The organism is Streptomyces sp. NPDC048392, from assembly GCF_043200575.1.
GTDB lineage: Bacteria > Actinomycetota > Actinomycetes > Streptomycetales > Streptomycetaceae > Streptomyces.
The window spans coordinates 1-45,877 of record NZ_JBICYB010000040.1; the positions used below are offsets into that span (position 1 = coordinate 1).

56 protein-coding genes are annotated in these 45,877 nt (G+C 70.1%); 28 read left to right on the plus strand and 28 right to left on the minus strand.

Features of this window, described 5'->3' with window-relative positions; genetic code table 11:
- Nucleotides 1-252: 252 nt before the first annotated feature.
- A complete protein-coding gene (locus tag ACGFYH_RS32305) occupies nucleotides 253-723 on the minus strand; it encodes an XRE family transcriptional regulator (protein ID WP_311659085.1) in 471 nt (156 codons plus the stop codon).
- A gap of 1,156 nt (nucleotides 724-1,879) precedes the next feature.
- Between ACGFYH_RS32305 and ACGFYH_RS32310 the strand changes: the two genes are divergently transcribed.
- From ACGFYH_RS32310 to ACGFYH_RS32345, 8 genes are all read left to right on the plus strand, one after another.
- Nucleotides 1,880-2,803 (plus strand): helix-turn-helix domain-containing protein, encoded by a 924-nt coding sequence (locus ACGFYH_RS32310; protein ID WP_393806723.1) that lies wholly within the window; start codon nucleotides 1,880-1,882, stop codon nucleotides 2,801-2,803.
- 5 nt (nucleotides 2,804-2,808) lie between these two features.
- Complete coding sequence (locus ACGFYH_RS32315) at nucleotides 2,809-3,498, plus strand: hypothetical protein (RefSeq protein WP_393806724.1); 690 nt, start codon at nucleotides 2,809-2,811, stop codon at nucleotides 3,496-3,498.
- Nucleotides 3,499-3,645: 147 nt separating this feature from the next.
- Entirely contained in the window at nucleotides 3,646-4,272 is a 627-nt protein-coding gene (locus ACGFYH_RS32320) for a WhiB family transcriptional regulator (RefSeq protein WP_393806725.1), read from the plus strand.
- 14 nt (nucleotides 4,273-4,286) lie between these two features.
- Nucleotides 4,287-5,957, plus strand: a complete 1,671-nt coding sequence (locus tag ACGFYH_RS32325) for a hypothetical protein (protein ID WP_393806726.1) — start codon at nucleotides 4,287-4,289, stop codon at nucleotides 5,955-5,957.
- Complete coding sequence (locus tag ACGFYH_RS32330) at nucleotides 5,954-6,145, plus strand: hypothetical protein (RefSeq protein WP_393806727.1); 192 nt, start codon at nucleotides 5,954-5,956, stop codon at nucleotides 6,143-6,145. The genes ACGFYH_RS32325 and ACGFYH_RS32330 overlap by 4 nt, the downstream gene beginning before the upstream one ends.
- Nucleotides 6,146-6,304: 159 nt before the next feature.
- A complete protein-coding gene (locus ACGFYH_RS32335) occupies nucleotides 6,305-6,478 on the plus strand; it encodes a hypothetical protein (RefSeq protein ID WP_393806728.1) in 174 nt (57 codons plus the stop codon).
- 128 nt (nucleotides 6,479-6,606) lie between these two features.
- The gene (locus ACGFYH_RS32340) at nucleotides 6,607-7,152 is read left to right on the plus strand and encodes a plasmid mobilization protein (RefSeq protein ID WP_393806729.1); all 546 of its coding nucleotides are present in this window, start codon (nucleotides 6,607-6,609) and stop codon (nucleotides 7,150-7,152) included.
- Nucleotides 7,149-8,897, plus strand: a complete 1,749-nt coding sequence (locus ACGFYH_RS32345; protein WP_393806730.1) for a relaxase/mobilization nuclease domain-containing protein — start codon at nucleotides 7,149-7,151, stop codon at nucleotides 8,895-8,897. Before ACGFYH_RS32340 ends, ACGFYH_RS32345 begins: the two co-directional genes overlap by 4 nt.
- Before the next feature lie 9 nt (nucleotides 8,898-8,906).
- Here ACGFYH_RS32345 and ACGFYH_RS32350 read toward each other — a convergent pair whose 3' ends face one another.
- Complete coding sequence (locus tag ACGFYH_RS32350) at nucleotides 8,907-9,053, minus strand: hypothetical protein (protein WP_310870693.1); 147 nt, start codon at nucleotides 9,051-9,053, stop codon at nucleotides 8,907-8,909.
- Between the two features lie 269 nt (nucleotides 9,054-9,322).
- On the opposite strand from ACGFYH_RS32350, the gene ACGFYH_RS32355 reads away from it, so the two are divergent.
- The gene (locus tag ACGFYH_RS32355) at nucleotides 9,323-9,766 is read left to right on the plus strand and encodes a hypothetical protein (protein ID WP_393806731.1); all 444 of its coding nucleotides are present in this window, start codon (nucleotides 9,323-9,325) and stop codon (nucleotides 9,764-9,766) included.
- A 93-nt stretch (nucleotides 9,767-9,859) separates the two neighbouring features.
- Nucleotides 9,860-10,555, plus strand: coding sequence for a hypothetical protein (locus ACGFYH_RS32360; protein WP_393806732.1), 696 nt, complete (start codon nucleotides 9,860-9,862; stop codon nucleotides 10,553-10,555).
- A gap of 82 nt (nucleotides 10,556-10,637) precedes the next feature.
- Here ACGFYH_RS32360 and ACGFYH_RS32365 read toward each other — a convergent pair whose 3' ends face one another.
- From ACGFYH_RS32365 to ACGFYH_RS32380, 4 genes are all read right to left on the minus strand, one after another.
- Complete coding sequence (locus tag ACGFYH_RS32365) at nucleotides 10,638-11,711, minus strand: hypothetical protein (RefSeq protein WP_310870696.1); 1,074 nt, start codon at nucleotides 11,709-11,711, stop codon at nucleotides 10,638-10,640.
- 172 nt (nucleotides 11,712-11,883) lie between these two features.
- On the minus strand, nucleotides 11,884-12,570 hold the full coding sequence (locus ACGFYH_RS32370; RefSeq protein ID WP_393806766.1) for a DUF317 domain-containing protein: 687 nt from the start codon (nucleotides 12,568-12,570) through the stop codon (nucleotides 11,884-11,886).
- 78 nt (nucleotides 12,571-12,648) lie between these two features.
- The gene (locus ACGFYH_RS32375) at nucleotides 12,649-12,930 is read right to left on the minus strand and encodes a hypothetical protein (protein ID WP_393806767.1); all 282 of its coding nucleotides are present in this window, start codon (nucleotides 12,928-12,930) and stop codon (nucleotides 12,649-12,651) included.
- 103 nt (nucleotides 12,931-13,033) lie between these two features.
- Complete coding sequence (locus ACGFYH_RS32380) at nucleotides 13,034-13,405, minus strand: DUF317 domain-containing protein (RefSeq protein ID WP_393806733.1); 372 nt, start codon at nucleotides 13,403-13,405, stop codon at nucleotides 13,034-13,036.
- Between the two features lie 396 nt (nucleotides 13,406-13,801).
- On the opposite strand from ACGFYH_RS32380, the gene ACGFYH_RS32385 reads away from it, so the two are divergent.
- Nucleotides 13,802-14,629: an SDR family oxidoreductase gene (locus tag ACGFYH_RS32385; RefSeq protein ID WP_393806734.1), complete on the plus strand. Its 828-nt coding sequence runs from the start codon at nucleotides 13,802-13,804 to the stop codon at nucleotides 14,627-14,629.
- A gap of 46 nt (nucleotides 14,630-14,675) precedes the next feature.
- Here ACGFYH_RS32385 and ACGFYH_RS32390 read toward each other — a convergent pair whose 3' ends face one another.
- From ACGFYH_RS32390 to ACGFYH_RS32400, 3 genes are all read right to left on the minus strand, one after another.
- The gene (locus ACGFYH_RS32390) at nucleotides 14,676-15,116 is read right to left on the minus strand and encodes a GFA family protein (protein WP_393806735.1); all 441 of its coding nucleotides are present in this window, start codon (nucleotides 15,114-15,116) and stop codon (nucleotides 14,676-14,678) included.
- A 400-nt stretch (nucleotides 15,117-15,516) separates the two neighbouring features.
- A complete protein-coding gene (locus ACGFYH_RS32395; RefSeq protein ID WP_393806736.1) occupies nucleotides 15,517-16,437 on the minus strand; it encodes a hypothetical protein in 921 nt (306 codons plus the stop codon).
- 484 nt (nucleotides 16,438-16,921) lie between these two features.
- A complete protein-coding gene (locus ACGFYH_RS32400) occupies nucleotides 16,922-17,788 on the minus strand; it encodes a SpaA isopeptide-forming pilin-related protein (protein WP_393806737.1) in 867 nt (288 codons plus the stop codon).
- Between ACGFYH_RS32400 and ACGFYH_RS32405 the strand changes: the two genes are divergently transcribed.
- Nucleotides 17,781-17,960, plus strand: a complete 180-nt coding sequence (locus ACGFYH_RS32405) for a hypothetical protein (RefSeq protein WP_239987848.1) — start codon at nucleotides 17,781-17,783, stop codon at nucleotides 17,958-17,960. The two genes, ACGFYH_RS32400 and ACGFYH_RS32405, sit on opposite strands and share 8 nt — an antisense overlap.
- Nucleotides 17,961-18,006: 46 nt before the next feature.
- Here the strand turns inward: ACGFYH_RS32405 and ACGFYH_RS32410 are convergent, their stop codons facing one another.
- The 19 genes from ACGFYH_RS32410 to ACGFYH_RS32500 all read right to left on the minus strand — a co-directional run bounded on the left by ACGFYH_RS32410 (nucleotide 18,007) and on the right by ACGFYH_RS32500 (nucleotide 30,904).
- A complete protein-coding gene (locus tag ACGFYH_RS32410) occupies nucleotides 18,007-18,501 on the minus strand; it encodes a hypothetical protein (protein ID WP_393806738.1) in 495 nt (164 codons plus the stop codon).
- 26 nt (nucleotides 18,502-18,527) lie between these two features.
- A complete protein-coding gene (locus tag ACGFYH_RS32415) occupies nucleotides 18,528-19,004 on the minus strand; it encodes a hypothetical protein (RefSeq protein WP_393806739.1) in 477 nt (158 codons plus the stop codon).
- A 34-nt stretch (nucleotides 19,005-19,038) separates the two neighbouring features.
- Nucleotides 19,039-19,917 carry a DUF317 domain-containing protein gene (locus ACGFYH_RS32420; protein WP_393806740.1) on the minus strand — a complete coding sequence of 293 codons (879 nt, stop codon included), beginning with the start codon at nucleotides 19,915-19,917 and terminating at the stop codon, nucleotides 19,039-19,041.
- Nucleotides 19,918-19,958: 41 nt separating this feature from the next.
- On the minus strand, nucleotides 19,959-21,182 hold the full coding sequence (locus tag ACGFYH_RS32425; protein WP_393806741.1) for an ATP-grasp domain-containing protein: 1,224 nt from the start codon (nucleotides 21,180-21,182) through the stop codon (nucleotides 19,959-19,961).
- Nucleotides 21,183-21,238: 56 nt separating this feature from the next.
- A complete protein-coding gene (locus tag ACGFYH_RS32430; protein ID WP_393806742.1) occupies nucleotides 21,239-21,577 on the minus strand; it encodes a hypothetical protein in 339 nt (112 codons plus the stop codon).
- Nucleotides 21,578-21,617: 40 nt separating this feature from the next.
- Nucleotides 21,618-22,859 carry an MFS transporter gene (locus tag ACGFYH_RS32435; RefSeq protein ID WP_393806743.1) on the minus strand — a complete coding sequence of 414 codons (1,242 nt, stop codon included), beginning with the start codon at nucleotides 22,857-22,859 and terminating at the stop codon, nucleotides 21,618-21,620.
- Entirely contained in the window at nucleotides 22,856-23,371 is a 516-nt protein-coding gene (locus ACGFYH_RS32440; RefSeq protein WP_393806744.1) for a hypothetical protein, read from the minus strand. Before ACGFYH_RS32440 ends, ACGFYH_RS32435 begins: the two co-directional genes overlap by 4 nt.
- Nucleotides 23,368-24,261, minus strand: coding sequence for a winged helix-turn-helix transcriptional regulator (locus ACGFYH_RS32445; RefSeq protein ID WP_393806745.1), 894 nt, complete (start codon nucleotides 24,259-24,261; stop codon nucleotides 23,368-23,370). Before ACGFYH_RS32445 ends, ACGFYH_RS32440 begins: the two co-directional genes overlap by 4 nt.
- A gap of 30 nt (nucleotides 24,262-24,291) precedes the next feature.
- A complete protein-coding gene (locus tag ACGFYH_RS32450; RefSeq protein WP_393806746.1) occupies nucleotides 24,292-24,711 on the minus strand; it encodes a hypothetical protein in 420 nt (139 codons plus the stop codon).
- A 12-nt stretch (nucleotides 24,712-24,723) separates the two neighbouring features.
- On the minus strand, nucleotides 24,724-25,152 hold the full coding sequence (locus ACGFYH_RS32455) for a hypothetical protein (RefSeq protein ID WP_393806747.1): 429 nt from the start codon (nucleotides 25,150-25,152) through the stop codon (nucleotides 24,724-24,726).
- Complete coding sequence (locus tag ACGFYH_RS32460; protein WP_393806748.1) at nucleotides 25,149-25,607, minus strand: hypothetical protein; 459 nt, start codon at nucleotides 25,605-25,607, stop codon at nucleotides 25,149-25,151. The genes ACGFYH_RS32455 and ACGFYH_RS32460 overlap by 4 nt, the downstream gene beginning before the upstream one ends.
- Before the next feature lie 61 nt (nucleotides 25,608-25,668).
- The gene (locus ACGFYH_RS32465; RefSeq protein WP_393806749.1) at nucleotides 25,669-26,016 is read right to left on the minus strand and encodes an SH3 domain-containing protein; all 348 of its coding nucleotides are present in this window, start codon (nucleotides 26,014-26,016) and stop codon (nucleotides 25,669-25,671) included.
- A 198-nt stretch (nucleotides 26,017-26,214) separates the two neighbouring features.
- Nucleotides 26,215-26,934: a hypothetical protein gene (locus tag ACGFYH_RS32470; protein ID WP_393806750.1), complete on the minus strand. Its 720-nt coding sequence runs from the start codon at nucleotides 26,932-26,934 to the stop codon at nucleotides 26,215-26,217.
- Nucleotides 26,935-26,990: 56 nt separating this feature from the next.
- Nucleotides 26,991-27,668, minus strand: a complete 678-nt coding sequence (locus ACGFYH_RS32475) for a hypothetical protein (protein ID WP_393806751.1) — start codon at nucleotides 27,666-27,668, stop codon at nucleotides 26,991-26,993.
- Nucleotides 27,665-28,141, minus strand: a complete 477-nt coding sequence (locus ACGFYH_RS32480) for a GNAT family N-acetyltransferase (RefSeq protein ID WP_393806752.1) — start codon at nucleotides 28,139-28,141, stop codon at nucleotides 27,665-27,667. Before ACGFYH_RS32480 ends, ACGFYH_RS32475 begins: the two co-directional genes overlap by 4 nt.
- Before the next feature lie 23 nt (nucleotides 28,142-28,164).
- Nucleotides 28,165-28,842, minus strand: a complete 678-nt coding sequence (locus ACGFYH_RS32485) for a DUF3631 domain-containing protein (RefSeq protein WP_393806753.1) — start codon at nucleotides 28,840-28,842, stop codon at nucleotides 28,165-28,167.
- The gene (locus ACGFYH_RS32490; RefSeq protein WP_393806754.1) at nucleotides 28,839-29,324 is read right to left on the minus strand and encodes a hypothetical protein; all 486 of its coding nucleotides are present in this window, start codon (nucleotides 29,322-29,324) and stop codon (nucleotides 28,839-28,841) included. Before ACGFYH_RS32490 ends, ACGFYH_RS32485 begins: the two co-directional genes overlap by 4 nt.
- On the minus strand, nucleotides 29,321-29,944 hold the full coding sequence (locus ACGFYH_RS32495; RefSeq protein ID WP_393806768.1) for a DUF4913 domain-containing protein: 624 nt from the start codon (nucleotides 29,942-29,944) through the stop codon (nucleotides 29,321-29,323). Before ACGFYH_RS32495 ends, ACGFYH_RS32490 begins: the two co-directional genes overlap by 4 nt.
- A 204-nt stretch (nucleotides 29,945-30,148) precedes the next feature.
- A complete protein-coding gene (locus ACGFYH_RS32500; protein WP_097242951.1) occupies nucleotides 30,149-30,904 on the minus strand; it encodes a site-specific DNA-methyltransferase in 756 nt (251 codons plus the stop codon).
- Between the two features lie 524 nt (nucleotides 30,905-31,428).
- Here ACGFYH_RS32500 and ACGFYH_RS32505 point away from each other — a divergent pair.
- From ACGFYH_RS32505 to ACGFYH_RS32580, 16 genes are all read left to right on the plus strand, one after another.
- A complete protein-coding gene (locus tag ACGFYH_RS32505) occupies nucleotides 31,429-32,547 on the plus strand; it encodes a C40 family peptidase (protein WP_393806755.1) in 1,119 nt (372 codons plus the stop codon).
- Between the two features lie 139 nt (nucleotides 32,548-32,686).
- Nucleotides 32,687-33,004: a DUF6112 family protein gene (locus tag ACGFYH_RS32510; RefSeq protein ID WP_054102483.1), complete on the plus strand. Its 318-nt coding sequence runs from the start codon at nucleotides 32,687-32,689 to the stop codon at nucleotides 33,002-33,004.
- Nucleotides 33,004-33,684: a hypothetical protein gene (locus tag ACGFYH_RS32515; protein ID WP_393806756.1), complete on the plus strand. Its 681-nt coding sequence runs from the start codon at nucleotides 33,004-33,006 to the stop codon at nucleotides 33,682-33,684. Before ACGFYH_RS32510 ends, ACGFYH_RS32515 begins: the two co-directional genes overlap by 1 nt.
- A 35-nt stretch (nucleotides 33,685-33,719) precedes the next feature.
- Nucleotides 33,720-35,093, plus strand: a complete 1,374-nt coding sequence (locus tag ACGFYH_RS32520) for an ATP-binding protein (protein ID WP_054102485.1) — start codon at nucleotides 33,720-33,722, stop codon at nucleotides 35,091-35,093.
- 88 nt (nucleotides 35,094-35,181) lie between these two features.
- Complete coding sequence (locus ACGFYH_RS32525; protein ID WP_097922835.1) at nucleotides 35,182-36,654, plus strand: SCO6880 family protein; 1,473 nt, start codon at nucleotides 35,182-35,184, stop codon at nucleotides 36,652-36,654.
- Nucleotides 36,655-36,713: 59 nt separating this feature from the next.
- Nucleotides 36,714-37,184, plus strand: coding sequence for a DUF6238 family protein (locus ACGFYH_RS32530; protein ID WP_097242955.1), 471 nt, complete (start codon nucleotides 36,714-36,716; stop codon nucleotides 37,182-37,184).
- Nucleotides 37,185-37,207: 23 nt separating this feature from the next.
- On the plus strand, nucleotides 37,208-37,750 hold the full coding sequence (locus ACGFYH_RS32535; RefSeq protein WP_393806757.1) for a hypothetical protein: 543 nt from the start codon (nucleotides 37,208-37,210) through the stop codon (nucleotides 37,748-37,750).
- Nucleotides 37,751-37,795: 45 nt separating this feature from the next.
- Entirely contained in the window at nucleotides 37,796-39,310 is a 1,515-nt protein-coding gene (locus ACGFYH_RS32540; RefSeq protein WP_393806758.1) for an ATP-binding protein, read from the plus strand.
- A 51-nt stretch (nucleotides 39,311-39,361) separates the two neighbouring features.
- Entirely contained in the window at nucleotides 39,362-39,814 is a 453-nt protein-coding gene (locus ACGFYH_RS32545) for a hypothetical protein (protein WP_386474085.1), read from the plus strand.
- A gap of 28 nt (nucleotides 39,815-39,842) precedes the next feature.
- Nucleotides 39,843-40,238 carry a hypothetical protein gene (locus tag ACGFYH_RS32550; protein ID WP_393806759.1) on the plus strand — a complete coding sequence of 132 codons (396 nt, stop codon included), beginning with the start codon at nucleotides 39,843-39,845 and terminating at the stop codon, nucleotides 40,236-40,238.
- A gap of 170 nt (nucleotides 40,239-40,408) precedes the next feature.
- The gene (locus tag ACGFYH_RS32555; RefSeq protein WP_393806760.1) at nucleotides 40,409-41,203 is read left to right on the plus strand and encodes a hypothetical protein; all 795 of its coding nucleotides are present in this window, start codon (nucleotides 40,409-40,411) and stop codon (nucleotides 41,201-41,203) included.
- Between the two features lie 291 nt (nucleotides 41,204-41,494).
- Nucleotides 41,495-42,292 (plus strand): hypothetical protein, encoded by a 798-nt coding sequence (locus tag ACGFYH_RS32560; protein ID WP_393806761.1) that lies wholly within the window; start codon nucleotides 41,495-41,497, stop codon nucleotides 42,290-42,292.
- A gap of 17 nt (nucleotides 42,293-42,309) precedes the next feature.
- Nucleotides 42,310-42,828: a hypothetical protein gene (locus ACGFYH_RS32565; protein ID WP_393806762.1), complete on the plus strand. Its 519-nt coding sequence runs from the start codon at nucleotides 42,310-42,312 to the stop codon at nucleotides 42,826-42,828.
- 670 nt (nucleotides 42,829-43,498) lie between these two features.
- The gene (locus tag ACGFYH_RS32570) at nucleotides 43,499-44,020 is read left to right on the plus strand and encodes a hypothetical protein (RefSeq protein WP_393806763.1); all 522 of its coding nucleotides are present in this window, start codon (nucleotides 43,499-43,501) and stop codon (nucleotides 44,018-44,020) included.
- A gap of 79 nt (nucleotides 44,021-44,099) precedes the next feature.
- A complete protein-coding gene (locus ACGFYH_RS32575) occupies nucleotides 44,100-44,834 on the plus strand; it encodes a glycosyltransferase family 2 protein (RefSeq protein WP_393806764.1) in 735 nt (244 codons plus the stop codon).
- A 48-nt stretch (nucleotides 44,835-44,882) separates the two neighbouring features.
- Entirely contained in the window at nucleotides 44,883-45,701 is an 819-nt protein-coding gene (locus tag ACGFYH_RS32580) for a DUF317 domain-containing protein (protein WP_393806765.1), read from the plus strand.
- Nucleotides 45,702-45,877: the final 176 nt, after the last annotated feature.

Below are 45,877 nucleotides of genomic sequence, written 5' to 3' on the forward strand. Positions count from 1 at the left end.
ACTGGCGCCGCCGCCACCAGGCCCGATCCCAGGCCAGCCACTACCAGCGACAAGCCGCCCAGACATGAAGATCACGATCTACAGCTGGAGTACTAGGACCACATTCCGTCCCGTGCGGCGTGAGACCTCGTCGCTGAGATCGCGGATATTGGTGACGTGCGGGAGCCGCAGCTCGGCCAAGAGGTCAGGCCGGCGCAGCCTGCGTACAGACCACATTGATTTTCCTTGATCACTTACTGAACTAAGGCCGATTCACGCGCCAGTTGAGGGTGGCAACCCCTCGGATTTTCGTACGCTCTCGACGATCCCCAGGACGGCGTCCTTTCCGTCCGCGGAGACGTCGGATAGGCGAAGAAGAACGTTCTTGATCTTCGCGTCACGGAGCAGTGCGAGCAACTCCAGCTCCTGCACTGTCTTTTCGGCGACGGCATCATCGAACCAATAAGCGGGATCCACCCCGAAAAACCCTGCGAGCGCTTCGAGATGACGCTTCGTCGGGTTATCGCGCTGCCCGGTCCGCAGGAGCCACAGGTACTGCGCGGACAGCTTGCCCAGCCCTCGCTTTTCCATCAGCTCGGCCACTTCGGCGTTGCTGAAGGGGCCGCGATCGGGCGGGTGCACCGTATCGAACAGGCGGTTTAGGCGGTCCATGAGCCCCTGGGGGGTCACCTGGCCTTCGGTCGACTCTTCCATGATCCTTTTCTGGGTGGACTTCGTCGTCACTTCAACCACCACACTACCTCGCCATAAACACCAGTTGACGGCGCGATCCCGCGTATGGAAAGTTCTTCCTCACCAGCACGTTTCTGAGTGGCACGCACCGCCCATTTCGGGTCGGCCTGTCCGTTTCTACCGGCAGGAATGCTCCGGGCGACGTGGCGCGAGCCACATTTCCCTAGCGACATACGTCACGTCTGGCACACCAGGATTTGATCTTCGACCGGAAAGCGCGGAGGTGACCGTGGAAACGCCTCATCCACATCGTCTTCCTGTCGCGGGAGGTATCAGGCGCCCGCCGCAATTCGGACACAATGGCACGCTCTCGACGTTCGGGGCAACCGCGGCAACGGTGCTCCTCGACGCCAGGGGGCGGCCCGTACCGAGCCCTACGCGCGACATCGACCACCGATCACACGGTGACTCTCTGCTACCAGTACAGGGGTTAAGGGCCGAGCCTGGCCCGTGTCGCGGGTTCGTCCGTGCGCATGTGCCCGGGCAGCCACCAGCGCACTCCTGAGCCTCCGGCCGCCGGAGCGATCTATCCCGGCGAATCGGGCAAAGGATCACCGATGACGCCCCGGTGAGGCTTGGCTGGTTGGTCCAACAAACCGTGGTCGCATGAGACGCGACGGGGCGCTGCGATGTTCATCTCCGAGTCCGTCGGGGCAATCATGGCGCTGTCCGCGTCCCGGCCGGCCGCCCCCACCCGCAGGCGCAGGTGCCGACGCCCTCCCACACGACTTGTAGAGAGTCCTTTAGCAAGGTCTGGATCTTGCGCCACAGCCTGCATATGTTCGTCGTCCCCCGCCGGGCACCCCGCCCAGCAGCAGACGGCATAGGAGCCATATGCGGAACGCGCGATCCAGCAGGGCTGCATAGCCCCGAAAACAGCGACGGCGCCCATGGAGCCACTAACTCCCGGACGCCGGCCGCCTGACGGCACTCCCGCCCCGGCAAGGGCGGAGATTACCCACCTTTACCGCACCGGACCTTTCCTACGGGCACCCCGGCGCGGCTTTCACTACGGAGGAGAGTCTTACATGCCGCCTGCCCTGCGCAAAAGGTCGGTGCTCCCGGCCTGCGCGGCAGCCGCCCCCGCTCACCTGTCTCCCGCGTCGTCGACACCCATGCTCACGCGCCTCGTGAAGGCGGTGTCCCGATGAGCGGGCAGGCACGTAAGTGGGCCTGGGAGAGCAGCGCCAGCCGTGGCACGGCCCGCTTGGTCCTCCTGTCGATCGCCGACCGGATCCCCGACGAGCAGTGCGTCGCCTATGCGGGCCTCACCGAGCTGATGGAACGGACGCACGCCAGCCGTAACGCCGTGCGCGGCGCCCTGACCTCACTGATCGCGGGCGGCGACCTGGAGATATGCGCCGACTTTGAGGGCCCCCAGCACAGCACGGTGTACCGCATGCCGCGCCCCGCTGCCTGGCTCGCGAAGGTCGCGGCTGCCCAGAAGGCCGACCCCGAGCTGCGCGTCGAGGACGTCGAACCGCTGGCGGACACCGACCCCGCTCCCGACCTGGATGACCTGGACGAGGAGCGGCTGCGCAAGCACCGCATCTGCCGCAAGGCAGGGTCTGAATCGGGCCCCCCTCGCCAGAATCTGACCGGGTCGAAATCTGCACCCCCTCGTCAGAATCTGACCCCTCCCCGGGTCAGAAAACGACCCCCCTCCGGGTCAGAAACTGACCCCCAGAACTGTAGTGAACCGAAGGTGAACCGTAGGTACAGCAGCAGTAGTGCTGCCGGTCTCACCTCCGCCGCGGACTGGCAGGTCGACGCCGCAAGCCTGTCCTGGGCCCAGCAGCAGGGACACCTCGCACGCCTTGGCGAGCAGGGCCTCCAGGCCGCCGACGCGAAGTGGCGACACCACCGAGCCGCCTGGAGCGCTCGCTCCGCCGCCGCCTGGGCTTCCGACTGGCAGTCCTGGGTCGCCCGCGAGCACAGCCCCACACCCCAGCGCCCGAACCTCTACGCCCTGCCCGGCGGCTCTTCCGCGCCGCAGGCCGGCATGACCCGCGCCGAGGCGCACATGGCCGCCCTGCTCGCCGCCGTCGACGAACCGACTGGAACGGAGTAACTGCCTTGAACCAACGTGAAGTTGCTGCCGTACTCACCTACGTCGGCCGCCTGGACCCGCGCACGATCCGCACCGACGCGAGCGAGGCCCGCGACCAGCTCGGCATGTGGCACGAGCTGCTCGGCGACGTCCCGATGACCACCGCTCAGGGCTGGGACATCCGCGAGGCCGTCCGCAAGCGCATCGTCAGCTCGCCGTACCCGATCCTGCCGGCCGACGTAGCCCGCGAATGGCAGGCGCACCGCCGCGAACGTCTGGCCCGGCACACCGACCCGACCCCGTCGGCCGACCCGGACAATCCGCACGCCTGGCGGGCGGAGCTGCTGGCGGCGCGGGATGCCGTGGCTACGGGGCAGGCCGCCCCCTCGGCGCACCGCGAACTCACCGCCGGGCGACACCGGCCGGGGCTGAAGGACCAGCTGGCCGCCGTCGGCTCCTACATCCCGGCCACCGCCCGCGCCGAGCTGGCCCCCTACCGCCCGGCTCGCGCCGCCCGTGAAGCCGCCATCGCCGCTGGAGGCCCCGACGTGCTCAGCGTGCCGTGCGAGTGGTGCCACGCCGTCGAGGGTGAGCCCTGCCGCCGCCGGCGCATCACCCTCGACGGCGCCGCCCGGGGCAACGCACCGCTCGCCACCGCCCACCCCAGTCGCGTCGATCGCGCCCTGGCTGCCCAGGCCCCGGCGACTGCCGCCTAACGGCAGCCCGCTTTCTCCCAAAGAAACGTTCCGCCTCCGGTACGGCACCACGCCGTACCCCAAGCCCGCCTCGCAGCGCCCCGCCGCACCCCACCCACCTTCGGTGCCGACGACCCGCACCCCCCGAGGCGACTTCCGGAGACTGCCTTGCGCCACATCACCACCAACGACTCCCCGGCCTCGACCATCCGTGGCATCGCCGACCACAGCTGGCAGGCCCGGGGCCTGTGCCACAACATGCCGCCCAAGGTCATCGACGCGCTGTTTTTCCACGCGGCCCGCGACCGCGCGGCCATCGACGAGGCCAAGTCGATCTGCGGCCAGTGCCCGGTGAAGAAGGCGTGCTTCGACTACGCCCTCGACAACGAGATCAGGCACGGCATGTGGGGCGGCCTCACCGAGGACGAGCGCCGCCCCTGGCACGCCAAGGTCAACAAGCGCCTGGACTACAGCCGCGTCAAGGCGGCCTTCGAAGGGCGCGACATCCACCTCAGCGACGCCGAACGCGAGGCCGTCACCCGCCACGCGTACGCCCGCGGCTGGAGCCCCGAGCGCCTCGCCTTCACGCTGCGGCTCGACCTGGACTGGGCGCGTGACCTGATGCGCAACGCCGCCCACGCTGTCGCCGACCGCGACCGCTACTGGGACCAGGACGACGACACCGAGCCGGCCGACGACGAGACGGCCGAGGACGAGGACGCCACCTCGCCGGTGCAGGTGCCCCGCCAGGTTCAGACCCACTCCCTGATCGCCGCTCTCCGAAAGGCCGCATGACTCACCCCATCGCCATGTCTCTGCCCCTCGGTATTGATCCCGTCTACGCGGTCGCGGCTGTCGGGGTGCTCGCCCTGGTGCTGGCCGGATGGTCGATCCGACGCAACCGGACACGGGCAGGCGCCCCGCGCGCCGGCACTCCCACGGTCTGGGTCGCGGCCCTCGCGGCGCTGGGCTGCACGGCCTACAGCGCGGAGACCAGCTGGTTCTTCGCCGCTGACTACCTCGGCATGACCGGCACGGTGCAACGGGCTGCCTTCTTCTCCACGGCCGAGCTGGCGCTGTTCGCGAACGCTCTGCTGGCCCGCCAGAACCTGCGCAATCAAGGCGCGCCCGGCGTTCCGGGCACCCTGGTCTGGGTGCTCACCGGGGTGCAGATCATCCCGGCGTACGCCGAATCAGGGCCGGTCGGCGGCACCGTGCGAGCGATCGTCGGTCCGGTCATGGCGGCCATGCTCTGGCATCTGGCCATGGGTATCGAGCTGCGGCTGCACAAGCCGGACGCCTCCTCGCAGGGGCTGCTGGCGACGCTCGGGCGCGAAGTGCGGGAACGTCTCCTCTCCCGCCTGGGTGTCGCCACGCGGAACCGCGATGCCGCCCAGATCACCAGGGAGCGCGCCACTGAGCGGGCAGGGGCCCTCGCGTCCCGGCTGTCCAAGATGCCAGAGAAGGATCGCACGAATCGTCACGGGCGCCGGATCGAACGGCGGCTCGAGACGGCCCTTTCACGATCCGGGGTCGGCACCGATCCTGACCAGCGTCGTGCGCTTCTGGAGCAGCTGGCCGCCCGCCGGCATGCCGCGGCCCTCGCCTCAGTCGCCCTGCCGTCCCCTTGGACTCAGCCATCGTGGGAGCAGGGCGACCACCGTGGGGACCGGTCCCCTCGCGCTGCGGCCCCGGGAACTCGGATGACTCCCGAGGAACACGTGAGCCCGACGGGGACGGTCCTCGAGGCCGGTCCCCGAATCGCGGCCTCGATCGGGGACCGCTCTGTCGGGGACGCGGCCGACACGGGGACGGCGGCCGAGCCCGTTGGGGACGGTCCCCTCGCCGTCCCCAACGGCAACGGGGACCAGGAACACCCCGACACCGAAACGGGGACCGAGCCCAACGGGGACCGTCCCCACACCGTCCCCAACGACAACGGGGACCGCATCGGTGTGCGCGACTCGCGTCTGACCGGCCAGGGTGAAGAGGCGAAGGCGGAGGGCCCCGTCGTGGTCCCGGGGACCGGTGAGGCTGGCGATGGCGCGGGCGGCAACGTCCACGAAGTCGCAGCACAGAGGGACGGTGGCCCGTCCCCGGCGGCCGTCCCCAAAGACGACGAGGGCCGGGAACACCCCGACACCGAAACGGGGACCGAGCCCAACGGGGACCGTCCCCACACCGTCCCCCTGCGGCGCAAACAGCCGCAGAAGGGCTCCCGAAACCGTCCGGGCGCCGGGAAGGCCAAACGTCCGCGGAACGGGCCCCGGCTGACCGTCGAGCAGATGGTCGAGCGGGTTCGTCCCCACGTGCCCGCGCTGCTGGAGCGGGACGGCAACGCGTCGGTCACCCGTCCCCAGCTGCGAGAGATCCTCCGCGCCCAGAACATCCAGGGCGGCCGGAACGACCGCCTGACGCCGGTCCTGCAGCGGCTGCGGGACGAGGCGGCCACCACCACGACAAGGAGCACGGCCCGATGAAGACCTGCCATCGGTTCGCCACCATCAAGTCCGGCATTGAGCAGGACATCCGGTTCCTGCGCGGTCACTCCGAGCGTCATCGGGGGTCGACGTCGGCGAAGACGAGCGCGAAGAACGCCTTCTCGGTGAAGCGGAACATGGCGCGGGCCTTGAACCGGCACCTAGACCGCTGTCCCGAGTGCGGCTGACACCTGCAAAGGAGCAGGTCACGCGCCTGCCTCCGTATTCCGCCGGGTGGCCCGGCCTCGGTCGGGCCACCCACCCCCTGTGATGGAAGGATCGCCATTCCTGCCCGCAATCCGCGTACGCGCACCCCGTCGACCGCCGAGGCCGGCGCCTGGGCGGAAGTGCTCGTACGGCACGAGCTCCTGCACGCAGCCGTGCTGGCCCCCAACGGCCAGTGGCTCACCCAGGACCGCCCCGAGTCCCCAGTCCGCCTCCTCGACGGCCCGACCGCCATGGTCGAACTCGCCGCCGAGATCCAGCACCGCATCCGCACCACGAGGAACCCCACCCGATGACGAACCCGACGACACCCCCCACTCACGCGCACGGTGGGCCGGAATCCAACTCGACGTCACCGCGAGCAAGTTGGTGCGAGAGTAGTACTCCCGTTGGGAGTACTACTCTCGCGTCCTCCGCCCCGGGGGTGGCGGAGGCGGTCCAGCGCCGGGGGGCGCCGGACCGAGGGGATGCGGCCGAGGGCGGCCGGCATCCCCAGGAGGAGCAGACAGCCACCCACCCGTGCCACAACCCGCACTGCACGTACCACGCGAGCGCGCCGTCGAGCCAGCTACCCGCGCGCAACCGCACGCCGAAGACCAAGTCGAGCAAGCGCAAGCACCTAATCACCAGCCGCTTCAACGACGACGAGAAGCAGTCCGTCCTCGACGCCGCAGCCGCGTGCGCCATGACGCCGTCCGGCTTCCTGGCCCACGCAGCCCTCAGCGCCGCGCGCGACCTGACGCGCACGGCAGCCGAGATCGCCGGCGAACGCGAAATGCTCGCCGAGCTGTTCAGCCTGCGGCGGCACCTCGGACAGATCGGCAACAACGTCAACCAGGTTGCCAAGACGCTCAATTCAGGCGGTGACGCCCCGCACGCCGAAGCGGTCCTCTCCGCCGTACACCGTGCCGCTCGACGCGTGGACAACTTCACCCAGCACTACCTGGACAGCGAGCGCCCGGCTGCATGATCCCCAAAGTCCACGACATGGGCACGGACACCCGCGGCCTGGTGGCCTACCTGTACGGTCCCGGCAGGGACGAGGAGCACATCGATCCGCACCTCGTCGCCGCATGGGACAGCCAGGCACCCGACCCCGGCCGCGATCCGAAGGCCACGTACGGCGACCTGCAGCGCCTGCTCGACCAGCCCGTCATAGCGCTGCCCGAGAGCGCCAGGCCCGCCGAGCACGTATGGCACCTGTCCGTACGCGCCGCGCCCGAGGACCCGATCCTCACCGACGAGCAGTGGGCCGACATCGCCCGCCGCATGGTCGCCACCACCGGCATCGCCCCCGAAGGCGATGACGCCGCCTGCCGCTGGGCGGCCGTCCGCCACGCGGACGATCACATCCACATCGTCGCCACCGTCGTACGCGAGGACGGCCGCCAGGCCCGCATCCGCCAGGACGGCGCCCGCTCCCAGGCCGAAGCCCGAAAGGTCGAAATCGACTACGGGCTACGCCGGTTGAACGTCGGTGACGGAACCGCCGCCAAGCGCCCCACCAGCGCCGAACGCCACAAGGCGAACCGCCAGGGCAAGGAACGCACCCCACGCGAGGAGCTGCGCGAGACCGTGCGCCGCGCCGCAGCCGGAGTCGCCAGCGAGGAGGAGTTCTTCGACCGCCTGGCCGCCGCCGGCCTCCTGATCCGCCAGCGCACCGCACCCTCCGGCGACCTGCTCGGCTACAAGGTCGCATTGCCGGACGACCGCAACGAGGACCAGGAGCCGATCTACTATTCCGGCTCCACCCTCGCGCCCGACCTCTCCCTGCCCCGCATCCGCAAGCGGTGGGCTGCCGACGCCTCCGGTCACCACAGCGACGCCACCACGGACCGCTCCTCCGGCTCGCCCCGTATCAGCCCGTCGGCCGCTCGGCGGCAGGCGACGACAGCGGTCTGGCAGGCCGTGCTGATCCTCGACCAGGGCGACGACGGACAGATCGCCGCGCACCTCGCCGCAGCCGGCGAGGTCCTCGACGCGCTCGCCAAGACATCGGCCGCGCACACCCGCCGTGAACTGCGAGGTGCCGCCTGGGCGTTCGAGCGGGCGACCCGCTCCCACGTCCAGGCCGAGCGAGGCCACGACCGTGCCCTGCGTCAGGCTGCCCGCGATCTCGTCTACGGCGGTCCCGCCCTCGGCCGCGGGGAGGACGGTGCCACCACCGCCATGCTCATCGACATGGCGTTCTTCCTGGTCAGCGCCGCCGCCCACTGGCACGGGAAGAAGGAGCACGCCCAGCAGGCCGCTGCTGCCCGACAGGCCGCCGACCACCTGCGTGCCGCCTACCAGGCCGCCGCGCCGCTGCACCTCGGCGTGATGCACCAGCGCGGTCGCCGCCTGTCCCAGCCCCTCCAGCGCAAGCAGGCCGCCTATCTCCGACAGGCGGTGCCGGAGCTGGCCGGGCAGGTCCTCGCCGAGCCCGGCTGGTACGCCCTGGCCGCCACCCTCGTCGACGTCGAGAACGCCGGCCACGACCCCGCCGCGCTCCTGACGGAAGCCGTGGAGCGGCGCGAGCTGGAGACCGCAGAATCGATCAGTGACGTGCTGGTATGGCGGCTGCGGCGCATGGCTGATCTGCCCGCGGACGCCTCGACTGGGCCGGAGAGCGGTACGGCAAAGGCCGCATCGAAGGGACAGACGCGGAAGAAGGCGACGGCTCCGTCGCAGAACGCCTCGGCCAAGCGGAGCGGCACGAGAGAACCCCGGCGCTGAGCACCGCGCTTACAGCGCCGAGGCGCACACCGCGATGACCACGGTGGCGCCTGCGATGCACAGCATGACGGTGCGCGCCTCCGGCACCCGGCGATCCCGCAGTTCAGGCTGCGGATCGCGGGTGCCGGAGCACCGGCAGCCGGTCGCGTGCTCCATAACCGGCGACTCCAGCCAGTACGCGCCGCTCAGCTGCGTCGGGAACGTTGAAGAACCTGTGCCTCGCATGCTCGGGGCAACGCCCGTCCGCCCAAAACGGCACGTGCCGCAACCGATCTGGAATGAAAACAGAGGCCCACGCCCCGCCCGCAGGTGCCGTGCCGAAGTCCTCCGGCAAGTCGTCCGCGTTCAACATTTCTAGAGTTGCAGCAGGTCAGGGGATTGCGGCACTCTCCTCGTGCAGGCGAGACGAGAGAGATGGAGGCGGCATGTTCCGACGCAACCGTGCGGACCGAGAATTCCGTGAAGCCCAGCGGGCCGGCCAGGCAGTGCTGGCGATGCACACCGAGCTGCCGCTGCCGGACTGCCCCGGCCCCCGCGCAGCGCCGGCACCTGCCGCGCCGGAGTCCACGGTGGTGCCCGACTTCCTGCCGGCAGACTTCCGGGCGCCGTCCCGCCAGGACGTCTCGGGGTTCATGATGCGCTGGGACCTGCCGCTCGTCATCGACGGCGAAGTCCACCAGTGCCACTGCGGCGCGTACCGGAACTGGATCGTCTTCAACATGCGTGACGACTCGGTGTGGCTGCGCTGCGAGGCCGGCCACGAGGCCAAGGAGTCCCGCCTGGACACCGCCTGGTACAACCGCAACTCCGGTCCGGTCGACCACTTCCACGCCACCCTCGACGAGGGCCTGCGCCACCTCGGCCACTGAAGTCGCGAAACCCCTTCCCCACCCCTGCGTTCGTCGGCACCCGGAGGACCGACCTGGTCAGACCATCCATCTCGCATCACAAGGGGTTTTCGCATGCGCCGTTCCACCACGACCGCCCTCGCCCTGAGCGCCCTCACCATCCTCGCCCTGACGGGCTGCTCCCGCAGTACCGAGCCCGCCGACACCTCGGCCGCGTCCTCCGCGCCCGCACACCGGGGCGGTAACAGCGCCACCGCGTCCGCGCCGCTCTCGTCGGCCAAGCTGAACGAGCGGCTGCTGAACGAGAGCAACCTGGGCGAGGGCTACACCCGCAAGCCCCAGGCCGCTGACCAGCACGACGACGTCACCGTCATCGGCTGCCCGGAGCTGGAAGAGCTCGGCAGCGACGCGGCCACCGGAGCCACCCTCGACTTCACCCGCAAGGCGAAGGCGTCCTTCACCTACGCCGGCAGCACCAACTCCGAGGTGAGCGAGGAGCTGTACAGCGACAGCGCGACGAAGCTGTCCAACGGGATCGGGAAGGTCTTCAACGCGATGGTCTCCTGCCCGTCCTACCAGGTGGCGTCGGGCAGCACCGTCATCGACATGGGCGCGCAGAAGACGGCCGCGCCCGACCTCGGCGACGAGCAGTGGAGCCAGCTGCTCACCTACTCCGCCGGCGGGCAGCGCAGCGTCGTCAAGCAGACGGCGATCCGCTCCGGCAACGTCCTGGTGATCGTCTCCGGCTCGCCGGGCCTCGTGGACGCCCACCTGGACAAGGCGCTCACCAAGGCCCGCACCGCACACTGACCCGCTCCACCGTCCGAAACCCCGGTGTCCGGGCCTGTCCGTCCGACAGGCCCGGACACCGGGGTTTCGGCTTATGAGCCGATCAGCCCGCCAGGCGCAGTTCGCCAGGCTCGTAGCGCAGTTGGAATGTCTGCGCGTGCTCCCCGTCCATCCAGTACAGGGTCATGGTCGAGAGCATGCTTCTTTTCACATACCGGGTTCGTGAGGGCATTCCTTCGTCCTGTTCGACGATCCAGGATTCCACCCGTTCCGGCAGGCTGAACCTCAACGCGTATACGTCCGGGTGCTCGGCCGAGCGCAGTTCCCAGACGGGATGCGAAGCCGACTGAGGCAGTCGCCGCACGCGCACGGCGTGCGTGGGGTGTTCTCTCGCGTAATTCACGAAACCGTACAGGTCATTCGACGCCAGCCCCAGAACGAACGGTGCTGCGGGAAAGGCCAGCACAAGACCCAACGTGGACCGGCTGTGCAGCGCCTGGGCGAGTTCATCGAGCGGCTCGCGGAATTGATCGGGCAGGTATGCGTCCTCGGCGTACATATCCAGCAGTGGGCCGCGAAGGTACGCGCGTATCTGGTGCACCTTCGGCCGCTCGCCCGCGGGCGCGGCTTCGAGCGCTGCGTGAATCGTGTCGGCCGCGATCCGGACAAGGTTCCGCAGTACGGCGAAGTCCGGAGCGGAGAGGTCGATCAGGGATATCTGATGGGCCAGCGCGTAGTCCTGGGCTTCCTTGCTGAAGCCCGACGTGGAGAAGATCGCGTAGTTGTAGCGGTACCGCGTCCTCGGCCGGCCCGTACCCGCAGCGGTGAGCGTAGTGGTCTCGCCTTCGTTCACGTCGTGAATCACGCCGTGACCGTTGCGCACGGTCGGCAGACCTACGCGCGTCGAGGTCAGATACTTCGCCTCGACGAACAGGCGGACAGGCAGCGAGAACGGCGGGACGTACCGGAACTGCCCGAGCGCGTCGACCTGGTGCCACGCCCCGCGCCCACGGACCAGCAAGCCATTCTTGTCCTCTTTAAGGACCTTCCAAGGCTCTTTGTCCTTATCGTCGTTGGCCGTGAGCACTTCGAAGCCGCTGGATCGCAGCAACCAGGCCAGCACCTCCTCCAGGAGGTAGCCGCGCAGTGGTCCTTTACCTATCAGTTTGACTGCCACGGGAGCGATCCTATTCAGGGCCCGGTTCCTGGATTCACGGCGCCGCCGCCTCCCCGACGCGGGTACGCCGAAGGCCCGGCGGTTCCGCTCCCGAGGAGAGAGTGGAACCACCGGGCCTGGAGGGGCGGGCATCACCCCATGTATCCCGTTCTTCGACCGCCCGCGATCGGCGTCAGCTGCGGTGGACGACGGTGAGGCGGTCCTCCGCGCCTTCGGGCAGCCTCCGGCGCGGCACCGGGCCAGGTGCGGCCAGCGAGGAGGCGAAGGCGGCGACCAGCTCGTGCGGGGCGCTCGCGCTGAAGCTCGCACACCACAGGTACGGCGCTCCCAGCACGGGTTCCGCCCATGCCTGCCACCCCAGAAGGTCGTCCCGGGGGTCAGCGTCGTGGATGAGCGGCGGAAGCATCTCGAGCGAGACGCTGGCGGAGAAGCCGGGGTCCGTCGCGGTCGTGCAGGGACGGTCCATGTCGCGCAGCCAGCCCCGCGCGCCGAGCGCGGTGAGCACCGACTCGGCGCCCTCGAACCCCGCATCGGGTGTGGCGCAGGCGTCGAGTGCGAGCAGGAGGTCGGCGAGGGCCTCGTGCGGGACGCCGGCAGTGAAGTAGGCGTTCCACTCGGTCAGCGCCGAGGCGGCGTGGGGACGGGCCGACAGCTGCCAGGCCACAGGGAGTCCGCCCAGCTCGAACGGGTAGGCGGCGAGGATCCACTCGGCGCCGCGCAGTCCGTCCGGGCTCACGTAGAGCAGGGTGTTGCGGGAGGTCGGCCACATGCGCCAACCGAGGCCGGTCAGGGTGTCGCCGATCCGCTCGGCAAGGACTCCGTCATCGCCGGCCAGGTGGCGCGGAGTGACCCAGTACAGCGGGTCCGGCGAGTCGGGGTGGGAGGGCTCGATGGGGTGGTGCGGGTGCAGGGGCGCCTCCGTACGTTCGGGGATGGATCACTGGCCGGTGTTCGGCCCGGTCGCGCCGCGTCGGCGGCGTCGGGGCGCCTCGGCCGGCTCCTGCCAGGTCAGAGCCACAGCCACCGCAGGCGGCAGGGGGCCGAACTGCTCGGCCTCCTCGGACTCAGCGATGTAGACCATCGGCCGGCCGCGCTCGTCGACTGTGTTGTGCACAGCGCCCAGGCGGTGGGCCATGGGGAAGAAGGGGTTGATGGCGAGCCGGACAGGCGTGTCGCGGTCACAGGCGGACAGCAGGTCGAGGATGTCGCCGACGGTCATCTCGGGCGAGTGCGGGTCCAAGGCGTTCTCCTAGCGGTGGCGGACAGGGCCGCGAGAGCAGAGGCAGCGTACGCGTCACGTACGGAGAGAAGGGGACTGCAGGTCACAGGGGCCGGGAGGTGGCCATGACCCGGGCCACGACAGCGGCGACAATCTCGGCCGGCGTGTCCGTACCGAAGGCCATCCGGTACCCCGGCATACCCGCGGTACCGGTGACGGCGATCACCCAGCCCTCGCCCGTCACCCAGTCCTCATCGGCACCGCCGGGCCGGCCGTCCGGGAAGCAGCCGAGATAGAACCGGCCGTCGCGCGAGCTGACGTGCACGTCGGCCCGGTCATCCACGATGTGGGTGAAGTCGGCGTCCGTGAACTGGTCGATCACGTCCATCGGCTGGCCGGCGCCCAACTTCCAGGTGCGGAGCCGCAGGGCCGCGACCGTCGTGGCGAATTCAGGTTGCGCCACGTTCAATGCCACAGCATCACCTCTCTGACCTCGGGTTTTCCGGGAAGGTCGTTTAGGTTGACATGCCGGAGCGGCGTCCACCAGTCCTTTGGGTGATCTTCCTCGTCTGCCACGGGCGAACTTGTCCGCTGTCACTTGTGGGATCTCGGAGGCGTGCCCAAATTCCGCGGCCGATGCCCACCCATGGCCGATTGCTCACGGATCTGAGGCTTTCTGGCCGCTCTGTGCGCTCTGGGGGATGAGGGCGAGGTGGCGCAGCCCTCCTCTGGACAGTCGTTCGACAGTCCGGACTCCCGGCTGCTCCCGGTGAGCGCCTACCTCGGTGCCAGGCTGCTGCCCCATGAACACGTCGGGTTGGGGATCTATACCACCACCGTCGCGTTGGAGACGCGTCTAGGGTGTCGCCTCATGACGCTGCTGATCGTGGGTGGATCCGGATTCCTGGGCACCGAGCTCGTCCGGCAAGCTGTATCGGCGGGGCACCCGACGGCCGCGACCTATACGACCAGGCCCGGCAGCGCTCCGGGGGTTACTTGGCGCTCCCTCGACCTGCGAGATCCAGGAAGCGCGGAAGCCGTCGTGGCCGAGGTGAACCCCCGCGTCATCGTTAATGCATCGAGTGGCGGGGCCGACTGGGCAGTCACAGCCGAGGGACCCGTCCGCCTCGCGATCGCCGCGGCGAAGGCCGGATGCAGAATGATCCACGTATCCAGCGACGCCGTCTTCTCCGGCAAGAGCCATGTTCCCTACGACGAACACTGCAGGCCCGACCCCATCACCCCGTACGGAGCGGCGAAGGCTGCCGCGGAGACGGTGCTTCTGCTCCATCCGGACACCGCCGTGGCCCGCACCTCGCTGATCATCGGCGACGGACAGTCCGAGCACGAACGCACCGTCCATGAAATGGCCACCGGCACCCGCGAAGGCGTCCTCTTCACAGACGACTTCCGATGCCCGGTCCACGCGAGCGATCTGGCCGCAGCGCTCCTCGAACTCGCATCGGGCGACACGACCGGCGTCCACCACCTCGGTGGGAACCGGGCTCTCAGCCGACACGAGCTGGGCGTGCTAATCGCCCGACGCGACGGACTCGACGCATCGCGACTGCCCACCGGCCTACGGGCCGACAGCGCCCTTCCCGGGCCCCTCGACATCCGCCTCGACAGCCGCTCGACACAGCGCAAGCTGCGCACCACACTGCGTGGTGCGCACCAGTTCCTCGCCCCCACGGCCTGAACGCCGCAGCCGGAGCAGATGACGCTGCCGACTGGTGAACGGTTGGTCAACCGGCCGTACTGTGCTCGGTCCCCGGCACCGGGGGCAGCCAGTGAACAGCGTTATCTCGGAAGGACACGTGGATCGGCACGAGGTCTGGGCCGCAGGTGTCGTCGAGAGCGGTGACGTTGATGCCAATCTCCGGGATATCGCTTTCGATCGCCGCGAGGCGGCTGCCGCAGGTCGGGCAGAAGCCGCGTTTCGCCTCGCCTTCGAAGGTCTCGTACCAGGTCGGCTCGCCGCCTTCACCGGTCCAGGTGACCGTCTGGAATCCCACCCACCACATCACCGGTGTACCGCCGAGCTTTTGACAGTGGCGGCAGGCACAGGTGTGGGGGAAGACAGCTGGGCCTCGGGTGGTGAAACGGATACGGCCGCACAGACAGCCGCCGGTACGTTGCCCGGCTGTTTCGGCTCCCTGGGCGTCGGCGGCGGGGGTGGCGTTCATAAGGTGATCTCCCGGGATTTCAGCAAGTTGGGCCCTCAGCGTGCCATCGCTTCTATGGTCGCCAGGGCGCTCTTAGTACGGCCCTGGGACTGGTGGGCTCGCATGTTCGGTGCCGCGTGTCCATTCATATCGACGAACGGCCGCCCCTCGCGGGCGGGGATGCGGGGCAGCAGGGCGAGCCGGGGACCTGAAGGCACCGCCCACCGTCCACCAAGCCGATTCCGACAACTTCCACCCGAACGCACCATGAAGCCCCTGCCCAACAGCCCGGGAATCTGTCAACGAGACCATCCCTCCTATGCTCCGGCCGTGCTCTGTCAACGGCCACCGAGGCGCCCAGGTGGGGGTCGTGGGACAGCCGGGCGGCGGCGATTGCGGTGGAGCGCGGCCTCGGGGACCGTCAGTGCGCCAGTCTGAGACGTGCCGACTCTGTGGCATGGGAGGCGGCTTCGATCAGTCCGAGTTCTCCGGCGAGAGTTCCCACGAAGGCATCGACCGCCTCGATCGCGTGACTTTCCATCGTGTCGGGCTCTGCGAAGTACGCCGCGAACTCTCCTGCACCGATGGTTGCCATGGCGGGCCGGCTGGCCTGGTAGTCGGCCCAACTCGGCCTGTATACGCTGCGTACTCGGTCGAGTTCGGTTTCGTCGATTTCCTCGTGCCGGAGGCTGCGAAAGGTTTGCTGGCGGGCCTTCCACATGGCGATGTGGTGCTGGATAGAGATCGGCCCGAATGGGCCAGGAAGCGCTCGTTCGATCCTCGGCATACCCGGCTGAGTCGACCAGGGCGAGTTCAGCTCCGTGAGGACTGAGGTCAGTCTGGTGATGTCGATCCGCCCGGTCCGCTCGCCCTCCTCAATGACGAGCTGGGCGGCGCGCCGTTGCTTATGGGTGGCTGAGGGGTGGGCAAGTTGCTCGACCAGGGTGCGAACGTTCTGGCCTCGTCGGACGGCGGTGGTCTGCCCTGCGGCGCGTGCATGGGTACGCCAGGCTCGGCGCGCCTGCGGGGTGGGCACGATCGTGTCGTCGATCAGCCACAGGAACAGCACGACGCGGATTAGAGCGCGCTGCGGGATGCGCCCCAGGGGGGAGCGCTCCCGGGCCTCAAGAAGTCTGGTGAACAACTCGCGTTGCTCGGACGGGAAGATCCGCGGATCGCTGCCGTGCGCGCTGGTCTTGCGCGGCTCGGGGTTGGCTAGCATGCCGTCCTCGACCCAGGAGGTCACCATTCTGGGACTGGCTTTCACACCCATCGCGAGCGCGTCGGCGACCAGGTCGGCCGACGTTCCCTCGGTCCACGTGGTGGCCTGATCGCCTTTCATGGGGCCGAACTTACATCGAGATTCGAACCCTGAAAGCTGCGTTCAGCACACGTCACCCGTAAGGCTTGGGTCCAGCAGAAACTGCGCCCCGCACCGTATCCCTGCCAGGAACACGCGGTGCGGGGGCAGCCGACACATCCCCTGAACGGAGACCGTCATGTCCCACCGTACGCACCGCCCCGCCCCGAAGCGGCGACGCGCCCGCCACCGTCTTGTCGTGGGCCTTGGGCAAGCAGCGCTCTACGCCGCTACCGCCACGTTGGCCGGCGGGCTGGTCCGCGAACTCCTCCACCTGGTCCACATGTCTGTCTCCTCGTGCTGACCTGAGCAACAGGGAGATGTCGCGTCCGTGCCAGCCGTGCGCGGCATCTCAGCAGCGTCCGGCTACGGGAACCGACTCGATCGGGCTGTCCACCCCACGCGCCCACGCAAAAGCCCCCGGAATCATGGAATCCGGGGGCCTTCAGCGATGTGGGCGGGCAGGTTAGTTTTCGTCGGTGGAGTCGTCCGTACGACGTCGGCGGGCCACGAAGAGGGCACCTCCGCCGGCGGCGATCAGCACTCCGGCGCCGCCGATCATCCACGGGGTGGCGTCCGCGCCGGTGTGCGCAAGCGAGCCCGCGGGGGTGGGGGCCGCGGTGCTCGACGCGGTCTCGTCGGTGGTCGGGGTGTCCGTGGCCGAAGCCGAAGCCGACGGGGCCGGGGTGTCCTCGTCCTTGCCGGGCTTGCCCGGCGTGGGCCGGTCACTCGGCTTGTCGGTGGGCTTGCCGCTCGGCTTGTCGGTGGGCTTCTCCGTGGGCGGCGGGGTGGTGGCGGTCTTGGCGTTGGTGACGGTCACTGTCACGGGATCGCCCGGCTTGGCCTTGAACGCCTTCGACGGCTTGTAGATCTCGTAGCCGTCGGGCGCCTTGACTTGCTTGACCCAGAAGTCGCCGCTGGTACGGGAATTGAGGGGCAACTTGCCGCTTGCCGTGCCGTCGGAACCGGTGGTCAGCGTCAGGAGGGTCTTGTCGCCGCTGCCGATGTTGACCGTGGACCCGGCCAGCAGCTTGCCGGTCTTGTCGTCCTTGGCCTTCAGCAGGACCGAGGCGTCCTTGAACGGATCCACGATCGTCAGGGGCGTGTCGGCGCCGGGAGTGACGATCACGTCCTGGTCGTCGACAGTGTCATGCAACGGGCTGCCGCTGGAGGTCTCCTTGAGACGGTAGACCCCGGGAGCGAGGTCCTGCAGGGCGAGCTGTCCCTGGGCGTTGGTCTTGCCGCTGGCGGCCTCCTTCCCCGCGGAGTCGAAGAGAGTGAAGGCCGCCCCGGCGAGGACGTCGCCGCCGGGGTCCTTCTTCAGGATGGCCACACCGCCGGACTCCGTCTCGGCCGCGCTCTTCGGAGTCGAGGACGCGGAAGCGGACGGGGTGGGCTCGGGGCTCTGGGCCGAGGCGGTCGGCGCCCAGGACAGGCTGCCGGTCATGGTGGCGGCGACGGCCACAGCAGCTGGAAGGGTGCGAACGGAGCGGATGCGCAAGTAGGGACTCTCCAAGGGAACACGTGCGGTTGATGGAGCAGGGTGGTGATTCAGCGGGAGCGGCCAGGCGCCGGACGCGGAGGTGCTGTCGCCGGGGCGGCCGGTGAACGGGAAGGCGCGGTGATCGCGTATCTGCGGGCTGCGGCACGGACGAGCTGCTGTTGCTGCTGTACGGGCAGCTGCTCGATGCCGGACAGGCCCTGGGCGATGGCCAGACCGAAGGGGGAGCCGGCGTCGATGCCGGCGGCCTGCACGATCTGCGCTGCGGCCTCGGCTTCGACAAGGACGCCGTAGGTGCTGGGGACACCGAGCATGTGCTCGGCGTGGTCACGGGCACCGCCGAGGACTTCGGTAAGCGGGGCGTCGTCATCGTTCAGACAGTCCTCGACGATGTCGAGGAGGGTCAGCGTCGCGCTGTGCAGCCGGTCACGGAACGCAGGATCCGTGATCCAGAATCCGTTCGGGCCCGACGGCGGAGGCGGGCCAGAGACCGCGGTGGCCGGCGGTGGCTGTCGGTGCGAGGGGAACCATCGGGGCGGGGACATCCGGAACTCCGTGGCGAGGTGGGTGGTCAGCGGCTGCGGGGCGAAAACGCGGTGGTGGGTGTGGGCTGGGCGACCGGTCGGGCTGGCGGTCGGGACACGGCAGGCTCCGGGAACCAGACGTGGACGTACTGCTCGATCGCGGTGCGCAGCCCCGTACCGTCCGCGCCGTGCCACGGCGGCTGGCTGCTGTTTGCGTGCCAGTCCCGGATGACGGCGTAGCCGTCGCGGCCGGCCACGAGCCCGCGGGCGGTGTCGCGGCGTTCAAAGGAGCCGTGGTCGGCGAAGCGAAGGATCACGGTGTCGAGGACACCCTGCTCGGGGTGGACGACACGCAGGCGCAGCCCGTCGTACTCGCCGTGGCGGATGGTCGGGGCGAATCCGATGCACAGCCGCAGCTCCGAGTTTGGCTGCGGGGCTGCGTACAGGGCATCGCCGACGATGGCGTACTGGTAGAAGGGCAGTTCGAGGACGTCATCGAAGAACTGCTGTGCGTGAAGGGGCACATGACCTCACAGGCAAAGGGGGCGATCTGGCAGGTCAGCGGCGCGGGCTGGAGGGACGGGCGGGCAGGAGCGCTGAAGGGGTCGTGGTGGTGCTCCAGCGCGGGACGCTGCGCGTGGTGAGTGCGGGACGCCGTCTCGGCGCGGTGCGGTGGACGTCGAGGGGTGTGGGAACCGGGGGCGGCGGCGGTGTGACGGGCACGAGCTGGGCGTGATCACGCAGTCCGCGCGACAGGAAGTCCTTCCAGCGCGGCAGCGGCGCGGGGTCGGACACGCTCTGGGTGATGGCCTTCACCAGCGGCGTCGGGGTGTTGGTGGAGGCGGTGGCGTACCAGCGGGCGTTTCCGTTCTTCGGGCCGCCCCACATGTACCAGCGGGCCTCCAGCGTGGTGAGTTCCCTTTCCGCGTCGAGCCGGCCGGTGGCGTATTCCAGGCCGGCCATCCCGTCCGGGGTCTGCAGTTCCATCACACCCCACCGTGGATGCTGGATCTGCCAGCCGCGGTTGATCAGAGGGGCGACCGCGTTGAAGGCGGCGAGTTCGGGGTCCGTGGGGTCGGGCTGGGCGAGGTAGTGCTCGGTCCCGTCCTGGTATGCCTGTGCCAGGGCCGTGGTGAAGGCGGTGACGAACTCGGTGGGGCAGCTGTCGTTGAAGCTGACGCCCCAGGCGGGCGGCCCGAAGCGATCCACGTAGGCGTTGATACGCCACAGTCCGTCGTCGTCGCCTTCGGGCAGGAAGCCGAGACGGACCTTGTGGTCGGGGGCGTTGAGGTAGGCGTTACCGAGGTCGTCGTGGGTCAGCTCCCAGCCGAGCTGCATCAAGGGCTCAAGGGCGGGGTCGCCGATGCCGGTGGTGCCGGCCAGGTAGCGGGGGAAGACGTAGACATCGCCGTCGATGTCGAGGTCGGGATCGGTCAATTGGACATCCGGGAGGGTCGGGGCGGGCGCGCGGGGAGGCTCTAGGCGGGGGTGACCTGGACGGCCAAGTGCCGGTACGCCTCAGTGGAGCGGGCCTGCGCGTCTGCGGCGTTGGCGCCGGTGGTGATCAGGTAGCCGATGCGGGCGGTGAACATGTCGCCGCCGTCCTGCGGCAGGACGAGGCGGTCGCCGACTTCCCGCTGGAAGCTGACGCGCTCGAGCCAGGGGAACTCGTCGTCGAGGCGGCGCTCGGTGAGGGTGCCGGAGTAGGCGGGGTAGACCAGCCGGATCGCCGCCGCCCGGCTGCGTGTCGAAGTGAGGTCAGGAGCCAGTCCGCAAGCCACGTCAGCGGCGGCGCGGGGCAGGTCGACGCCGGTGGCCAGGCGCACGAGGTGGCCGATCATGTCGCCGCCCAGGCGGGCGTTGACCTCGACCAGGCGTGGGCGCCCGTTCACCAGGCGCATCTCGACGTGCTGGACGCCGTCGGTGATGCCGAGCGCCTTGACGGCTGCCGCCGCGACGGGGGCGACCTGGGCGAGCAGTGGGTCGGCCGCGTCGACGCAGTGGGCGACCTCTTCGAAGAACGGCGGGTCGCCGAGGGTCTTGCGGGTGACGCCGACCGCGGTGGTGTGGCCGCGGTACGTGACGCACTCGACGCTCACTTCCGGGCCGTCGAGGAATTCCTCCACCAGGACGTGGGTGCTTTCGATACCGTCGCGCGCTCCCGCCGAGGCGAACTCGAAGCCGGCGGGCAGTTCCTCCACGCGGTCCACGCGGATGACGCCGATGCTGGCGGCGCGGGCAGCGGGCTTGAGGACGATGGGGTAGCCGATGGTCTCGGCGGCAAGCGCTGCCTCCAGCAGTGTGCGTGCGGTCATGGAGGAGGCCGAGGGGACTCCGTGCCGGGCGAACAAGGTGCGGGCGGTGGCCTTGTTGCGGGCCGCCTCCATCACCTCCGGGCTGTTCGTGGGCAGGCCGAGCCGGCGTGCGAGGCGGGCGGTCTGGGTGAGGTACCACTCGGTCCACGTCGCCACCCCAGCCAGCTGGTGGCGGTCGGCCAGGGCCCGACCGGCCTGGGCGAGCGCCTCGGCGTCGTCGGGGTCGGCGATCTCGAAGTCGCTGATGAATTCCTTTTCCCACGTGGGCTCGCCGGGGGTGATCAGCACGATGTCGTAGGACGCGGCGACGCTTTCGAGACAGTAGCCGCGGTACGCCTGCGCCTCCGATCCGGAGGTCGTCGTGACGAGGATGGTGCGAGAGGGCAAGGAGGGACTCCAAAGTGGCTGAGCTGAGGCGTAGTTGAGAGATGACGCGCAGGAGTTCAGGGGGTGCGGCGACGGCGCAGCTCGAAGGCGGGAGCCCAGTGGGGGTGGTCCTCGATCAACTTGCGGGCGTAGAACGCGGTGTAGTTGTTGTTGAGGCCGCGCACGCCCTGGGGCAGCCGCCACCGCAGTTCTTCGAAGAGGCCCTTGAGCCCGATGCAGGTGGCGCCGGCGGCTATCCGCTCGGCGGTCAGCCGCTCCAGGGCCCAGTAGACGTAGGGGTGCTCGCAGTCGAAGGCCAGGAACTGGTCGGTGAGCGTGGGCCGGGAGCCGGCGCGAAGCGAGGGACGAAACACCGGCAGTACGGTCTGGGTCGCCGTGGCGTCGGTCGTGGGCATCGGATGGGTCTCCAAGGTGAACGGTGGGGCGGCCGGCAGGTCAGGCGAGGGAGGCGCGCAGGCCGGGAAGGGTGCGCAGACGCGCGAAGGCGATGAACAGGCCGAGGGCCTGCAGAACGGCGCAGCCTGTGACCACGTGGCCGAGCAGGGTGGGCGGCACAGCGGCAATGAGGACGCCGGCCACCGGAAAGGGCAGCAGGAGGACGAGGATCGTCAACGAGAGGGTGCTGCCGAACACCTCGGCGGGGATGAGATGGGAGCGCAGGGTGCGCAGTACGACGGTCATGCCGCCCTCGCTGGCCATGAGCACCGCGATCAGCACGAGGTACGCGGTGTAGGTGTGCGTCAGTGAGACGGCCAGGCAGGCGCTGGCGGCGATGGAGGCGGAGAGAGCGCCGACCGGCCATAGGCCCCACCGGTCGATGGCGCGTCGGCAGACGGCGACCGTGACCAGTGTTGCTGCGGCGGCTACGGACCAGATCACACCCACGTCGGCGCTGGAGTGCCCGAGCTGCTTGACCACGATGACCGGGGCCGCGGCCTGGAGGAGGCCGACTGCCAGGTTCGACAAGGTCAGCCCAGTGATCAGCCAGGCCAGCGCGGGGAGCGACTTGAGCGTTGTCCAGCCGGTGTGGAGCCCCTTGAGGATGGGCTCCGGAGCGGTGGTGCGCTGCTGGGCGGGTTGCCGGGGGGCGAACGCGCAGGCGAGGAGGGAGAAGGCGGCGATCGTGGTCAGCATCCCGGATGCCCCGGCCTGCTCCAGGAGCAGGCCGGCGAGTGCGGGGCCGGCCAGGGTGCCGACCTGGTCGATGCCGAGCAGTACGGACTGCACGCGGTGGGCACGCTCGCCGGCCGCGCGGCTGGCCACGCCGCCCGCGGTTTCGGCGGCGATGTAGGAGAACTCTGTGAGCACGCCGGTCAGGGCGGCGAGCGCCATGACCGTGATGGTGGTGCTGAGACCGCCCTGTAGTTCGGGCAGGGCCAGCGCGGCGGCCAGGACGACGACTGCTCGTGTCCCGGAGGCGAGGCGGAAGACGCGGGTGGTGCCGTAGCGGTCGGTCATCGCCCCGGCGAGGGCGAAAGCGCCGAGGCGCGGGATCCACTCCAGCGTGAACGCGAGACCGGTCAGTGCGGCGGAGTTGGTGGTGGCGAGCACCAACAGGGGGATGCCGTACGTGGTCATGGCGAACGCGCCGGCGTCCATGCTGCGGGGCAGGTAGATGCCGCGCAGCAGGGTGGGGACCGGGCGGCGGGCATGCCGCGGTCCGACACGGGTTCTCACGCAGCGCGCCCGCCTTCCGCCGGCTCCTGAGAGGAGCGGGCGTCGGCGTGATCCAGGGCGCGGGGGTTGGACTGCAGCCAGTCGGTCAGGGCATTGCGAGGTACCGATGGCTCCGGCATCGGCCCGCTCGGGTGCGGGTCGCGGCTGTGCAGCTGGAGGGTGTGCTGAACCCGGGTGACGAAGTCGACGGTGGGGGCGGGGAATTGGCGGGCGCGGGCCCAGCGGGCCGCGGTGTCGTAGACCTCGGCGAGGGCCTCGCCGCTCTCGGTGAGCCGGTAGCGGTCGGGGGTCGTTTCGTCGGAGTGGACCAGGTGGAGGGCGCGGGCGGTGTCGATGGCGTGGCGCAGTTGCCCGGGAGTGAGGTCGCCGAAGGCACCTTGCAGGCTGCCGCGCCGGTGGCTGATGGGCCCGTTGTCGTCGATCTCGGTGATCAGGCGTATCAGGCCCGGCAGGGTGAGGGTCCGAATGGCGCGGCGTTCGTTCAGGAGGCTGTCGGGCAGGGCACGGGTCATCGGCGCGGGCCTCCTGTCGGGGAGACCGGACGGGCGTGTATCTGGTGGGAGAAGAGGTCGCCCGTTTTCCACGCCGGGCTGTCCGGGGCCGTGGTGGTCAGGGCGGGGCCGGCGGACCGTACTGCGGGAGCTGCGGGTGTCGTACGCCGCGACGGGGTGGTCGCCCAGGGGCCGGAACGGTTCTGCGACGGGGCCGGGCCCTGTCCCCGAGGCCGACGGGCATCGGCCTCGGCGGGCGGGGCGGCGGCCCAGGCGGAGATCGCCTGGAAGACGGGGGAAAGTGCCCGGCCGCTGACGGACAGCTGGTAGTCCCCGGAGCCGCCGGCCGTGATGAGGCCGTCGGCGGCAAGTCGCTCCAGCGGCTTGTAGACGGCGGTCAGCCCGTAGCCGGGCATGGCTTCGGTGGCCAGGGTCTTGGCGGTCGCGCTGCCCCGGGCCTGCAGGGACCACAGGATCGGGGCGGCGTGCCGCGGCGCGATCAGGGCGAGCGCGTCGTCGATGTTCTGGGCCGGCGGGATCCGCTCGGGTTCCATCTCGCCGGTGGTCTTGTTGGAGACCATGTCCTTCTCCAGATACGTGTCGCCCCAGGACGCGATCGTGGCGAGGACCGGCATCAGAGCAGCGCCGCGGCTGGTGAGGCCGTAGGTGACGTGGCGCGGGGCGTACTCCGTGCGCTCGACCACGCCGGCGCTGGTGAGGTGGCGCAGCCGGGGGTGGAGCTGGCCGTCCGCGAGCCACGGGAGCCGGGGCTTGATCTCGGCGTAGCGCAGTGTCTGCGAGGAGAGGGTCATCAGCACCCACACGCTCCAGCGCGGGGCGAGGAGATCCAGGGTCTTGGTGACGCCGGAGAGGTCGTGCGATGCGGAGGGGGGCGGCGCGGTGGTGGCCAAGGAAGGGGCTCCTCAAGCGGTGCGAGTGGATCAGCGGGTGTGGGAGGCGGCGGCCGTCGGGGCCGCGGGCGCGGGCGGAGCCGGGGGTTGGGTGTCCGGGGCCGTGGCGCGGCGCAGGCCGCCCAGGACGGCGCCGGTGCTCTTGGCGTAGGCGTCGCGGGTGGCGACGGACTCCGCGATGCGGCGGGCGCAGTCGAGGATGTGGCCGGCGTCGAACTGGCCGATCTCCCTCTCGGGGGCGGTGAGTTCACGCAGGCGTTCCAGCTGGAAGGCGATGTTGCCTTCGGCGAAGGCCAGGGCGCTGTGGTTGCCGGTCAGGGCGGCGAGCAGGGTGCTCTCGGGGACGTCGGCGAGGGCTTCGAGTTCAGCGAGCGGCTGTCCGTACAGCGCCTCGATGCGCTGGGCGATGATCTGGGAAACGGCGTGGGCGGGGTCGTCTGGCTGGGGCAATCGGTGTGGCTTTCAGGGGCGTCGGGCCTGCACCGCCCCGGCTCGGGGTCCGGCCGGGGCGGGAGGCGCTGTGGCGATGACCTTGGGTCGCGGCCCGGCGCGCGGAACGTTCGGGTGGCTCGGCGGCGGCATGGTGAGGAGCAGCTCGTCGAGGGCGGATCCGTAGAGGTCGCAATTGGCCTCAGCGGCCTCAATCCACTGGTCGTGACGGTGCAAGTCGACGCTGGACAGCTCGCCCATCTGGCAGTCGGACTCGGCGATGTTGTGCACCCGCTCCAGGTGCTCCTCGGCGACGGCGAGGAAGCTCCGCAGCTCCAGTGCGCACCGGAGTGCGGCATTCGCCTCACCGCAGGCTGACTGCGCGTACAGCGCGTCTACTTCGGCGCCGAACGCTTCCTGCAGTGCCGCATCGCGGCTGGTCGATTTGTCGATGACGCTCACCGTGCTGGCCCTCGCGCTGTCGTGTTCCGCGCGCTGGGCAGTGTGGGCGGGGAGGTAGGAAGGGCCGGAGCACGGCGGGCTGCGGGGGACGCGCCACGCCACGCGCCGGGGCCTCGCTTACCGGGTGCGTTGGGGTCGAGGAGGTAGTTCACGACCATGGCGCGGCCGTCGCGGGAGGCGACAGCGGAGTTGACCTGGTGGGCCAGCTCCATGACGGGATCGTCGAGTACGTCGGCCGGCTGAGTGCCCAGCGCCTCGACGAGCGCGTCTTCCGCGGTGTCGAGTGCCTGCTGCGTTTCGGCGAGCAGGCCATGCCAGTGCACGAGGGTGGTGGCCTCGGGGTTGGCCTGCGGTGCCGCCTCAACCGCCCGGCGCAGGTCGGCGAGCGGCATCTGGAATCGGTCCTCGATGCGCTCGGTGAGGACGCTCATCACGTCTTCGCTGGTGTCGGGCACAGCGTGGCTCCCTTCATTTCGAGGATTCCGGTGCAGGAATGGGAAATTGGGGCGCAGCTGGTTAGTCCAGGCACATGTAGACGGTCCGGTAGACGTACGTGCCGGACACCCAGCCCGTTACGCCGGTCTTCTTGTCCGTGATGTAGACCCACGAGCCGGTCTTGGTCTTCTTGTGGACGGTGAACTTGTGGCTCCGGTAGAGGACTCCGACGGCGGTCGACTTCGACGACGCCTTCGAGTGGATGGTGACCGCGCTGGTCCCGTGCACCTTGTACGGGTCTGCCTCGTGGCACGAGGTGGAGGCAGCGACGGCGCCCGGGGCTGCGGCGTTGGCGGCCGTAGCGGTGACTGCGGGCAGCGCGAGTGCCGCACAGACCGCTGCGGCAGCGGCAACGCGAGTAATGCGCACGGAGTTTGTCCTAACTGGCGATGGAGAGGGAATGCGGAAATCCCCAGGCGGATGCCGTACGGGCTGATAACAAGAGTCCGCAGAATCCCCGGTTTCGGTAACCGGGGATTGCGTGCTATGTTCCGCGCCGCCTCACGCGCGTTTCGCGGTATTCCGTCGGTTTCGAAGAGAGAAAGGCGTGTGTGTGCTGAGGGGAGTTCAGCGGCTCGGTCCGCGCAGCGGTGCGGGGCGGGCCGGCACGCCGGTGGCCGCAACTGTGGTGTGCCGGGCCGCAGGTGAGGCTGCGGGCAGCGGCGGCTTGTCGCCCCTCCAGTGCGCTTCCCACCACTGGGTGGCGGCCTCGAACGTCTGGAAGTCGCCTTCGCGCAGCGTGTGTGTCCATGCGCCGCTGTCGACCTCTTCGAGCAGCACGCGGAAGGGCAGCGCCGCCTTCTCGTCGAGGGCCCGCAGCAGCACGGTGGTCTCGATCGGCTCGCTGTCGTACGTGTAGCTGGTGAGCAGCGCGAAGTGGTCGCCGTCACTGCGCAGACGCTTCTCCAGCGCGCGGGTGGCGTCGTTCGCGGGGTCGGTGCCCATACCGTCGGGCAGGAGGATCTCCTCCTCGGGGCAGCCGCGGGCGACGAGCCAGGACTGCGCCATGGACGGCAGCGGCAGCATCTCGCTGGCGAAACGGAAGGTGCGGGTCGCCGGGTCGCGCTTGAGGTGCAGGGCGGCGATCTGGGGTTCCCCGGGGATACCCCAGGTGACGGCCCGGTTGTGCATGACGAAGAAGCTGTGCTCTCCGTCCGCGCTGTGGTGCTCGGCGAGCACGGTCATGTCGTCCTGCTCGATGCCGATGCTCCCCCAGAACTGTTCGGCGACGTTGTTGTTGACGGCTTCGTATCCGTCGAGACGGAAGTCGGGTTCGTAGCTGGGCATCGCGGCTTTCGTTCGATGACGCCTGGGCGCCGTGCGCGTGGCGTGCACGGCGCCGTTCAGCGGCGGGGACGGGAAACGGGTGGAAGGGCCGGTGGCGGAGAGGGCGCGGCACGGGGTGGGCCGGCGCGGCGGGGAGCGGTCAGGGCGGCTCGGCCGGTGTCGGTGAGAGTGACGGGCTGTCCGGCTTGCATCGGGTGCGAGATGTCGCGCTCCACGAGGCCGTTCGCCTCCAGGCGCTGCAGATGGGCGTAGGAAATACGGGTGCGCGTGGGCGTCGCCACGGCCAGCCGGTGGGTGACGAGGTGTTCGTGGAGCTTGGCGCCCTGGGCGATGGCCAGCAGGGCCGCGACGTCCTTGGTCGGGATCTGTCGGGTCACCTGCCGCAGAGCGCCGGCCTCGATCGGCTCCAGAGCGGCGGCGGCCGTGGTCCGCTTCGCCTCTCGTAGGCGGGCGGCCTGGGCCAGCTGGTCGAGGGTGCGGTCGATCCGGGCGAACAGTGCCTGGTCCACGGGCAGATCGCTGGAGGCGAGGCGGGCGAGCCGGACGCGGTAGAAGCCGACGTCCCGCTCGGCCGCCACGAGGTCGCGGTGAGCATCTGCCAAGGCGGCATGCGGTGCGTCGAGGAGACCGTCGTCGCGGTGCTGCCGCAGCTCCTCGACGCTCCGGCCCACCGCGGTCTCGATCCGGTGATCAAGGGCGGTCCGGGTGAGCCGGTCGGGAGGGGATGAGGTCATGGCGGAGGGATTTCTGGATCCGGAGCAGACGTGTCCAGAGCGACACGGACCTCGACGTACGCGCCGTCGCGGGTGTGCCGGGTCGGGCCCAGCCTGTCCATGAGGCGGAGCATCGCTGTGTTGGACGCCTGCGTGAACGCGGCGAGGGTGTGCGCTCCGCGCGCGCGGGCGACGGCCGATGCCTGCCAGGCAAGGGCCGTGCCGATGCCCTGACGGTGCCGGTCGTCGGCGACTTGCAGTCCGAGGTCGGCGACACCTGGCTCCCGGCTGACGGGCCCGACGCAGACGAGGGCCAGTGGCCGCCCGTCGGCGCCGAGCCCGATCCAGCATCTGGCCTGGTCGAGCAGCCGTGTCAGGTCACGAGGCAGGAGGCGAGTCCGGCCCCAGCGGCGCAGCAGGTTCGCCTCGGAGCACTGCGCGTGGAAGGCGGCGACCAGGTCCCCGTCCGCCGCCGTCACCAGGCGGGTCTGCACAAGGGCGGGGTGCGTCAGCAGGGTCAGTCCGCGAGGGCGCCCAGCAGGTCCGCGCGCCGGAACGCCCGGTAGCGACTGCCATCGGCCGCCCGCGGCCTGTGGGACTGGATTCCGTGGGAGCGCCGCAGGATCAGGGACAGCCGCAGAGCGTTGAGGTCGGAGTAGCGCCAGCGCGCATCGGCGTGACCGGGCAGTTCACGCAGGCGCTCGACCAGCTCCGCGGAGCTGACGTACTCCGGGGAGCCGTGGGCGTCGAAGACATCGAGGCAGGCGTGGACGATGGTCTGCGGGCGACTGGGACAGGACAGGAAGTCCTCGACCGCCTCCTCGTGGAGGTCGTCGAAGTCGTCGAAGCCCTCGAAGTCCGGGTCGAAGTCGGGCTCGTCGTCCTCCGCCGGGTCGTACTCGCCCGGCGGGTCGGGCTCGAACGTGGCGGCGCAGCAGCAGGAGGTGGACAGCAGTGCGCTCAGCTCGGCCCCCGCTGCCATGCGCTCGACGAGCAGGTCGGTCAGCGTGTCCAGCTGCTCGCCGGCGCTGACCCCGGGCAGGTCGGCGGCGGCCAGCTCGGCGAGCAGCCGGTCGAGTTCCTGGGTCTCGACGAACACGTCGAGGATGGCGCGGTGGTGCGGGTTCTCGGTGACCTCGGCCGGCGCCAGTACGGCGGCGGCGATCTGGTCGATCAGGGTGGGGAACTGCGTCAACGAACAGGGCCCTTCAGGGTTGGGGAAGCGGGTCGGAGAAGGCCGGGCATCGCATGGGGCGGTGGACCGGGCTTGGGTACGGGCTGCCGCGTGGTCAGCTGCGGTGAGCGGGTGCGAGCGGCGTGGGTGCGCTCTCCGAGCGGGCGCCGCCTGATGCCCAGGCGGGCACGGGCGGTGTCGTACACGTCGTGGGCCTCGCGCGGACGTACGGCCACGACGTGGATCTCGGTGGTGTGCGTGGAGTTCGCGGGCGCCGGCCGCTGGGCGTAGACGATGCGCCAGGCGTTGCGGTGATCGACGTAGACCTTGCGGCATCCGACGAGATCGCGGGTGAGCTTGGTGCCGAAGAGGCGTGCGTCCACCACGTCCTGGAGCTGGGCGAGGGCCAGATCGCGGATGTCGCTGGGGGCTTGGAGCAGGTCGGTCAGGGCGCGGGGGTCGAAGGAGAGGCCGAAGGCCGGCCGGTCCTCGCGGCCCGTCATCCGTCGGCCTGGCCGTGTTCGCTGTTCTCCTCGGGCTCCTCGGTCGTGGTGGTGGTCCGGTTCGAAGGCGGCGGGCCGGGCAGCAGGCGGTGCGCGGGCCGGTCCGGGTCGGTCATGCACGCGGACAGCGGACCGCCGGCCGCCCGCACAGTGGCCATGGCGTGGGTGAGGAAGTCCCGGTGCCAGACGAACAGACCGGCCGGCCCCGCCTCCGGATCTTTGTGCTGCTGGTAAGCGAGCCATAGTGCGTGGAGCCAGGCGACGACATCGGCGTGTTCCTGCCACTGCTCGCACCACGGGGCGGCGGTCGTGACCTCCGCCCCGTAGACCCGGACGAGGAAGTCATCCACCCAGTCGGACAAGGAGTCCAGTTCGTCTTCGTACTCCTCGCCCTCCAGTTCAAGGATCGGGCGGGGCTCGGGCGGGGCTGCCGGAGACGGCAGGCCCGCGAACCCCGACATGCCCGGCACCCCGAAGGCGCCGAACGGCGAGTCCGCAGGCGGTGGCGCGGAGGCGAGGCTGTCGAGCTGGCGGGCCTGCTCCGCGGACTGGTCCAGCAGTTTGCGGACGCTCGCCTCGATGCTTTCCAGGTCGGAGTCCGGAAGCCGGACCGGTTCCATCTCCCCGTCGTCCGGGGGGTTTATGGATTCAGGCACGAAAAAGGGCCTCCTTGAGCCGCAGCCATAGGGCGTGAATTACGGCTCCTACCATCCGGAGAATCACCGGTTTCGGTAACCGGTACTTGGCTGGTATAACTCTGCGCGCGGCACGAGCGGGCACATACAGAGCGCGCTCCGAGCCGCGCCGCCCGAGCAGAAGATGCCTCAGACCACGAGGGTCAAATCGTCCTGGGTAAGGGTCTGTTGCTGCGCCTCGGTGAGCCGGTCGGCAGCGATCTCGGCATAGGTCTTGCTCTTCTCGACACCGATGAAATCGCGGCCCTCCAGCAGGGCCGCGACGCCGGTCGAGCCGGATCCGCAGGTGAAGTCGAGCACTGTGCCTCCCGGCGGAGCGATTTGCACCAGCTCACGCATGACGGAGACGGGCTTCTGTGTGATGTGCTGCCGAGCCTTGCCGCTGGGCTGCGAGGCACTGTAGAGGCCGGGCAGGTAGACCGGGTTGCGGGCCGCGTCGATCGGTCCGTTGCTGGCCCAGATGATGAATTCGCAGTTCTGGGTGAAGCGTCCCTTCTGCGGCCTGGCCTGCGGCTTGTGCCAGGCGAGCACACCGCGCCAGAGCCATCCGGCGGCCTGGATGGCATCCGTGGTGATGGGCAGCTGCCGCCAGTCGGTGAACAGCAGCGCCGTGCCGCCGACCTTGGTGAGCCGGTGCGCCTCGGTCATGATCTGGGTCAGCCAGAATCCGTAGCTCCTCTGGTCCATGTTCTCGCCTGTGAAGTCCGGCAGCTCGTGCCCGGCGTCGGCGGAGGTGTACTTCTGCTTCGCGGACCGGGAGGTCCTCTCCTTCGCCGTCCGCCCGCCGCTGTTGTACGGCGGGTCGGTGATCACGGAGTCGACGCAGTTGTCCGGCAGCTCGGCGAGGACGCCGAGTGCGTCGCCCTGGTGCAGGGAAAAAGGCAAAGAGATACCCCAATTCGGTTCGGGTGGAGGGGGATGGACGCTCCGGCTCGCCTGGGTGAGACCCGTTGGACCAAATGCAGGCAGGAAGGCTCCGCGGTCCGCGCAGCGGGGAGGCGAGGGGAGGAGCCAAAACTGTAGGGCACGATCCCCGGTTGAGCGCTATCGACGCCGAAACCCCCGAGACAGAGCCTCGATCAGATGCGATTTCGGCAACCGGGGATCCGCCCTTACTGTTTTGGAACTGCCCGACGAACACCGTCGATGGCACATCCCCGTCCCTGCCTTCACGGAGATTTCCCATGTCCTGGCACACCTGACCCGACGCCCCGTGCCGGTGCGAGCGGCAACTCGCACCCGTGCACCCGGGCCCCGATCTACCCACCATCCCGGCCGTCGCGCCCTTTCCTCAACGACGCACGCGCCGCCGGGACTTCACCAAGGACCTCGCTTGTGACATCGCTCTACCCTCCCCTGCCCACTCCCCGTCCGCCGGCCCGTGACCCTCTGCCGGGAGGCAGGCCGGATTGAAGGGCATAGCCGCCGGCATCGGCGTCGTCGTCCTCTCCCCCCTGTTGCTCGCCGGCACCGCCATGATGATGGCGTCCTCCAGCGAAGCCGCGACCACCGCTTCGTTCAGCGGATGCCTGACCGGCCTCGACACCGCCGAGGTGACCAAGGAAGTCACCAAGATCCTCGACGGCGCCTCCGGCAAGGACATTCACATCCAGGGCCTGGACCTTCCGGCCGAGCAGATCCCCAACGCACAGACCATCGTGGCCACCGGCCTGAGCCTCGACGTGCCCAAGAAGGGCCAGATCGTCGCCATCGCCACCGCGATGCAGGAGTCGCGGCTGCGCAACCTCAACTCCGGAGACCGGGACAGCCTCGGCCTCTTCCAGCAGCGCCCCAGCCAGGGGTGGGGCACCGCGCAGCAGATCCGTGACCCGGTGTACGCGTCCGAGCAGTTCTACAAGCATCTGCTCAAGGTCGACGGCTGGCAGCAGATGAAGGTCACCCAGGCCGCACAGGCTGTCCAGGCGTCCGGCTACCCGGACGCGTACGCGCAGTGGGAGGACCTCGCCACCGCGCTGCAGAAGGCCATCGCCAAGACGTTCCCGAACGCCGGCAAGGACGAGCCCGCCAAGGACCCGGAGTCCGCGTCCGGCGCTGGCATGTGCACACCGGACAAGGACGGCACGTCCTTCGGGCGGATCCCCGAGGGCAGCGTCCCGAAGGGATACAAGATCCCCAAGGACGCCGACCCCAAGGCACGCGCGGCCATCGAGTGGGCCATGCACCAGCTCGGCACGCTCTACCAGTGGGGCGGGTCGTGCACCGACTCCCACGGGCCTGACCCGATGGGGCGCTGCGACTGCAGCTCGCTGATGCAGCAGGCGTACGCGCACGCCGACGTCAAGCTCACCCGCACCACGTACACGCAGGTCAACGAGGGCAAGTCCGTCTCGGCGAAAAGCCTCAAGCCCGGAGACCTGATCTTCAGCCGCGGCACCGCCGCCCGGCCCGAGCATGTCGGGATGTACATGGGCGAGGGCCTCGTCATCGAGGCACCACGCACATCAAAGCCCGTCCGGATCACTCCGATCAAGGACTGGGACATCCTCGCCGCGCGCCGCGTCCTCTGACGACGCACGCCGCCCGGACACCACCCGGGCGGCCCCGCCGGGCCCGCCTCTCGCGCCCCGCGCGCCACTCCCCCCTCCCTTCACCTCTCTTTCGCCGGCCTCTGCCCGGCCCGCGCACGCAAGGAGCCCTGCCACACCCATGCCCATACCTCTTGCAGACCGCGCCGTCGTCTTCCTCGCGTACGACCCAGGCATCTCACCCAAGGGCGGCGGCCTGCCCGGCCTGGCCGTCCTGAAGAACGTCGTCAACTCGATCAATATGTTCGGGATCATCGCCGTTGTCGGCGCCCTTGCCGTCTCACTCGGCGTGTGGGCATGGGGCCACCACACCGGCGGTCACCAGGCCGAGGCCAACGGCAAGAAGGGCGCCGTCGTCGCGGCCGGCGCTGCGCTCGGCCTCGGCGCCGCCAACGGGATCGTGGCGTTCTTCTCCGGCCTGGGGTCGCAGGTCCACTAATGCAGAAACGATTCCCCTCCCTGCCCGGGTACGGCGTGACCTGGTCGGCCAACAAGCGCGTCGCGATCGTCGCCCTGGTCATCACCGCGCTGCTCATCATCGCCGCCACCACCGCGTGGTTCACCGGCCGCGGTGAGCACAGCGAGAGCACCAACGCACCGTCCCAGGAGAGCAGTTCCTCACCCTCCGAGGCCGCCCCGAAGCCCGCGGCCGGGTCGGGTTCGGTTCCCAAGCCACCGCAGATCAGCGAACCGGTCGCCTTCGCCAAGGCAGCAGCGGCGATGCTCTGGTCGTACGACACCCGCGACACCGACCGCGACCAGCAGCTCGCAGGCATGGGCGCGTGGATGACCAAGGAGACCAAGTACGCCGACTGGGCGTCCGTCTCCGGCCAGGTACCCGACCCGCTGTTGTGGTCACGCATGGCCGACCAGAACCAGCACGCCACCGGCACGGTCACCGAAGGCCACTACCCCGGCGCGTTCAAGCAGGCGCTCGCCGAGGACCCCTCCGCGATCACCGAGGCGTACATCTACGTGGTCACGGTCAACGGGCGGCAGCAGATCGAGTGGAAGAAGGGCGGCGGCGGAGCCGAGGAGCGTGCCGTGACCCTCGCCGTGCAGTGCCGGCCCAGCCACGACTGCCGCCTGGCCGGCATCGCCCCCAGCGTCACGCAGTGACCCACCCCGCCGATAAGTAAGGAGGACGACTTCCCTTGGGTTTCTGCGACTTCCCTCTCGCGGACAAGCTGTGCGCTGTCGGTGAGGCCGTCGATTTCGCGAGCGATCCCGGCAAAGCCATCGGCGACTGGATGGCCAAGAGCGCCGGCGAACTCGCCGCCGCGGCAGCCGACCTGGCAGCCAAGGCTGTCAACGCCACCACCAAGGTGGATTTGAACGCCGGATGGTTCCGCGACAACTACGAGATGCTGCTGCCGATCGGCCTGGTCATCCTGGTTGGGACGTTCTGCGCGCAGCTCATCCGGGCCGCCGTCAAACGCGACGGACAGGCCCTTGCCCAGGCATTCACCGGCACCATGTCGGGCGTCTTGTTCGCCTTTTGCGCCATCGCGCTGACGACGGTCGCCATCGAAGTCGTCGATGCCTTGTCCGACGGCCTGTTCGCCGCATCGCACCTGAACATCGAAACTGCCGTCCGCCGCATCGTGAAGGTGTCCCAGATCGGGGCCTTGTCCGGCCTGGGCTGGCTGGTCGCGGTGTTCGCCGGACTCGGCGCCGCCTGCGGAGCCTTCCTCTACTGGTGCGTCATGATGGTCAGAAAAGTGGGCATTCTGGTCATGGTCACGCTAGCGATCTTCGCCGGCGCGGGCGGCGGTTGGGAGGTCGCCCGCCGGTGGCGCCGGGGCTGGATCGAAGCCACGGCCACCCTCGTGGTCAGCAAGCTGCTGATGACCATCATCTTCGTGCTCGGCATCGCCGCCATGGGCAAGACCGAGGCCAAGGACGGCCTCGGAGCGCTCGCCGACGTCATGGCGGGCATCGTGATCATGGTTCTGGTTCTGCTCTGCCCGTACGCCACGTTCAAATTCGTGCACTGGGCGGCCGAGGGCACGGACGGAGAATCGATTCACCGCGCTGGTGGCGCCGGCGCTCAGCTCGCCCGGCAGCACGCCGAGAAGGCCGGCCGCAAGGCCGCCGCCGCTGCGGCCACCGCCGGCACGGGCGGCGCGGCAGCCGGAGCAGGAGCGGGTGGCGCCCCGCAGGGCCCCGATGCCGCCGGAGGCGGCGGGTTCCCGGGCGACATCGCCGCCAACCCCACCGGGGGCGACAGCGGCAAGGAAGGCCAGGGTTCGCAGGGTTCTTCCGGGGCCGAAGGGCTCAAGAACGGCCTGGAGAAGGCCGTCCAGCCGCCCCCGACCAGTCCCAGCGACGACACCAGCGGTCAGGTAGGCGGTGCCCCCGGAGGGGGCGGCGGTTCCGGATCGCCCTCCGGCGGAGGCAGTGGCTTCATGTCGCAGCCCGGCGCCGGAGCATCCTCACCCCCGCCCCAGGGCGCTCCACCGGCACCGGACTCAGGCAGTACCTCCAGCGGGACCGGCGCGCCGCCGCCCCCGCCCGCCGGCCTGTAGCCCCTGCCCGACTCCGGGGCGGCACGCGCCGCGCACTTGCCGCCGCGCCGCCGCCCCGGCCACCGCCCGCGCACCCCCGGAACGGCCCTTGTCTGATCTCACCGTCACACCGCTCACCGTCAAATTCCCCCACCGGTCGAAGCGCGGCATCCTGCTCGGCCTGTCGCTGCCCCAACTCGTCCTGGTTTCATGCGCGTTGGCGCTTCTGCTGGCCACCGTGGTCTCCACCGGCCTGCTCGGCGCCATCGCCCTGACACCGCTGTGGGCCGTGGTCGCCGCCTTGGTCGCCATCCGTCGACACGGCCGCTCGCTGATCGACTGGGCGCCGATCGTCGTGCGCTTCGCCCAGCGGCGCCGCACCGGCCAGACCCTGTGGCTCGCCCGGCCCGTCACCCGGCCCCGCCAGGACGGCGTCCTGCATCTGCCCGGCACCGCCGCCTCGCTGCGGGTGGTCACCCCCGGCGACTCCGTCAATGGCGCCGCCGCCGTGCATGACCCGCACCGGCAGACCCTGACCGCCGTCGCCCGGGTCTCCAGCAGGGCCTTCGCCCTTCTCGATCCCGCGACCCAGAACCACAACGTGAGCAGCTGGGGACGCGCGCTCGCTGGCATCGCCCGCACCGGACACGTCGCAACCGTGCAGGTGCTGGAGCGCACCGTGCCCGACAGCGGCGACACCCTCTCCCGTCACTGGAGCCAGCAGGGCCACCCCGAGACACCGGTCGCCGGGCAGGTCTACAGCGATCTGGTCGCCTCCGCAGGGCCCGCCGCCGCCCCGCACGAGGCATACGTGGCGATCTCCCTCGACCTCAAGGCCGCCAAGCGACTCATCAGCCAGGCCGGCGGCGGGCTGCCCGGCGCCTTCACCGTGCTTGAACAGACCACCAGCTCCATCGCTCAGGCCGCGCGCAGCGCCGGACTCATGGTGACCGGCTGGCTCTCGGCGCGCGAGATCGCCGCCGTCATCCGCACTGCCTACGACCCCAAGGCACTGTCCGCACTGCAGCAGTGGTCGGAGTCCGGACGGGCAGAAGCCGACCCGGCCGCCGCCGGGCCCGTGGTCCAGGTCGAGGAGTACGACCGGCTCGCCACCGACTCCGCCCGGCACGCCACCTACTGGGTCGAGGACTGGCCCCGCACCGAGACATCCGCCGGCTTCCTGCACGGCCTGATGTTCACCGCCGGAGTCCGGCGCACCCTCTCCCTTATATACGTGCCCCAAGGGCTCGAGTCCGCGATGCGCGACGTCCAGCGCAAGAAGGCCGCCATCATCGCCGACGCGAACGAGAGGTCGCGGCGCGGGCAGGTCGACTCCGAGGCCGACAGCGTGGAGTACGCGGACGTCAAGACCCGCGAGCGCCAGCTGATCGCCGGACACGCCGATGTGGCCCTGACCGGGCTCCTCACCGTCTCCGCCGAGACCGACGCTCTGCTCGACGCCGCCTGCGCGCAGATCGAGACCGCTGCCGTCACCGCCCAGGTCGACCTGCGGCGCTTGAACTTCCAGCAGCCCGATGCCTTCACGCTCGGCGCCCTGCCGCTCGCCCGCACGGCCCTGTAGCCCCCCGCCCGGCCACCCGCCGACGTCCTGCCACCGCGGCAGGAAGGAACTCTTCCCCTTTGACCTCTGCCATCCCCGTCGGCGACGCGTACCCGTACCTGCGGGCCGCCAGCGCCGGCATCCGCCACCACACACGCGCCCGCGCCCCGCGCGCTGAACGCCCCGCCTCACCTGCGGACCGCGTGCACCTCGACGTGCTGCACGCCCATCTGACCTCGCTGCACCAGCTGCTCGACCAGCTCGCCGACACCACCCGGCCGCCGCATCCCGCCGCCGGCCGACATCTGGCCACCGCGCACACCCGGCTGTGGCAGGCCACCGCCGCCGTGCACGACGCCTTCCACCTCCTGCCCGTGGCGGACGCGGCCCCGACGGAAACCGAGTGCCACCCGGAGCGGCTCCCCGAGGGACCGCCCGTCCTGACCATCTGCCAGCGCCACCTCGCCGCCGGCCACGTCGTCCGCCGCAAGACCACTCCGGCCGACCTCAACGCCCCGGCACCCGGCCACACCACCACCTGCGCCCAGTAACCCGCTCCACCGAAAGGCCCTGCATGCGCAAGCTCAAGCGCTCCACCTCCACCGCCGCCCTCCTCGCCACCCTCGCCGGCACGGCCGCGCTGGCCACCGCCACGCCTGCGTCCGCCGCCAGCTACCACTGCACGACCAGCAGCTACACCGTCGACGACCCGTCGTACACCGGCCCCGACTCCGACAACTGGGACTTCGACGTGCGGCTCTGCGCCCAGCGGAGCGGCGGCTACATCTACACCACCGCCACGGTCAACTGGGACGGCCCCTACGCGGCCAACCAGCACAGCAGCCTCACCTTCAACAAGGCGCGCTTCCACCTGCAGACCAAGAAGTCCACCGCCGGCACGGACCCGGTCGTGAAGTACGCCAACTACACGGGCTTGGAGCACGCGCTCGAACACAGCAGCGGCAACGGCGACGGGAGCTACAAGACCGGAACCCTCAAGACCAAGGCCAGCGGCCGGTACCAGTACCTCGCCGACGGCTACATCGAGCTGGACTGGTCGGGCGACGGCACGGGCTACCGCAAGCCGCTCCTGTTCAGCGCCTCCCCCCGCGTCTGACCCCCGCACCGCTCCAGACCGCCACCTTGTGAAAGCCGCCCTGCCATGAGTCACCGGCCCGCGCGCCGAGCCCGCCGCGCCAGCGCCAGCCCCCTGTTCACGCCGCATGGCACCGACCGCGCCGCCCGAAAAGCCGCCCGCCGGCAACTCGCCGAAGCCGCCGCGAAGGCCCGCGTCGAAGCAGCCGCCCACACCACCGGAGCCGGGGCGGAGGAGCAGGAGATGCCGTCGCCGCTCTTCCCGCCCGCAGGCCGCCCCGGCCCGGCGTCCTCCCGCAACAACAAGATCAAGTTGCCTGACCACCGCATGACCACAGCCACGGCGAGCGGGGCGTACCCCTTCCTCGCCGAGGGCGGGCTGGGGGCCGAGGGCATCTACATCGGCCGCGACGTCCACGCCGAAGCCTCCTTCTGTTTCGACCCGTTCGCGCTGTACGGCAAGATCGACGGCTTCACCAACCCCAACGTGCTGTTGGCCGGGGTCATCGGACAGGGCAAGTCCGCGCTCGCCAAGAGCTTCGCGCTGCGCTCCATCGCCTTCGGCTACCGCGTCTACGTCCCATGTGATCCCAAGGGAGAGTGGACGCCCGTGGCGCAGGCGCTGGGCGGCACCTCCATCGCGCTCGGACCGGGGCTGCCAGGCAAGCTGAACCCGCTGGACGCAGCGCCGCGGCCCAACAGCGTCTCCGAGGCCGACTGGGCGGGCGAGATCCGCAAAAGGCGTCTGCTGCTGCTCGGCTCCCTGGCCCGCACCGTGCTCGGGCGGGACCTTCTGCCGATGGAGCACACCGGCCTCGACGTCGCCCTGGACGCTGTCGTCACCCGCGCCGCCGCGAGCGGACGCACCCCGCTGCTCGGCGACATCGCCGCCACCCTCAACAACCCCGACGAACTCGACACGGCCGGCGGCGTCATGTCCGGCCGCCTCGGCGACGCCTCCCGCGACCTCGCCCACGCCATGCGCCGCCTCGTCCACGGCGACCTCGCCGGAATGTTCGACGCCCCCAGCACCGTGGCCTTCGACCCCAACTCGCCCATGCTGACGATCGACCTGTCCCGTCTCGGCGGCTCCGGCGACGACACCGCACTCGTCCTCGCCATGACCTGCGCCTCCGCGTGGATGGAATCCGCGCTGTCCGACCCGAACGGCGGCCGGCGCTGGATCGTCTACGACGAGGCATGGCGGTTGATGCGCCACCCCGGCCTGCTCGCGAGGATGCAGTCCCAGTGGAAGCTGAGCCGCGGCCTGGGCATCGCCAACTTGATGGTGATCCACCGGCTGTCCGACCTGCTCACCGCCGGCGACGCCGGATCCCGCGGACGTGCCTTGGCCGAGGGCCTGCTCGCCGACTGCTCCACCCGCATCATTTACCGGCAGGAGACCGACCAACTACACGCCGCTGCCGCGCTGTTGGGGCTGACCTCGGTGGAAGCCGACGCGATCTCGCATCTCAACCGCGGCAGGGGCTTGTGGAAGGTCGCCGGACGATCCTTCATCGTTCAACATCTGCTACATCCGCACGAATTGGCCCTTTTCGATACGGATGCCCGAATGCATTGATCGTCCGTCGAGACGTGCCAGCCGTCCCTCAATCCCCGGATCTCCACCTTCATGGACAACCCAACCAGCCTTCCACCATCCGCCGGCCCCGGCTCCCAGATGGTGCACGAATCCCTCGGCGCCTCGCCTCGGTTCCTTGGTCGCCTGCACACCGAAGGCCCCGAGCTGGTCATCGCCGATCTCGTCCACACGGCCGCGCGCCACCTGGACCACGTACACGAGCAGTTCACCGCCGCCGCCCAGAACGCGGCATCCGTTCTTACGCGCGCCGCTGCCGGGAACACGTCGATCAACTCCCTGGGTGTCCTGCAGAACAGAGGCACACAGATCGACATCCTCGCCGCACGTCGGGACGACGCAGTCGACCGGCTCAAGGAAACCATCGATGCCTACCGGCAGGTGACAGCCTCCGAGGACGCCGCCTCCCGGGCGCACCGCCCAAGCGCCGTGCCCGCTTCGGCGCCCACGATCACGCGACCTGCCCGCGTGGCGCGCGGCAGATAGGCCCGCCTCACCACTCCGTCAGGAGCCCATGCCCTCAGCACGCACCGACCTGGACATCTTCGCCGCCGGCCCGGCCGACCGCCTGCCGGGCGCTTGGACCAGTGAATACCACCGTCACCTCACCTACCCCGACCAGTTCCCCGTGGCCGAACAGATCTGGGACACCGGCCACGTCAGCTACGTCGCCACCGGATTCGTGCTCGGACACGACGCTGTACTGCACGGCCCGGATCAGCAGCACCTCTATCTCGCCGACCGGCCGCGCTATCCGCACCAGTGCGTCGTCGCCCCGCTCGAGCCCGACGACGCCGCCATCAAGCCGCACCATTTCGACGGGGTCGAAGAGCCGAACGGCATCGTCGTCCCCAACGATCCCGCGCGCCGCCGCAGCCCTCATCGCCCGCAGGGTCCTGCCCCGCTATGAGCAGGCCCGCCAGGCGGTACGCCGCAACGCCGCCGAGCAGCCCGAGCCCCCACATCGGCAGGCTCCGCCGCAGGTCGCCCAAGTGGTAACGCTGACCTGGTACGACGACGCAGCGCTCGGCACGCCGTACGCCAGAGTGCCGGAAGAGGCGCGCACGACGCTGTACGCCCATGGCTTCCAGTACCACCCGCACCAGGCAGCCTTCCTGCTGCCCGCTGCGTACGGCGAGGACGGTCGCGCCCGGCGAATCCAGGCAGTCGCCCTCCGCCTCGCGGAGCAGGCATCGGCGTGAACCTGCGCCACGCCGCACCGACCGCGACCACGGTGCCACCGGCCGCGCCACCCACGGCTGCACGCGGCGCCGTCCGCTGATCGCACCGTCCCGTTGCCCCGTTCAGGAGCCCTTCCTGCCCTTCAATTACGACGACAGCAGCCAGCTGCACTCGCTGGCCGAGCACATCCACAACACGGCCGACGAACTGCCGCTGACCAACGCGGTGCACTCCGACAGCGACAACCTCGACGACCTCGACGACCGGGTCCGCGACATCGCCGGACTGATCACCCACATCACCACCGCGGCAGCCTTCGCCGACCGCACCGTACGCCGCGACCGCAACCCCGAGTCGGACACCACCCGGCTCAAGGTCACCCAGCTCACGCGCGCGGTCGGCGTGCTGGGACACGCCCTGGCCGACCTCGGTGAAGCCGTCGGCCACGCCGGAGCCCTCCACCAGCTCGCCGCCTCACCCCGCTCGACGCAACGCAGCGAGGCCATCGAATCCACGCGCGCCCTGCTGCACGCCCGGATCGACAGCGCCCGCGGTCGGCTCAACAAAACGGGCGCCCGACTCCACCAGGCAGCCGACCGGCTCACCGTTCCGCCGGCCCCGTCCCGCAGCACGAGCCCGAGCGTCACCACCCCCCACCCTCGGCCCAGCCCAGCCGCCTCCCGCACCCGCTGATCCATCCGCCCAAACCCCTGGAGCACCCCCATCCGCACCGCCCTCCGCGCCCTGCCCCTGCTCGTCTCCGCCGCGCTGCTCGCTACTGCCGCCACCGCCTGCACCAGCGGCGACGACACCCCGGCCGACGCGAAGTCCGCCTCCACGCCTGCCGCCCCGAAGCCGACTCCCGCACTCAGTGACGCGCAGGCTCGCGCCGTCATCACCAACTACTCGAAGATCAACAACAAGGCCAACGCGCAGCGTGACCGCGCCCTGCTCGACACCGTCGAGGACGGCCCGACGTACGCGATGTCCGTCTCCGACTACACCGAGACCGAGGGCCTGCCCAAGGCCGACCGCAAGCCGTACAAGCCGTGGTCGTACGACACCTCCAGCGCCAAGCTGTACATCCCGCGCTTCACGGCCGGCCAGGACCGCTGGTTCGCCGCCGCGCTCTCCGGCGAGAAGGGCAAGGACCCGAGCCGCATCGCCGTCTTCGCCGAGCAGCCGAAGGACAAGCGGTGGGAGATGGCCACCGTCGTCGACCTCGACAGCACGAAGCTGCCGGACATCGCCCTCGACGGAAGCGGCTACGTCACCGCGGTCGCTGCCACCGGCAACAAGCACCTCGCCGCCGACGCCGACGTGCTGCGCACCGCGGTGATCGACAACTTCGCGACCGGCGGGACGAACACCGGCACCAAGGTCTTCGCCCCGACCAAGGCCAGCAATCAGCAGATCAAGGTCCACGAGGAAACGACCCGCAAGTTCGGGAAGTTGGGCACCACCACCTTCGCCGGCGGCACCAACGCCTTCAAGGACGCCTACGCGCTGAAGACCGCCGACGGCGGCGCACTCCTGCTGTTCGCCCACACCCACACGCAGACCGACGCCGTCGCGCACTCCGGACTGCAGATCAACCCGGACAAGGACGACAACGCCTGGCTGCACGGCATCCCGCGCACGTCGGTGACGTACACGTTCGTCTGCGCCGACGCCGCCACCGTGCCGGCGAAGGCCGCCCCGTCCCGCCTGATCGGCTACAAGTGCGCCCGCACCGACGCCTCGGGTCCGCCCGTCGGCTCCGCTCGCACGGACCGCGCCTAACCGACCGGGAGAGCCCCTTGTCCCTGCCCCACCCTGATTTCGAGCTGTACGACAACGTCGGCCGCGCCACCGAGCAGGTCACCGCCCATCGGGAGAACCGGCCGACCGTCGACGACCTGCACCGTTGGGCCGCCTACGACGCGCGAGAGTTCAGCGAATCGCTCCCCACCGGGGACGCCGGTCACAGCATCAGCAACTGGACCCAGCAGGTCTACCGTGCGCGCTCGTCCGCCGAGTTGAACACCGTCGCGCAGGCCGTCCTCGGCGACGGGCACAGCGGTCTCGGCGAGCTGCACCTGTTCTTGGAGACCGCGGCCGAGTGGTGCGAGCGCAACCAGGACCCGGGCTTCGCCGCCCGCTACCGCCAGCACGCCGAGGAGCTGTCCGCACTCGGTGATCAGCTCGCCTACCTGAGCGAGGACCACCTGGCCAGCATCTACCGGCGCCCGAACCGATCAGCACCCGCGCAACCCGCGCCGTCCGTGGCGGCGGCACCTGCCACGCCGGCAGCGCCCACGCGCCGCACCTCCCGCTGACCCACCCCGCCCACGACAGGAAGATCCTCTGTCCACTCGTTCTGTCATCGCCCGCCCCACCGGCACCACCGGCTACGCCGGAACGTACGTCCACTGGGACGGCTACCCCAGTCATCAACTGCCGCTGCTGCTCGCCGCACACCAGAACCGGTTCGCCGGCGACACCGACGCCCTGGCCGCATACCTCATCGCCGACGCACCAGAAGGCTGGTCCTACCTCGGCACCGAACTCCTCGACGGAGCACCCGAGGCCCTGCGCCAACACCTCTTCGGCGAGCACGACGAACCCGGCAAGCGATACCCGGCCCGCGCGAACGAACCGCCGCTGATCTACACCGAGCGGACGGCATCGCGACTGAACTGGGGTTATGTCCTCCACCCGCACGGCATCGAGGTGATCGGCGAGCCCGGCGCGGGACGCGGCCCCCTCGTCGCATGGGGCACCGACCCCCGCGTGCGGTTCCGCGACACCGCCTGCCTCTGGCGGCCCGACCAGCCGATCCCCGCCACCACGCCGCCTCGCGCCACCGCCCGTACGCCCGGCACCCCAGCCCAGCCGATGACCGCCCCGACGGCGCGCCCCCGCTCACACTGACCAGCCCCACTCCAGGAGACCGATCTGTCCACCCGTGCGGTCATCGCCCGCCCCACCTCCACCGGCTACGCCGGCATGTACGTCCACTTCGACGGCTACCCCGACAGCAAACTCCCGCTGCTGCTGGCCGCCTTCCGATACCGGTTCGCCGGTGACCTGGAGGCGATGGCCCGGCACCTGATCGACAAGGTCCACATCGGCTGGGAGGAGCTGGGCACGGATCTCCTCGACGGCGCACCCGACGCGCTGCGCCGCTCGCTGACCGGGGGCGATGAGTTTCCCAGCCGTCAGCTCACCAACGTGTACAGCACCGACGGCACCCCGGCCGAGCGTGAACTGATCACCCAGGACGGCACCGGCGACCTGGAGTGGGCCTACGTCCTGCACGAGACCGGCATCGAAGTGATCGGCCTGCTGGCGTACGACCGCGGACCCGTCGTCGGGTGGGACACCGACCCGCGCAGCCGTATCCGCACCGACCCCGGCGCATGGAACCCGGATTCCCAGGCTCCGGTCGTGCCGCCGCGCGTCGCCCCGCGCCTGTCCGCCACCGCTCCCTCATCGGCCCCGGCGTCCCGCAAGTCCGCCCGCCGGTAGCCCCCGGAAGACCGCACCGTCCCGATCCACGCCTGTCCGGAGAAGCCCTCTGTCCCCGCACTCTCACCCGAAGATCACCGTGGTCATCGCGACCCAACTCCGCCCAGAACGACTGGCGTTCCTCACTGCCATGCACGCCAGTCTGTGCCGCCAGAGCGTCCCGTGGGAGGCCGTCGTCGCCCTTGATGGGGCCGACCCCACCCGGCTGCCCGCCGCCCTCGCCGCCGACCCGCGCGTCCGCATCCTCGCCCTGCCCCGCCCGGTCGGCGCCGCATGCGCCCGCAACCTGGCTCTCAACGACGTCCGGACCAAGTACGTGAACTGGGCGGATGACGACGACGAGTTCACCGACTGGGCCATGGCGCTGCGGCTGCGCACCTTGGAGGAGACCGGGGTGGGCTGGTGTGCCGGATACAGCGAGGACCTGCACGACGGTTCCACGACCCTGTGGCGGTGCCCGACACCGCCCGGCCGACATGAGGCCGGAGACGTATGGCGGTACTGGAAGGACCCGGCCGACACCATCCCGCTCGGCCCGACCACCCTCCTGGCCCGAACCGACCTGGTGCGCGCGGCACCCATGGGCGGCCTCGTACAGGGAGAGGACTACTGCGCCCTCGCCGTCACCTGCCTCGCCCCAGGGATCCTGCTGCCCGTTCCGGTCTACCGGTACCGCAAGCACCCCGCGCAGATGACGGCGCAGGACTCCTACGCCGAGCTGGAAGAAAGGGCGCGAGTCTTCGCCCACGGTTTTGGTGCCAGCCTGCACGCCGCAGCGCACCCTCGCCGCGATGCCGCCTCCTCCCTCGCGTAGTTGAGGCCCCCGTTTCGCCACCCGCTCCCCGATCCCACCGGAAGAACCATGCCCAACGACCCCGACCAGGACAGGCCCGGCAGGCCCGGGGAGAAGATCCTCATCTCTCCCCGCTATCTGGCCGCCAGCCTCCCTACCGACCACCAGCAGCTCCTCGACATCTTCGCCGAGGAAACCGCGTGGAGCGCACACACCGACGCGTCGTCGTTGACCGTCACCAGCCCCTGCCGGCGCATCACGATCCGCCACGACCAAGCAGCCGTGGGCCAAGGCCCTCACATGGTGATCACGGCACGTACCGACGAAGAGGCGGCTGAGCGCTGGCGTGCGGATATCGGAGGTTTCGTGCCGATCGAATGTGTCGCCAGGCTCCTCGGCACCCTGGCCGGCGAACTGGCCACCGATCCGGATCACGTCGTCTACGGCATCGGCACCGAGCCCGGCCTGCTGGAGCTCTACGTCGACGCCGACTCCTGGACCCACTTCGACGACTTCGGACTCTCCGGATTCATCTCGCACGACGGACACGCTGCCGTGGTCAGCCGCCCCGTGGACTCGTCGGCGCCGCCCATCCACGGAGACACATCCGTCACCTGGCACCTGGCCGCCTCCCCAGAAGACCTCGGTCACCTGTGGGACATCTCGTTCACGGACAAGACGCCGCCCTTGCTCCTGCACGCGGTCGCCGCCGAAACGCTCGATCCCCGGCCCACTCTGCGCTCCACGTCCTTCCCGTTCCCCGCCGCAGTCGCCCCGCTGGTGACCATCGAACGCCTCTCATCGCCATCCCGGCGTCCCACGGCGCAGCCTCCCCACGGCGGGCCGCCACGCAGCACCGAGCCCAAGCGCGCTCCGAAGACCCGCTGAGCCCTGTCCCTCTGGACGAACACGCTCCTGCGGACTCGACCCACCAGGACCTTGATGCCCAACCCCACCGCCGAGATCACCCGGGACCTGTCCCCGAGTGGTGGACACCTCTGAGCCCGGCCCCGGCAGGGGCCGGGTAGGAGGGATCTCTTATGGTGATGAAGGTCTACTCGCCC

Coding starts and splice junctions, on each gene's coding strand:
- ACGFYH_RS32310 (WP_393806723.1), top strand. CDS start 1,880: ATGAGCGGGCAGGCACGTAAGTGGGCCTGGGAGAGCAGCGCCAGCCGT.
- ACGFYH_RS32325 (WP_393806726.1), top strand. CDS start 4,287: ATGTCTCTGCCCCTCGGTATTGATCCCGTCTACGCGGTCGCGGCTGTC.
- ACGFYH_RS32330 (WP_393806727.1), top strand. CDS start 5,954: ATGAAGACCTGCCATCGGTTCGCCACCATCAAGTCCGGCATTGAGCAG.
- ACGFYH_RS32345 (WP_393806730.1), top strand. CDS start 7,149: ATGATCCCCAAAGTCCACGACATGGGCACGGACACCCGCGGCCTGGTG.
- ACGFYH_RS32350 (WP_310870693.1), bottom strand. CDS start 9,053: ATGGAGCACGCGACCGGCTGCCGGTGCTCCGGCACCCGCGATCCGCAG.
- ACGFYH_RS32355 (WP_393806731.1), top strand. CDS start 9,323: ATGTTCCGACGCAACCGTGCGGACCGAGAATTCCGTGAAGCCCAGCGG.
- ACGFYH_RS32360 (WP_393806732.1), top strand. CDS start 9,860: ATGCGCCGTTCCACCACGACCGCCCTCGCCCTGAGCGCCCTCACCATC.
- ACGFYH_RS32375 (WP_393806767.1), bottom strand. CDS start 12,930: ATGACCGTCGGCGACATCCTCGACCTGCTGTCCGCCTGTGACCGCGAC.
- ACGFYH_RS32385 (WP_393806734.1), top strand. CDS start 13,802: ATGACGCTGCTGATCGTGGGTGGATCCGGATTCCTGGGCACCGAGCTC.
- ACGFYH_RS32390 (WP_393806735.1), bottom strand. CDS start 15,116: ATGAACGCCACCCCCGCCGCCGACGCCCAGGGAGCCGAAACAGCCGGG.
- ACGFYH_RS32395 (WP_393806736.1), bottom strand. CDS start 16,437: ATGAAAGGCGATCAGGCCACCACGTGGACCGAGGGAACGTCGGCCGAC.
- ACGFYH_RS32405 (WP_239987848.1), top strand. CDS start 17,781: ATGGCCACACCGCCGGACTCCGTCTCGGCCGCGCTCTTCGGAGTCGAG.
- ACGFYH_RS32410 (WP_393806738.1), bottom strand. CDS start 18,501: ATGTCCCCGCCCCGATGGTTCCCCTCGCACCGACAGCCACCGCCGGCC.
- ACGFYH_RS32430 (WP_393806742.1), bottom strand. CDS start 21,577: ATGCCCACGACCGACGCCACGGCGACCCAGACCGTACTGCCGGTGTTT.
- ACGFYH_RS32440 (WP_393806744.1), bottom strand. CDS start 23,371: ATGACCCGTGCCCTGCCCGACAGCCTCCTGAACGAACGCCGCGCCATT.
- ACGFYH_RS32470 (WP_393806750.1), bottom strand. CDS start 26,934: ATGCCCAGCTACGAACCCGACTTCCGTCTCGACGGATACGAAGCCGTC.
- ACGFYH_RS32475 (WP_393806751.1), bottom strand. CDS start 27,668: ATGACCTCATCCCCTCCCGACCGGCTCACCCGGACCGCCCTTGATCAC.
- ACGFYH_RS32490 (WP_393806754.1), bottom strand. CDS start 29,324: ATGACGGGCCGCGAGGACCGGCCGGCCTTCGGCCTCTCCTTCGACCCC.
- ACGFYH_RS32495 (WP_393806768.1), bottom strand. CDS start 29,944: ATGGAACCGGTCCGGCTTCCGGACTCCGACCTGGAAAGCATCGAGGCG.
- ACGFYH_RS32510 (WP_054102483.1), top strand. CDS start 32,687: ATGCCCATACCTCTTGCAGACCGCGCCGTCGTCTTCCTCGCGTACGAC.
- ACGFYH_RS32515 (WP_393806756.1), top strand. CDS start 33,004: ATGCAGAAACGATTCCCCTCCCTGCCCGGGTACGGCGTGACCTGGTCG.
- ACGFYH_RS32535 (WP_393806757.1), top strand. CDS start 37,208: ATGCGCAAGCTCAAGCGCTCCACCTCCACCGCCGCCCTCCTCGCCACC.
- ACGFYH_RS32540 (WP_393806758.1), top strand. CDS start 37,796: ATGAGTCACCGGCCCGCGCGCCGAGCCCGCCGCGCCAGCGCCAGCCCC.
- ACGFYH_RS32545 (WP_386474085.1), top strand. CDS start 39,362: ATGGACAACCCAACCAGCCTTCCACCATCCGCCGGCCCCGGCTCCCAG.
- ACGFYH_RS32550 (WP_393806759.1), top strand. CDS start 39,843: ATGCCCTCAGCACGCACCGACCTGGACATCTTCGCCGCCGGCCCGGCC.
- ACGFYH_RS32555 (WP_393806760.1), top strand. CDS start 40,409: ATGGCTTCCAGTACCACCCGCACCAGGCAGCCTTCCTGCTGCCCGCTG.
- ACGFYH_RS32560 (WP_393806761.1), top strand. CDS start 41,495: ATGTCCGTCTCCGACTACACCGAGACCGAGGGCCTGCCCAAGGCCGAC.
- ACGFYH_RS32570 (WP_393806763.1), top strand. CDS start 43,499: ATGTACGTCCACTTCGACGGCTACCCCGACAGCAAACTCCCGCTGCTG.
- ACGFYH_RS32580 (WP_393806765.1), top strand. CDS start 44,883: ATGCCCAACGACCCCGACCAGGACAGGCCCGGCAGGCCCGGGGAGAAG.